Annotated in this window: 52 protein-coding genes (1 of these 52 running past the window's edge); 27 read left to right on the forward strand and 25 right to left on the reverse strand. The window is 51.8% G+C overall.

Annotated features, from left to right (window positions below):
* The first annotated feature begins 180 nt into the window (after window positions 1-180).
* Complete coding sequence (locus BMY01_RS08055) at window positions 181-381, forward strand: hypothetical protein (RefSeq protein WP_074746039.1); 201 nt, start codon at window positions 181-183, stop codon at window positions 379-381.
* Window positions 382-433: 52 nt separating this feature from the next.
* Window positions 434-1,600 (forward strand): glycosyltransferase, encoded by a 1,167-nt coding sequence (locus tag BMY01_RS08060; RefSeq protein WP_074746041.1) that lies wholly within the window; start codon window positions 434-436, stop codon window positions 1,598-1,600.
* Between the two features lie 389 nt (window positions 1,601-1,989).
* On the opposite strand, the gene BMY01_RS08070 is transcribed toward BMY01_RS08060, so the two are convergent.
* From BMY01_RS08070 to BMY01_RS08085, 4 genes are all read right to left on the reverse strand, one after another.
* Entirely contained in the window at window positions 1,990-2,394 is a 405-nt protein-coding gene (locus tag BMY01_RS08070; RefSeq protein ID WP_074746045.1) for a hypothetical protein, read from the reverse strand.
* 113 nt (window positions 2,395-2,507) lie between these two features.
* Window positions 2,508-2,762: a KGG domain-containing protein gene (locus BMY01_RS08075; protein WP_074746047.1), complete on the reverse strand. Its 255-nt coding sequence runs from the start codon at window positions 2,760-2,762 to the stop codon at window positions 2,508-2,510.
* A 236-nt stretch (window positions 2,763-2,998) separates the two neighbouring features.
* Window positions 2,999-3,889, reverse strand: coding sequence for an SDR family oxidoreductase (locus BMY01_RS08080; protein WP_074746049.1), 891 nt, complete (start codon window positions 3,887-3,889; stop codon window positions 2,999-3,001).
* A 309-nt stretch (window positions 3,890-4,198) separates the two neighbouring features.
* Window positions 4,199-6,607 (reverse strand): PAS domain-containing hybrid sensor histidine kinase/response regulator, encoded by a 2,409-nt coding sequence (locus BMY01_RS08085; RefSeq protein WP_254772674.1) that lies wholly within the window; start codon window positions 6,605-6,607, stop codon window positions 4,199-4,201.
* Window positions 6,608-7,090: 483 nt separating this feature from the next.
* Between BMY01_RS08085 and BMY01_RS08090 the strand changes: the two genes are divergently transcribed.
* The 4 genes from BMY01_RS08090 (at window position 7,091) to BMY01_RS08105 (ending at window position 14,339) form a co-directional block, all read left to right on the forward strand.
* The gene (locus BMY01_RS08090; protein ID WP_074746053.1) at window positions 7,091-9,187 is read left to right on the forward strand and encodes a PAS domain-containing hybrid sensor histidine kinase/response regulator; all 2,097 of its coding nucleotides are present in this window, start codon (window positions 7,091-7,093) and stop codon (window positions 9,185-9,187) included.
* A 367-nt stretch (window positions 9,188-9,554) separates the two neighbouring features.
* Window positions 9,555-11,369 (forward strand): hybrid sensor histidine kinase/response regulator, encoded by a 1,815-nt coding sequence (locus BMY01_RS08095; RefSeq protein ID WP_074746055.1) that lies wholly within the window; start codon window positions 9,555-9,557, stop codon window positions 11,367-11,369.
* Window positions 11,370-11,713: 344 nt separating this feature from the next.
* Window positions 11,714-12,805, forward strand: coding sequence for a uroporphyrinogen decarboxylase/cobalamine-independent methonine synthase family protein (locus tag BMY01_RS08100; RefSeq protein ID WP_217638636.1), 1,092 nt, complete (start codon window positions 11,714-11,716; stop codon window positions 12,803-12,805).
* Between the two features lie 643 nt (window positions 12,806-13,448).
* The gene (locus tag BMY01_RS08105; protein ID WP_074746057.1) at window positions 13,449-14,339 is read left to right on the forward strand and encodes an alpha/beta hydrolase; all 891 of its coding nucleotides are present in this window, start codon (window positions 13,449-13,451) and stop codon (window positions 14,337-14,339) included.
* Window positions 14,340-14,464: 125 nt separating this feature from the next.
* On the opposite strand, the gene BMY01_RS08110 is transcribed toward BMY01_RS08105, so the two are convergent.
* Window positions 14,465-15,505, reverse strand: a complete 1,041-nt coding sequence (locus tag BMY01_RS08110) for a fatty acid desaturase family protein (protein WP_074746059.1) — start codon at window positions 15,503-15,505, stop codon at window positions 14,465-14,467.
* 183 nt (window positions 15,506-15,688) lie between these two features.
* On the opposite strand from BMY01_RS08110, the gene BMY01_RS08115 reads away from it, so the two are divergent.
* Window positions 15,689-16,087 carry a ubiquitin carboxyl-terminal hydrolase family protein gene (locus BMY01_RS08115; protein ID WP_074746061.1) on the forward strand — a complete coding sequence of 133 codons (399 nt, stop codon included), beginning with the start codon at window positions 15,689-15,691 and terminating at the stop codon, window positions 16,085-16,087.
* A 12-nt stretch (window positions 16,088-16,099) separates the two neighbouring features.
* Here the strand turns inward: BMY01_RS08115 and BMY01_RS08120 are convergent, their stop codons facing one another.
* Window positions 16,100-17,374, reverse strand: a complete 1,275-nt coding sequence (locus tag BMY01_RS08120; protein ID WP_074746465.1) for an O-acetylhomoserine aminocarboxypropyltransferase/cysteine synthase family protein — start codon at window positions 17,372-17,374, stop codon at window positions 16,100-16,102.
* Window positions 17,375-17,434: 60 nt separating this feature from the next.
* On the opposite strand from BMY01_RS08120, the gene BMY01_RS08125 reads away from it, so the two are divergent.
* The 3 genes from BMY01_RS08125 to BMY01_RS08135 all read left to right on the forward strand — a co-directional run bounded on the left by BMY01_RS08125 (window position 17,435) and on the right by BMY01_RS08135 (window position 19,992).
* Window positions 17,435-17,959, forward strand: coding sequence for a hypothetical protein (locus BMY01_RS08125; protein ID WP_139176813.1), 525 nt, complete (start codon window positions 17,435-17,437; stop codon window positions 17,957-17,959).
* Entirely contained in the window at window positions 17,956-18,261 is a 306-nt protein-coding gene (locus tag BMY01_RS08130) for a hypothetical protein (protein WP_074746066.1), read from the forward strand. Before BMY01_RS08125 ends, BMY01_RS08130 begins: the two co-directional genes overlap by 4 nt.
* Window positions 18,262-18,492: 231 nt before the next feature.
* A complete protein-coding gene (locus BMY01_RS08135) occupies window positions 18,493-19,992 on the forward strand; it encodes an FAD-dependent oxidoreductase (RefSeq protein WP_074746068.1) in 1,500 nt (499 codons plus the stop codon).
* Window positions 19,993-20,237: 245 nt separating this feature from the next.
* Here BMY01_RS08135 and BMY01_RS08140 read toward each other — a convergent pair whose 3' ends face one another.
* On the reverse strand, window positions 20,238-20,897 hold the full coding sequence (locus tag BMY01_RS08140) for a hypothetical protein (protein WP_074746070.1): 660 nt from the start codon (window positions 20,895-20,897) through the stop codon (window positions 20,238-20,240).
* 147 nt (window positions 20,898-21,044) lie between these two features.
* On the opposite strand from BMY01_RS08140, the gene BMY01_RS08145 reads away from it, so the two are divergent.
* A complete protein-coding gene (locus tag BMY01_RS08145; protein ID WP_074746072.1) occupies window positions 21,045-22,139 on the forward strand; it encodes a GGDEF domain-containing protein in 1,095 nt (364 codons plus the stop codon).
* Between the two features lie 29 nt (window positions 22,140-22,168).
* Here BMY01_RS08145 and pyk read toward each other — a convergent pair whose 3' ends face one another.
* From pyk to BMY01_RS08165, 4 genes are all read right to left on the reverse strand, one after another.
* Entirely contained in the window at window positions 22,169-23,677 is a 1,509-nt protein-coding gene (gene pyk, locus BMY01_RS08150) for a pyruvate kinase (protein WP_074746074.1), read from the reverse strand.
* A 37-nt stretch (window positions 23,678-23,714) separates the two neighbouring features.
* On the reverse strand, window positions 23,715-24,200 hold the full coding sequence (locus BMY01_RS08155) for an MgtC/SapB family protein (RefSeq protein ID WP_074746076.1): 486 nt from the start codon (window positions 24,198-24,200) through the stop codon (window positions 23,715-23,717).
* A 26-nt stretch (window positions 24,201-24,226) separates the two neighbouring features.
* Window positions 24,227-25,426, reverse strand: coding sequence for an AI-2E family transporter (locus BMY01_RS08160; protein ID WP_074746078.1), 1,200 nt, complete (start codon window positions 25,424-25,426; stop codon window positions 24,227-24,229).
* Window positions 25,427-25,642: 216 nt separating this feature from the next.
* Window positions 25,643-27,340, reverse strand: coding sequence for a protein adenylyltransferase SelO (locus tag BMY01_RS08165; protein WP_074746080.1), 1,698 nt, complete (start codon window positions 27,338-27,340; stop codon window positions 25,643-25,645).
* A 194-nt stretch (window positions 27,341-27,534) separates the two neighbouring features.
* On the opposite strand from BMY01_RS08165, the gene egtB reads away from it, so the two are divergent.
* Window positions 27,535-28,833, forward strand: coding sequence for an ergothioneine biosynthesis protein EgtB (gene egtB / locus BMY01_RS08170; RefSeq protein WP_074746083.1), 1,299 nt, complete (start codon window positions 27,535-27,537; stop codon window positions 28,831-28,833).
* A gap of 1 nt (window position 28,834) precedes the next feature.
* Here egtB and BMY01_RS08175 read toward each other — a convergent pair whose 3' ends face one another.
* The 4 genes from BMY01_RS08175 to BMY01_RS08190 all read right to left on the reverse strand — a co-directional run bounded on the left by BMY01_RS08175 (window position 28,835) and on the right by BMY01_RS08190 (window position 35,122).
* Window positions 28,835-29,362 (reverse strand): hypothetical protein, encoded by a 528-nt coding sequence (locus tag BMY01_RS08175; RefSeq protein WP_074746085.1) that lies wholly within the window; start codon window positions 29,360-29,362, stop codon window positions 28,835-28,837.
* A 56-nt stretch (window positions 29,363-29,418) separates the two neighbouring features.
* The gene (locus tag BMY01_RS08180; RefSeq protein WP_074746087.1) at window positions 29,419-29,835 is read right to left on the reverse strand and encodes a PRC-barrel domain-containing protein; all 417 of its coding nucleotides are present in this window, start codon (window positions 29,833-29,835) and stop codon (window positions 29,419-29,421) included.
* Window positions 29,836-30,044: 209 nt separating this feature from the next.
* Window positions 30,045-32,555 carry a mechanosensitive ion channel family protein gene (locus BMY01_RS08185; RefSeq protein WP_139176814.1) on the reverse strand — a complete coding sequence of 837 codons (2,511 nt, stop codon included), beginning with the start codon at window positions 32,553-32,555 and terminating at the stop codon, window positions 30,045-30,047.
* Between the two features lie 200 nt (window positions 32,556-32,755).
* Window positions 32,756-35,122, reverse strand: coding sequence for a catalase (locus BMY01_RS08190; RefSeq protein WP_074746091.1), 2,367 nt, complete (start codon window positions 35,120-35,122; stop codon window positions 32,756-32,758).
* Window positions 35,123-35,398: 276 nt separating this feature from the next.
* Here BMY01_RS08190 and BMY01_RS08195 point away from each other — a divergent pair, with 276 nt between their 5' ends.
* Window positions 35,399-36,379: an NAD(P)/FAD-dependent oxidoreductase gene (locus BMY01_RS08195; protein ID WP_074746093.1), complete on the forward strand. Its 981-nt coding sequence runs from the start codon at window positions 35,399-35,401 to the stop codon at window positions 36,377-36,379.
* 81 nt (window positions 36,380-36,460) lie between these two features.
* Here BMY01_RS08195 and BMY01_RS08200 read toward each other — a convergent pair whose 3' ends face one another.
* Both BMY01_RS08200 and BMY01_RS08205 read right to left on the reverse strand, forming a co-directional pair.
* Window positions 36,461-36,946, reverse strand: a complete 486-nt coding sequence (locus BMY01_RS08200) for a collagen-binding protein (RefSeq protein ID WP_074746095.1) — start codon at window positions 36,944-36,946, stop codon at window positions 36,461-36,463.
* A 113-nt stretch (window positions 36,947-37,059) separates the two neighbouring features.
* On the reverse strand, window positions 37,060-37,407 hold the full coding sequence (locus BMY01_RS08205) for a hypothetical protein (protein WP_074746098.1): 348 nt from the start codon (window positions 37,405-37,407) through the stop codon (window positions 37,060-37,062).
* Between the two features lie 385 nt (window positions 37,408-37,792).
* Here BMY01_RS08205 and BMY01_RS08215 point away from each other — a divergent pair, with 385 nt between their 5' ends.
* The 8 genes from BMY01_RS08215 (at window position 37,793) to BMY01_RS08255 (ending at window position 48,490) form a co-directional block, all read left to right on the forward strand.
* On the forward strand, window positions 37,793-38,371 hold the full coding sequence (locus BMY01_RS08215; protein WP_074746102.1) for an HdeD family acid-resistance protein: 579 nt from the start codon (window positions 37,793-37,795) through the stop codon (window positions 38,369-38,371).
* Between the two features lie 244 nt (window positions 38,372-38,615).
* The gene (locus BMY01_RS08220; RefSeq protein WP_074746104.1) at window positions 38,616-39,599 is read left to right on the forward strand and encodes a DnaJ C-terminal domain-containing protein; all 984 of its coding nucleotides are present in this window, start codon (window positions 38,616-38,618) and stop codon (window positions 39,597-39,599) included.
* Window positions 39,596-39,952 carry a chaperone modulator CbpM gene (locus tag BMY01_RS08225; protein WP_074746107.1) on the forward strand — a complete coding sequence of 119 codons (357 nt, stop codon included), beginning with the start codon at window positions 39,596-39,598 and terminating at the stop codon, window positions 39,950-39,952. Before BMY01_RS08220 ends, BMY01_RS08225 begins: the two co-directional genes overlap by 4 nt.
* A 408-nt stretch (window positions 39,953-40,360) precedes the next feature.
* A complete protein-coding gene (locus BMY01_RS08230; protein ID WP_074746109.1) occupies window positions 40,361-40,732 on the forward strand; it encodes a hypothetical protein in 372 nt (123 codons plus the stop codon).
* Complete coding sequence (locus BMY01_RS08235; protein ID WP_074746111.1) at window positions 40,698-42,851, forward strand: VTT domain-containing protein; 2,154 nt, start codon at window positions 40,698-40,700, stop codon at window positions 42,849-42,851. Before BMY01_RS08230 ends, BMY01_RS08235 begins: the two co-directional genes overlap by 35 nt.
* Before the next feature lie 92 nt (window positions 42,852-42,943).
* Complete coding sequence (locus tag BMY01_RS08240) at window positions 42,944-43,630, forward strand: endonuclease/exonuclease/phosphatase family protein (protein WP_074746113.1); 687 nt, start codon at window positions 42,944-42,946, stop codon at window positions 43,628-43,630.
* A 1,000-nt stretch (window positions 43,631-44,630) separates the two neighbouring features.
* Window positions 44,631-45,176, forward strand: a complete 546-nt coding sequence (locus tag BMY01_RS08250; protein ID WP_175463227.1) for an SRPBCC family protein — start codon at window positions 44,631-44,633, stop codon at window positions 45,174-45,176.
* A gap of 419 nt (window positions 45,177-45,595) precedes the next feature.
* On the forward strand, window positions 45,596-48,490 hold the full coding sequence (locus BMY01_RS08255) for a cation-translocating P-type ATPase (protein ID WP_074746117.1): 2,895 nt from the start codon (window positions 45,596-45,598) through the stop codon (window positions 48,488-48,490).
* Window positions 48,491-48,566: 76 nt separating this feature from the next.
* Here BMY01_RS08255 and BMY01_RS08260 read toward each other — a convergent pair whose 3' ends face one another.
* Window positions 48,567-48,851 carry an EexN family lipoprotein gene (locus BMY01_RS08260; RefSeq protein WP_175463228.1) on the reverse strand — a complete coding sequence of 95 codons (285 nt, stop codon included), beginning with the start codon at window positions 48,849-48,851 and terminating at the stop codon, window positions 48,567-48,569.
* A 621-nt stretch (window positions 48,852-49,472) separates the two neighbouring features.
* A complete protein-coding gene (locus tag BMY01_RS08265) occupies window positions 49,473-49,997 on the reverse strand; it encodes a hypothetical protein (RefSeq protein WP_074746121.1) in 525 nt (174 codons plus the stop codon).
* Window positions 49,998-50,511: 514 nt separating this feature from the next.
* Between BMY01_RS08265 and BMY01_RS08270 the strand changes: the two genes are divergently transcribed.
* The 4 genes from BMY01_RS08270 to BMY01_RS08285 all read left to right on the forward strand — a co-directional run bounded on the left by BMY01_RS08270 (window position 50,512) and on the right by BMY01_RS08285 (window position 52,549).
* Window positions 50,512-51,066 carry a helix-turn-helix domain-containing protein gene (locus BMY01_RS08270; RefSeq protein WP_074746469.1) on the forward strand — a complete coding sequence of 185 codons (555 nt, stop codon included), beginning with the start codon at window positions 50,512-50,514 and terminating at the stop codon, window positions 51,064-51,066.
* Between the two features lie 211 nt (window positions 51,067-51,277).
* Entirely contained in the window at window positions 51,278-51,499 is a 222-nt protein-coding gene (locus BMY01_RS08275) for a hypothetical protein (protein ID WP_074706855.1), read from the forward strand.
* Window positions 51,500-51,597: 98 nt separating this feature from the next.
* Window positions 51,598-51,924 carry a hypothetical protein gene (locus tag BMY01_RS08280; protein WP_074746123.1) on the forward strand — a complete coding sequence of 109 codons (327 nt, stop codon included), beginning with the start codon at window positions 51,598-51,600 and terminating at the stop codon, window positions 51,922-51,924.
* Window positions 51,925-52,294: 370 nt separating this feature from the next.
* Window positions 52,295-52,549, forward strand: coding sequence for a hypothetical protein (locus tag BMY01_RS08285; protein ID WP_074746125.1), 255 nt, complete (start codon window positions 52,295-52,297; stop codon window positions 52,547-52,549).
* A 17-nt stretch (window positions 52,550-52,566) separates the two neighbouring features.
* Here the strand turns inward: BMY01_RS08285 and BMY01_RS08290 are convergent, their stop codons facing one another.
* From BMY01_RS08290 to BMY01_RS08300, 4 genes are all read right to left on the reverse strand, one after another.
* Window positions 52,567-53,532 carry an alginate O-acetyltransferase AlgX-related protein gene (locus BMY01_RS08290; protein ID WP_074746127.1) on the reverse strand — a complete coding sequence of 322 codons (966 nt, stop codon included), beginning with the start codon at window positions 53,530-53,532 and terminating at the stop codon, window positions 52,567-52,569.
* Window positions 53,519-53,710, reverse strand: coding sequence for a hypothetical protein (locus BMY01_RS17380; RefSeq protein WP_139176816.1), 192 nt, complete (start codon window positions 53,708-53,710; stop codon window positions 53,519-53,521). The genes BMY01_RS08290 and BMY01_RS17380 overlap by 14 nt, the downstream gene beginning before the upstream one ends.
* 221 nt (window positions 53,711-53,931) lie before the next feature.
* Window positions 53,932-54,210, reverse strand: a complete 279-nt coding sequence (locus BMY01_RS08295; protein ID WP_139176818.1) for a hypothetical protein — start codon at window positions 54,208-54,210, stop codon at window positions 53,932-53,934.
* Between the two features lie 101 nt (window positions 54,211-54,311).
* Window positions 54,312-54,539: a hypothetical protein gene (locus BMY01_RS08300; protein ID WP_074746132.1), complete on the reverse strand. Its 228-nt coding sequence runs from the start codon at window positions 54,537-54,539 to the stop codon at window positions 54,312-54,314.
* A 120-nt stretch (window positions 54,540-54,659) separates the two neighbouring features.
* Here BMY01_RS08300 and BMY01_RS08305 point away from each other — a divergent pair, with 120 nt between their 5' ends.
* On the forward strand, window positions 54,660-55,550 hold the full coding sequence (locus tag BMY01_RS08305; protein WP_074746134.1) for a LysR family transcriptional regulator: 891 nt from the start codon (window positions 54,660-54,662) through the stop codon (window positions 55,548-55,550).
* A 107-nt stretch (window positions 55,551-55,657) separates the two neighbouring features.
* Here BMY01_RS08305 and BMY01_RS08310 read toward each other — a convergent pair whose 3' ends face one another.
* Both BMY01_RS08310 and BMY01_RS17755 read right to left on the reverse strand, forming a co-directional pair.
* A complete protein-coding gene (locus BMY01_RS08310; RefSeq protein ID WP_217638637.1) occupies window positions 55,658-56,620 on the reverse strand; it encodes a SphA family protein in 963 nt (320 codons plus the stop codon).
* A 165-nt stretch (window positions 56,621-56,785) separates the two neighbouring features.
* The gene (locus BMY01_RS17755; protein ID WP_175463229.1) at window positions 56,786-56,962 is read right to left on the reverse strand and encodes a hypothetical protein; all 177 of its coding nucleotides are present in this window, start codon (window positions 56,960-56,962) and stop codon (window positions 56,786-56,788) included.
* 239 nt (window positions 56,963-57,201) lie between these two features.
* Here BMY01_RS17755 and BMY01_RS08315 point away from each other — a divergent pair, with 239 nt between their 5' ends.
* A protein-coding gene (locus tag BMY01_RS08315; RefSeq protein ID WP_074746136.1) for an acetyltransferase domain-containing protein crosses the window boundary here: on the forward strand, window positions 57,202-57,671 show its 5' portion. It continues 730 nt past the right edge of the window; 470 of the gene's 1,200 nt are visible here — the first part of the coding sequence; its start codon is at window positions 57,202-57,204; its stop codon lies beyond the right edge, outside the window.

The following is a 57,671-nucleotide window of genomic DNA, read 5'->3' on the forward strand; positions in this document are numbered from 1 at the left end:
CCTTCTCAAGAGCGGATAGCAAAGGCTACTCTGCTAAATTCCTACACTCTGTTCGGGACCATACATTGAGGAAATTCTAATACCTGAGCAAAAAGGAAAGCCTTTTGAGTATTCCAAACATTGGTGCTACTGATATATCACCTATTCATTCTCAAAGCTCAGGGGAAGGAGGAAAGCTGAATGTGCCATGGCGAACAGAATAATGAGGACCGTGGGGTTACGTTACCACTCACAATGAGTTCAAACGCTGATTTACATGGATTCTGGTATCACATAGAAGAAGAGAGTGAAATATTCCCGCAGTTGGAAAAAGCGAAGATGGACTTTGAAGAAATCGGCCCTGAAATCGCTGAACGTAAAGCAATCCTGACGCAGGAATAACTGAAGATATCGAAGCGATGGCCCCCCAAGGAAATAAATCCAGGGAAATACTATGGAAACAATTGTTGTACTGTCACACCTGCGTTGGGATTTTGTATACCAACGCCCCCAGCACATATTGTCCCGACTGGCTGAGCACTATCAAATCGTTTTCTTCGAAGAACCGGTATTCCACCCAAAAGAACATCTGGCGGTGATTTCCACTCCGCACCCGAATGTGGTGGTGTGGAAACCTCGTACCCCCGTCAAGGCCGCAGGGTTTCATGACGATCAGTTGCCTTATCTAAAGCCTTTGTTCCACCAATTGGTGTCCGACTATGGCGACTCCATAATGTGGTTTTATACTCCAATGGCGCTCCCTTTAATAGATGGGCTGGCGCCGCGCCTCGTTGTATACGACTGCATGGATGAATTAGCCGCTTTTAAGAATGCGCCCAAGCAGCTATTACAGCGGGAAAATGCCTTGCTCAAAGTCACAGATATCGTTTTTACCGGTGGACCTAGTCTTTTCCGGGCAAAGCAGGGACGACATCCAAACGTTCACTGTTTCCCCAGCAGCGTAGATATTCACCACTTTTCTCAAGGCCTTGATCCTGCCAATGAACATAGCTCACATAAGGCTATGCCTCGCCCACGTTTGGGGTATTACGGCGTGATCGATGAGCGGGTCGATATCAATCTTGTTGCGGCGATCGCGGATGCACATGCCGAGTGGCAAATAGTGATGGTTGGTCCGGTCGTGAAAATTGACCCAATTGCCCTTCCTCAGCGTCAAAATATTCATTATCTGGGGCAACGGTCCTACGAGGAACTGCCGCAATTCCTCGCAAGTTGGAATGTAGCCCTTCTCCCGTTCGCGATAAATGAATCCACTCGCTTCATCAGCCCTACCAAAACCTTGGAATATATGGTGGCGGAACTGCCAATAGTAAGCACGAACGTTGCGGATGTTATCGAACTTTATGGAAGAGCGGTTTCCCTCGCTTCCGATATTGAGGAATTTATTGTCGCTTGCGAAAAGGCGCTGAAGGAAACACCACAGGTACGACAGGATAAAGTTCAAGCAATGCGCGACATTGTATCGACTAGCTCTTGGGATGCTACTGTAAAACAGATGCGCCGACTGATATCTGACAGGATAGGGCACCCCAAACCAGGGGGAGATGCTCGAGCAAAGAGCCGTATCTCACGCCCTCAGGCCCCTATTCTTGATCGCTAATTGTTGCTGTCTGCGATCTTTTCTATAGACCCGAGCGAAGCTTACCTCGGATTCAGGCTGTGGATCAGGATAATCCCCGCTTAAGCAGCAGCTGAGCCAGAGCTTTAGGAGATCTTAACCATGAATGAACAATCGCAAGACCTAAGTATGATGAAAACTCCGAAGTACCGCAAATTGTGGAGGAGTATCCTGACGAATTTCTGCATTGGATGTCGCTTCTCGGAGCAGAACTACCTAACGAAGGTTCATTACACCTTCGCCCCGCTCCTTGCGGGCGGGGGACGGAATGAAACTATACTTTCGCTTCGATCTTCCCGGCGGCATGGGCAGAATCCAATTAGCGTTGGTCGGGTTAGCGTTAGCGACTTAGCCCTTGACCCTGAGTAATTTTAGTACTTGTTGCCACCGCCACCCGAGTGTCCGCCAGAGCCACTCCCGTAACTACCGCCCGAACCGCCACCAGTACCCCCTGTACCGCCACCAGTACCGCCAGCAGAGCTACCCCCCGACCGGTAATCTGTGCTACTGTCGTCTCCCCGCCGATCCATATCCGTGCCTTTTTTGGACCGCTCGCCTTTCTGGCCATACTGACCTTTATCATATTGACCCTTTTCTCCGGAGCCGGCGTCATATTGACCCGGCGCCGACTGCATGCCTGATGCTCCCTGACTCGGTGTCCCGGTCGTCGCCCCGGCACCCGTCTGCGCGTGCACCAGTCCTCCTCCTGCTAGAGCAAATGCCGTTGTCGCTAGAGATGAGATAATCGCTTTCTTCAACGTCCAAAACTGTTTCATGGAAATCTCCCGAGAATAAATTTCAGAACGAAAAAAAGTAAATGATTCACCTTTTCATTTAAGGAATCTCTGAGGGAATCTCTAAGCAAGTCCCCCTAATGATTTTGTTCGTTTCAGTTACCTGCCTTGCCATGCTGCTTGGATGAACTGCCACGGCTTGATGATGAGCTGCCTCTTCCACCACCGTGCGAGGCTTCACCGCCTTTCCGTCCGGCTTCACGAGCCTCTTCGGAAGAGAACTCATGGGCAGTACCTTTCGCATGAGCTGCTTTTCCACCTTTACTCGCAATTTCCCGTTGTTTCTCCTGATCCATGGAAGCGAAACCCCGCTTGCTGGTATTGCCGCTACCGCTTTTTGATGAAGGCATGTTTATCTCCTTGTACAAAAATATTGAGAATCCCATTGAACATATGCTTCAACTATCCCAGGCGATCTTCTTTTATGTCCTCGGAAGCCCGATCTCTGCCATCCAACGAATTTCAGGAAAAGTTTTTGGTCAAATGCGGTTTTCATCTTAATTGGCGGACTGGTTGTTTTATGTACGGAGCCACACATACTCTAAAAAATCAAGCAAGTTATAGCCTGTCTCTACTGCCATGGAACTCATGATGATGCATGACCATGTGCCGATCCCGATTCTCCCGGTTCATATAAAGTGCCTTGTGGATGTAGCGGTGGGATTCTTTCCCGCTGCCCGCTTCCGCGCTTGGCGGACATCTTGTCTCCAAGACTCGGCGCCAGCTTGGATATCGTCGTGTTGACGACTGCCATTGCACCGACCTTTACGTCACGTCCTCCTTCAGTAGCTGCTTTTAGTATCGCTTCAGCCACCTGCTCGGGATTGATCAGAGGGGGCGGCAATTTTGGCTCCTTGTCCATATAATTCTTGGCATGCTGCGGAAAAGGTGTATTCACGGCGGACGGCTGAATCAGCGTAATCACTACCGGTGCCTTATCGAACTCCTGGACTTCCACACGTAATGCATCAGTGAAACCTTTCACCGCATGCTTGGATGCGGAATACATTCCCAGAAGAGGCACGATAGCCTCGGAAGTTTCGCTGCCTACATTTATGAGCGCCCCGCCATACTTTTTCAGGTAAGGCAAGGCAGCAAGCGAACCATTGACGACACCCCAGAAGTTGGTATCGAAAAGACGCCGGCTGTCGGCTTCGTTGACTTCGTCGAGACGTCCATAAATTGCCACACCTGCGTTATTGATCCAGGTATCGATGTGACCAAAACGGTCAACCGCGGCTTGTGCCGCGAGACGCATTTTTTCCCGATCGGCAACATCTGCGACAACATCGATAGCCGTTCCTCCCGCGCTTACTATCCTTGCAACCAGATGCTGGAGTGTTTTAGCACTACGGGCAATAAGAACGAGCTTTGCCCCCCGTTCTGCTGCAAGCATTGCTGTAGCAAGGCCTATGCCGCTTGATGCCCCGGTAATCACAACCACTTGCTGGTTGAGAGGTTTAAGAGAAGTTTGCATGATTCTCACCTTGAAAAATGACATGGGAAAAATCAGGTAACCGTATCAAGGCTAGAAGGTGGCAAGTATTTCGACTGTGCAGAATCGCACATAGCGGCATTCGGCATCCACCCGGGTAAGGGTGCTTACCACTCCTTAACGGGAGTGTGCCGAGCCATAGATGATGAAATAGCTCGAAAGGCGGGATTCACAAAGTTCAGGCCCGGTTAAACTTTCAGGTGATCAGGCCAAGGAAGCATAGCATGACGATAAACAGTTCGGTCACCGAATTGAAGACCAGCCGGACAATCCGGAAGACAAAACACACGGTTAGATCGAAGCAATCAGTTCTGTCAGGACTTTGAAGTTTACCGGTTTGGTCAGATGATGGTCGAAGCCGCTCTCATGTGACAGCTGTCGGTCTTTTTCCTGACCCCAGCCGGTCAGCGCGATGAGTTTTATATTGTTGAACTGCGGCTGCGCGCGGATACGTCGTGCCACTTCGTTACCATCCATCCCCGGCATACCGATATCCATCAGAACCACATCAGGCAGGTAATGGGGAATCGTGGCGAGTGCGGCAGGCCCGCTATCCACTGCTTTGACATTCACTCCCATTGATTGCAATAACATGCACAGGACCTCCGCGGCGTCTTGATTGTCGTCCACTACCAGCACGCGTAGTTCCTGCGGCGCAGAAGTCGCTTTCTCCAATGCCACAGTTTTCCCCTCCGTCGCATTCTGTGACAAAGGCAGTCGCACGGTAAATTCACTGCCTTTATCCTTCCCTTCGCTCGAGGCCTCGACACTCCCGCCGTGCATCTGGACAAGGCGGTCCACCAGATTGAGACCAATGCCTAATCCCTCCTGAGTGCCCATGCCGCTGCGCCGCTCCTGCGCAAACATATCGAATAAACGCGGCAGCATCCCCGGTAATATTCCTATACCGTTGTCCTTCACGGATACGACAGCTTTATAGTCTTCCTGGCGGGCGGTAAGCCAGATCTGCCCACCCCTCCCGGTATAACGCACAGCATTGTTGAGCAGATTCGCGAAGATCTGTTCCAGGCGCACCGTGTCGCCATACACAATCAAAGGCGTATTGGTGATGGATACGCTCAATTCGAGCTCCTTTTCCCTTATCTGATCCATACTGGCCTCTACTGCATTGTGCAAGACAATGGCCAGATCAGTGGGTTTCTGGCGCAATTCAACCTTTCCGCTGGTGATGCGCGATATCTCCAGGAGATCATCCACCAGTCGAACCATGTAGTTGACCTGCCGGCTGATGACGGGCAACAGACGAGGTATTTCGGCTGCTCCATCGGGGCGTGCAATGAGTGTCAGCGCGCTGACAATCGGTGCGAGCGGATTACGCAACTCATGCGCCAGGGTAGCCAGAAACTCATCCTTCCGACGGTCGGCCTCCAGCAGCGCGGTTTCTGCAGCTACTGCTTCAGTAATGTCTATCGATATGCCCACATGCCCCGCGTACTCATCCCTGACGGTAAACCACGGCAAGGCATACGATTTCAGCCAGCGCCACTCTCCCCCGGCTGTCCTGGCCCGGACCCGATGTCTCAAATGCGCGCGGTCATGTAGCGCCCGCTCGAATGCGGCAATATATGCAGGTGCATCGTCAGGATGAAGAAGCCCGCGCCATCCGGTCGGCATCAGCTCTTCCAGATTCTTCCCAAACATGTACCGGTAGCGCTGGTTAAGATAAACCGCATTTCCTTGTGGATCCACCTGCCAGATCAAGGCTGGGGAAGCCTCGGCCAGCGCACGGAATCTTGCCTCGCTCTCGCGCAAGCTATGTTCGACGCGTTTGCGTTCCGTTATGTCGACCACATATGCTACCGCCTCGTTGCCGTTGAGTTGCTTCATCGCGATTAATGCCCACCATCGGGACCCATCCTTGCGAAATAATTCCTTCTCATGAGGGGCGACACGTCCCATTGCCTTGAGTTCCTCCGCAGCCCGGGAAGTAGTCATTCGCCACTCCGGCGGGGTTAGCTCATCGCATTGCAGCGCCCCTGCTCGCTCATCTTCCCGACTGAAGCCGCTCATTTCCAGGAAGGCGTCGTTCGCTTCAGTAATCCTATTTTCGCTATTGAAGAAAATGATTCCGACCGTTTCAATCTCGAGTGCCTGGCAGAAGCGCTGCTCGCTCTCACGAAGCGCCTGCTCAGCCAATGCCTCCTTGAACCTGACTTTCTCCACTTCATGAGCACGTGCCCGGACAAGCTCCGTTGTCTCGGTTATCGTCACCAGTACACCCGACACTCCGGTTTGCTTCGCATCCGGGGAAGCATTCCTGGAAAAGTTGTCCTTGATATCTGGAACGGGGCTGTAGGTAAGTTTGAAAAAAGCCTCTTCGGGACTTCCGGTACGATTAATGACGAGCGGTTGATCATCAAAGCTGAAGGACTCGCGCCGCTCCATCACCCCCTCACAGATGGGCGCAAGAAAATGCCATACCTCCGGCCAACACTCCGAAACAGGTTGCCCCAATCCATCCGGATGCTTGGCAGCCATCAGATCGCGATAACTATCGTTGTAGATTTGTATTAGTTTCGGCCCCCACAGTAACAGGACGGCCGAAGGCATCAGCAATATCATGTTGACTACGAATCGAAGAGCAGGGGGCCATGCCGATATAGGTCCAAGACCCGAGTCGGTCCAATCATGGGTGAAAATCATTTCACCTACTTCACTACCCTGAAGCCATCCAGGCATTTCAGCAGTATGATTCCTATTTGCTGGCTCGTTCATCCCTTTCTGATACCGATATTGATATTACGCATTGCAGAGAATCCTGTTCAAAGCCTAGCATAACTCACGCTCCGAAGCCTGAACGAAGCTCTCCAAATTTCCGATTCCTGACTGACTTCAATATGATCTGAAGCGCTCTAATGCGAATGTCCGTAAAATAATCGCTCCGGTTGTCACCACACATACACAAGGAACACACTTCCCCTCCTTCTGCGCACAACCACGACATCAACAAAGCAGGCCCCCTCAAGTCCTGTTTGAATCATTCATGACGGGCAGCGTCAGGGGCAGGCTTGAGTTTGCAGAGATCCAATAAGTAAAACCTCCTCTATATATGGCTGTCAAAACTCTTGAACAGATCAGTTTACACGCGTGTCTGCTGCCGGTGGTTACCGCCTAAAGCCACCCTGGCTTGGCCAAACTTCATAAAGGGGAATAAAACAGCTAATGGATAATAATGATGAAAGCCTGCCGCCCTCAGTTACCTTGCATACAAACGCCGTACTTCAGGCCGGTCAACGGGTCGAGCATGAGCTTCAGCAGGTCAAAAGGGCCCTTGAGGATAAAACGAAGCAGCTTGATGAGTCCCTGTCTATCCTGCGAGCGACCATAGAATCCACTGCCGACGGAATTCTGGTTACCGATGAGTATGGCCATATGCTTCGCTACAACGAACGGTATCTACAGATGTGGCAGATTAAGCTCCCCGATATCGTTGAATTGCATCAGCATAGGCAACTGCAGAAGCTTAGTTGCAAGTACTTGGCGGACCCGAAGCAATATCTTGAGAGAATAGAGGAAATATATGCTGCCTGGCCGCCTGAAACGTACGACTTGCTGGAACTTACCGATGGCCGGATATTTGAACGGTTTTCGAAGATTCAGTATGCAAAGGGGTTATGCGTAGGCCGTGTATGGAGCTTTAGAGATATCACGGCGCGTAAACATGCCGAAGAGGCGTTGCAGGAAAGTACCGAGCGCCTCCACTTCATGGCTGAGGCCATGCCGCAGAAAATATTCACTGCGCGCGCGGATGGGGCCGTGGATTATTTCAATCAGCAATGGAAGGATTACACCGGTCTTGCCCCTGAGAAAATGCAGGGCTGGGAATGGATCAAGCTGATCCATCCCGACGACGTCCCGGAGTGCGTGCGACACTGGCAACACTCGCTTAATACTGGAGAGCATCTGCAGATGGAGTGCCGTTTCCGCCAAGCGAACGGGACTTACCGCTGGCACCTGCTTCAGGCACAAGCGCGGCGGGATGCGAAAGGGTATATATCCATGTGGGTCGGTTCGAACACGGATATCGATACGCTCAAACGCGCAAATGAAGAGAAAAAACAGCTCCTAGAAAATGAACGGATTGCGCGAAGCGAAGCCGAACGTGCGAACCGCATCAAGGATGATTTCCTGGCAACCTTGTCCCACGAGCTTAGAACACCGCTTAATGCTATCCTCGGGTGGTCGCAGCTCATCTTGCAGGGAACAATGAAAAACGAAGACATTCGGCGGGGTCTGGAAACCATCGAGCGAAATGCCCGGGCACAGAACAAGCTTATCGAAGATCTTCTTGAAATGAGCAGCATCATTTCTGGCAAAATCCGATTGGATATGCAGGAACTGGACCTTGGCGCAATAGCCGAGGCAGCAGTCGAATCTGTTGCACCTGCCGCCGAAGCTAAAGGAATATGTATCCGAAGAACGATCGATGCCACTGCAGGACGGGTTCTAGGTGACAACCATCGCCTTCAGCAGATAATCTGGAACCTTCTTTCCAATGCTGTCAAATTTACGCCTGACGGCGGCACCGTAGAGGTAATCGTGGAACGCGCCGCATCGCAGCTTAGGGTCATCGTAAAAGATTCCGGGGTGGGTATCAAACCTGAATTCCTCGGGTACGTTTTTGACCGTTTCCGCCAAGCCGACTCTTCCCTCACCCGAAATCATGGAGGGCTGGGCTTGGGACTTGCCATCGTGAAGCAGCTTGTGGGACTGCATGGCGGAACGGTTTGCGCAGAGAGCAAGGGGGAAGGTCAGGGTGCCTCATTTTTCGTCACCTTACCGCCCGCCCCGATCAAGGACAGCGTGGACAGACAACAGCTGCCTGACGCCACGCCTTCCACCAAGAAGGATGGCCATATCCTTCTCTCAGGTATGAGAATTCTCGTCGTTGATGATGAACAGGACTCGCGCGAGCTCATCCATAAAGTGCTCGCGCAGCACCAAGCTGAGGTCATCACTGCAGCAAACGCCATGGAAGGACTGTTGATACTGAAAAGCCAGATGCCGGATGTGATGATCAGCGATATTGGCATGCCGGGAAAAGACGGCTACCAGTTTATTCGCGAAGTGAGAAGGCTTCCTGCAATCCAGGGAGGGGAGATACCGGCAATCGCACTGAGCGCATTTGCGCATTCGGAAGATCGTACCCGTGCAATGATGGCGGGTTATCAGGTGCATCTCTCCAAACCTGTGGAATCAAAAGAACTGATCGCTTCCATCGGAAGCCTGATGGCGCGAGCAAAAACAGCGAGTAGCTAGCGCGGTGTCATCGCGCAGCACAGGTAAATAAATTAAATACTTAGTCAGGCGAGTTGACGCGAGGAACGTGACACTGAGTCTAATACCTTAGCCCAACTCCGATTACATCGGGGCGCCGGTCTCTACAATATTCCCACGTTTACCCGCTTCACGTGGTACAGTATATGTTCTACTGCATCCTGGCCGTATTGCAAGAATAGTTTGCAACAAGTTCCTCTTTGCTCAGTAGCATTGCATTTCATTTCGCTTCAGCCGTTACACACCGTTCTATTCAATATCCCGAGGCCTATCCCAGAGCCTGGGCCTGTAGCTTCATTTAGCGATTCCCCGGTCGTAGTGCGATCAGTCTCTCCAGAAAGGATAGCCCATGTCAAGAAAGGATAATGAAGACGCTTTACTGCAATCGGTTGCTTTACAAACTGCTCAGACAATTTTGAGAGCCCGTCTCCGGGCTGAGCGAGTTCTTGAACAAGCAAAATTAGACTTGCAAGATAAGGCAAGACAATTGGATCATTCGCTCACCATTCTTCGTGCTACAAGTACTGTGGAAAGGGAAAGATCGGAGTTCAGGAAAATGCCCGCGCATCTATATCAGGAAGCATACAAGCGGAAAGCGGAATGTCGGACGTGCGTTGTCGCTGAAAAAACTCCTCTAAAAATATTCACTGCGCGCGTCGATGGCACCAAGGATTACTTTAACGAGAGCTGGTTTGAATATGCGGGGGTTGGGCTGGGGAAGTTGGTAGGCTGGGCATGGGTTGATCTTATTCACATCGAGGACATAGAAGAGAATTTAAAACGGTGGAAGCAATCCCTACGAACCGGCGAGCCATTCTGGGTGGAAAATCGGCTCAGAAACGCAACGGGCAGCTATCGCTGGCACTCATCCTGCGCCATACCGATCCGTGATGCTGGCGACAGGATCTGGATGTGGGTGGGATATTGTATGGACATCCACGAAACAAAGATGAAAACCGAAGAACTGGGGCGCTTTCTTGCAAAAGAGCGGGAAATGCGTAAAGACGCGGAGCGAGTCAATCACTCCAAAGACGAGTTTTTCGCAATGCTGTCACATGAATTGAGAAACCCGCTCAATGCCATTCTCGGGTGGTCCCAGCTTATTTTACAGGGAACAATGAATAGCGAGAGTGTTCGTAAAGGAATTGAGACCATTGAGCGAAACGCCAAGATCCAAAATAAGCTCATCGAGGATCTTTTCGAAATGAGCAGGATCACTGCCGGAAAAGTTACCTTGGAACTGCTGAGAATTGATCTTTCAAGTCTTACGGAAGTCGTTGTAGATTCGGCAACGCCAGTAGCGGAAGCAAAAAAAGTTCGGCTACGAAAAATAATCGATTCTGAGGTGGGATTTGTCCTGGCCGACCAAAATCGATTTCAGCAAGTCCTGTGGAATTTATTGGCTAATGCCATAAAATTTACCCCTGCGGAAGGAGAAGTAGAAATCCATGTTCGGAGGGTGGGTTCGCGCGCTGAAGTAAAGGTAAAGGATTCGGGAATCGGCATTAAACGAGAGTTTCTGCCACACGTTTTTGACCGCTTCCGTCAGGCTGATTCACCTGCCAGTCGGCAACAGATCGGGCTCGGTCTGGGGCTTGCCATTGTGAAGGAACTGGTCTTGCTTCACAGAGGCACCGTGATTGCCGAAAGCGACGGAGAAGGTAAAGGCTCCGTTTTTACTGTCAGCCTTCCTTTGATTCAGCATCGCGATACTGGGACTGGAATCGAGAATCAAACCGATATTCTATTGGAGTGCGACGACACGCGCCTCCCGCTCACTGGCCTCACGATTCTGGTCATCGACGATGAGAGAGATTCTCTTGAAGTTGCGAAAGAGGCCCTTTCAACGCAAGGTGGCACAGTAATTATTGCGGGCGGTGCCGCAGAAGGCCTGGAAATTCTAAAAGCAGGTAGACCGGATGTGATAATTTGCGATATCGGCATGCCAGGCAAAAATGGATATCAGTTTATCCGGGAAGTAAGAAGCATGCCAAAAAATTCCGGCTCATCTACACCAGCAATTGCGCTTACCGGCTTTGCACGTCCCGAAGACCGGACAAAAGCGATGATTGCAGGCTACCAAAAACATATCATCAAGCCCCTAGACACGCCTAAATTGATTGCAGCCATCACAGATCTCGTGCCAAGTCAATCCCTCTCTTAACACATCTCTCATGGAAGCTCAATAAGTTTTTTTGCTTCCACATAAGCAATTCTCCCCTTTATCACGAAGGCACCAAGGCTCGGGGACGGAATTCCGTTTATGCCGTTTGAACGAACTCTTCTCAGCATTTCCTGACATTCCCAGGCGCTTTTCTGCCTAATCCCCTATCGTATATAGCTCAACCCCCAGGTCTGCGGGGACTTGAAAAATACGCCAGAACCCCAAATAATAATAAGTGTATGGCATAACTTCAGGCTCCGCGCGCCAGTGTAAAGTCAGGGAGACAGAAAACTCAATTTAATGGATTTTTGAAAAACCAGCTATAACAGGACTTGAAATATATCATGTTGACAATACCAACCGAGCCGATTGGAAGCATCCCACGCCCTCTCGAGCTCATCCGGACCATTGAGAGCAAGGATTGGAACCCGGGGACAGATTCCGCACTTGATCACCTATATGAAAAGGCAATAATAGATACTATCAGAAGATTTGAAGCGACGGGTTCCCCTGTTATAACAGACGGCGAACAGCGTAAATATCACAACTTTTGGACATATTGTGTCGATGGACTGGAAAATACGACGCCGGAAGGCTTTGTTATCCCCTTCTCTGCGGGACATAGTCGAAGGATGCCAATGTTGAAAAAAGGACCATTTCGGTATCGCATATATGCAGATTGTTATCTCGAAACAGCCATGCGTTACACAAATTTACCTGTAAAACAGGCTGTTATTTCCCCTTCTGCATTAAGTTTAATGTACCCCGCCCAAGAAATTGAGGGATACTCCCGGGACCAGTTTATCGAGGATTTATTGAACGAACATGAAACCGAGGTTCGACGCTGCCTCCATAAAGGCGCGCACAAAGTCCAGATCGATTTTACCGAGGGGCGCCTGGCACTGAAAATTGATCCCACAGGAAGACTTCTGGACAGTTTTATTGATCTCAATAATATGGCGCTATCCCGATTTAATTCAGATGAGCTTTCCAGAATAGGCGTGCACACATGTCCTGGAGGTGACCGCGATTCTACGCACAGTGCCGATATCGACTATTCTCAACTCTTGCCAAAGTTGTTTCAGTTGAAGGCAAAAAACTTTTATATAGCTTTTTCTGGTGAGAAAGACCGTCTACGTATCCTTAATATGATTCGGGCCCATCTCAAGCCGGATCAAAAAATTTTTATTGGAGTAACCTCCCCAATCAACCCCGAGGTGGAGCGGCCCGAGCACATCTGTGACCTTATCGTGGAAGCAGCGGAGTTCATACCGGTTGAGCAGCTGGGAACAACTGACGATTGCGGTTTTTCGCCTTTTTGTGATGATATCTCTACCACCAGGGAGACGGCGTTTGCAAAAATTGCAGCACGAGTGCAAGGTACGACACTTGCATCCAGCATACTCAGCGGAATTGCACAATCCTGCACGTCTTGAAATAGATTCTCGAAGGGCATGTATTAGACTAGGTCCTGCCATTAAATATGTTGTTTTGGCACCGGGCTATAACTCCGGTGCCATTCCTTCTCATTAATTAAGCTTAATGGACGGAAGAGGCAAGTCTTGTGTAGGACACTTACGGCAGGCCCAGACACAGCCTCATGCATTCTGTCTGAGACAAACCCATTTCTCTGCAGCGTTCCCGGCAATCCAGAGAGTCACCTCCTCCTCCGCCATCATCCATAGGACATTCAACCCTGCACCGTTCGAAACTCACCCCATTTTCGAAAAACCGCTCGCATATTAACTGACATTCAGTTGGCGGCAGACTGATATTACCTATTTGCTGAATATATATCCCGTTTCCTGAAGAGGTCGTATTACCACGTAAGCTATAGTTCAACGTTGATCTGTAAAGCGAGAGGTCTGCGGTAAATCCTGGTATATTCATTTGACACCCCTTGTTTGACTGATCAGACTATAAAACACCAGTCCTTCTATATCTGATTAGTCCAAATGGCAAAAAAATCAAGGCTATCGCGCTGTGATAGCTGGATTTACCAGTGCAGGCCATTTCGAGTGATACCCACCGCATGGAAAAATAATATTGTTGCTTACCACTCCGGTATTTTCGTAGAAGATGCGCCGCTGGATCCTGATCGGGATTTTTTTCTTTTCCTCCTGCTTTGCTGTCATCTTGCTGGCAGCGCTTGGAGTGGGCGAACTCCTGTCCGGAGCAGTACCCACTGCAGTAAATACGCTCTCGATCGATCTGCCAGTCGAACCGGTAGAGATTCCCGTCTACACTGATGCCCACCAAGCAAGCTCAAACGTGCATGGATGGCTGGTGCGTGGAGTACGCGGACGCGGCATGGTACTGCTGGTTCATTCTCTCAGGAGCAACCGGGTGGAAATGCTGAGCCGTGCCCGGTTTTTGAACCGGCAGGGATATGGCGCGCTCCTCATCGATCTTCGGGCGCATGGTGAAACGCCGGGACAACGCATCACCTTCGGCGTCCAGGAAGCTGAAGATGTGGAAGCAGCTATCGTCTGGCTGCGTAATACTTTTTCCGGCGAGCGAATCGGCGCGGTTGGCGTCTCGCTTGGTGCGGCCGCGATTGTGCTCGCGAAAAATCCACCGCGGCTCGATGCTGTAGTGCTTGAATCCCTCCATCCCACCATCGATGAAGCAGTGGACAACCGCCTCAGACTTCACCTTGGAAACTTCGGGTCGGTTTTCTCCCCCTTGCTGCTATGGCAGCTCTCCTTTCGTCTCGATGTAAATCCCGACGAGTTGAATCCGATCGACCGCATCGGTAATCTCAGCTCGCCTCTTCTGCTGATCTCAGGGACTGACGATCGGCATACGACAGTAACAGAAACCGAAAGGCTGTTTGCTGCTGCCCGTCAGCCAAAAGAATTATGGATCGTTCCGGGCGGAGGACATTTCAATATGCATACCTACGCAGGCAGGGAATACGAAAATCGCATACTAGATTTTCTGGATCGATATTTGCCAAGGCGAAACTGAAGCTCTGATCTGACTGCTAATCGTGCGATCACCTCTTGTCGCCCGTAGCAGATGACTCTAGCGATAAAGCGATAAGGGAAAGTGCCCATTGCCGCAAAGAAACTTGCGGCGCTGGCAGCAAGTTTTTAGAATGGAGTCAGGAAAGATACGCCGCTCGCGCCCACAGCAGAGCCACTTTGAAGCCGATGTGCGAAAAGATTCCCTCGCGCTTCCCTGTCATCACCCATTACACGCGCAATCCTGCTCTTATGGAAGCTCGCGAGTTGTTTCCGGAACGGGATGACAAACGGCAGTCGGCCCTCATACTGCGCCCCATACAGCGCTCCGTGCAACTTCGGCAACTCGTGCCAGGGCGTGGTCGGCCGGCTGTGGTGGGCGTTATGATAGCCAAAATTCAGAGTAATGAGATTCAACCATGGATGCCTGATCGAAACCGGATTGCTGAATGTGTGAGCCTGCTCATAATCCCGGTCACCCCGGTATTTTATCAGTTCCGCATCGTTATCGAATCCTATAATAATGTCATAATTATGCTGAAGCGCATCCATGAAGCGCAGGATTGTCAGAAATATGACATAGGCGATCAGGTAACACAGATAGGCAAGTGGAGAATATACGAATAGCATCACAAGCAAGCTGAACCGGACAAGGATAATTCGTGCTGTACGAAGCCATTGATCTTTCTTCTCCCCGAAGATGAATGGTGCAAAAATGAGCACGGCGTGCATAAGAAGCTCTATAGCGGGCACATACAGCCACTCCAGCACTTCCACAAATTTACGTTGGACGGGATGGCGGGCAAGGTAACCCCTATAGTCGAACTCGACCACATCCGCATTATCCACATGATGCCGCATATGCTTTTCCCGCAGATCTGCGAAAGTGCCATAGCAACCGCCGGTCAACCAATTCAACATGCTACCCAGAAGGGCATTATGCTGCGGTGATTTGAACAGGGCATTGTGCCCGCACTCGTGAATCAGGTACGAGGCAATTACCATACCGTGAGCCAAAGCAAATGTGCCGATTACCATAAGAACGGGGTGCAGGGACAGGATAAGCGCGAGTCCTCCCAGATAACTCAAATGACAATAAAGCAAGGCTGAAACGCTCGGGAGCAGGCCACCTTTATAGCGAAAGTATGTTTTCTCGATTTTCGTGAACATGGTTTTATAACTCTCAACAGTTATGCTTTCGCGCCGCCAGCCAGAAACTACAAGTCGCCCCATAGAGGCATGTCAAATCTAATGTGTCAATTATACATGTAAAATTGCATGTATATGTGTATTATTCTGCGCCTATAATAAAGCCCATGGTTCCAAAACAAAGGGAAGGAAGAGAAAGGAAAAATGACCGGACTTTATAAGCAGTCAAACGCCCGGCGCCGCCAGTTCGTTCAACTGCTGACAGATCTCGATGAGTACTGGATAGGGGTTCTGGGGAACAAGCTTTTCCATGACTTGAATTACTACGACCTTTTCACGCAGATGTGGCTCAAGATTAACAGTTCAGAGGACGATACCTTCCGCAAATCCGAGTTATATAAGCTCATGCCCCATATCAGCCAGCGGACAGCAATCAAATATATCCAGACAGCCATTGATCACGGTTTGCTCATCGAACGAATGGACCCACAGGATCAGCGATCCCGGCAAATTACGGTGTCAACCGATCTCAGGCGCAAAATCGAACTTTTCCTGGACCACTCCATCTCGATGCTTCAGGAGGCATCCTGGCAGACCGATTGATCTCAGCGTAAGTCAGGTAATCGCATCGAGCGCCTGCGCGATATCCGCGATGATGTCGTCAATATGCTCAATTCCAACCGATATCCTCACGAGACCCGGTGAAACTCCCGCGGCCTTCAATTCGTCAGGACTCAACTGTCTGTGAGTGGTTGTTGCAGGATGACAAGCAAGCGATTTGGCATCGCCTATATTGACTAACCGCAGGATCATCTTCAGGGCATCGATAAACTCGCTGCCGGCAACCGCTCCACCCTTGATCTCAAAGCTCAATAGGCCGGATGCTTTCCCTTTGCTGATCCTGTTGCACAGATCATGATATTTACTGCTGGGCAAACCCGCGTAATTAACACGCCCTACCAAGGGATGCGCTTCAAGATACTGCGCCACCTTCAAGGCATTCTCGCAGTGCCGCTCCATTCTCAAACCCAGGGTTTCCAATCCTTGCAGTATCAAAAATGCGCTGTGGGGCGCCAGGGCTGCACCGGTGTTGCGCAATGGCACAACCCGACAGCGACCGATAAAAGCCGCGGCTTCAAATGCTTCTGTATAAACAACGTCGTGATATGAAGGGTCGGGTTCATTCAGCAAGGGAAAGCGGTCCTTATGCTTTACCCAGTCGAATTGCCCGGAATCGATAATCATTCCTCCAACTGTCGTACCATGTCCACCGATATATTTCGTCAGTGAATGCACAACAATATCCGCACCGAGCTTGAAAGGTTGACATAGATAGGGGGTGGAAACCGTACTGTCGACGATGAGGGGCACGCCGTGCCGGTGGGCGATGTCAGCGATCTTCTCGATATCGACAACGTTTCCCGAGGGGTTTCCGATCGATTCACAAAAAACTGCCCGAGTCCTGTTATCTATATGCTGCTCGATTCCTTCAAAATCATCATGTGAGACCATACGCGCATCAATCCCCTGCCTGGGAAAAGTGTGTGCAAACAGGTTGTACGTGCCGCCATACAGTTGGCTCGTGCTCACAATATTGTCGCCGGCATTAGTGATGCACTGAATGGCGTAAGTGATTGCCGCCATGCCTGAAGCAACCGCCAGCCCACCCACTCCACCCTCCATCTCTGCCAGACGCTGCTCCAGCACCGCATTGGTCGGGTTCATTATCCGGGTATAAATATTTCCCGGCACCTTCAAGTCAAACAAGTCAGCCCCATGCTGCGTATTGTCAAATGTATAGGAAGTCGTCTGATAAATCGGTACTGCCGCAGCCTTCGTTGAAGCTTCCGATTTATATCCGTGATGCAATGCCAGAGATTCCAGTTTCATGCCATTCTTTTCCATAAATGATTCGTCCCAACTACAATAAATATCTTCGACAAGCTTCTCATGACACCCGATGATCTCATAAAACGCCATGATCAGCAGCAGCATGCTGCCGCACAGGCAGCCATGGCTCGAAAACTGCCAGAGAACCCGAATATTTCCGACTTCGCTGACTTTTCTAGGGAGGCGATGGCGGGAGTGATCAAGAGGTTCGGAACGATTGTCAACGAAACGGAAAGCTGGATCGACTCCCTTCCGCTCCCACTGCAATTGATGACTCAGCCGAAACTGACGGTCGATCTTACACTGGAAACCCTGAAATCCCCCGCACCCTTCGGTCTATCCCTATCCTCGCTATGCAAGCTTGCACGGAAAGGATTCATTTACCTGAATCTGCGAGACTACGATTCCGACCTGCAGAATGATCTCGCCGGTCATCTCGCCTGCCAGTCCAGGCTTGAACAGCTCTTTACTCAAGTTCCGAACGGGGTTTATTTCGGCAGCGCGATACGCAAAAGTATTTTCGACGCGGCCAATTTGGCCCTGCTTCGCATGTGGATGGCAGGAAGTCCGAACTCCAGGACTTGATCAGCCAATACAATGCCATTGAATCTGAATCCTTTGACCTTATCGCAAAGGAGAAGAAACTGGCAAAGCTGTTCACTGTCGGCACGAGTACACTCGCTGCTCTGCCGGGAGTGGGAATTTACTTTGGATTTGGGGTTGCCATGCCCTGGCTTGCCGCAGCAGCGGCCACAGAACCTCTCGCTGCACTGCTGGCCAATCAATTTACCCCCGCTATTGCCGAGTCACTCGTGCAGAAAATCAAACTGTCGCGTAGACTCGACGAAATGCTCTACCGGGTCCACAAGATCGTCAGTCAAGTTTGAGTCAATGGGTGCCCATTGATTCATACGACGGGCGCTTTGTGCCGTAGCGTACAGAAAGATTCCAGCAAATCATTAATGCTAACGATCCATCTTCTACATCCTGTTATTCCGCAGGAAGAGAATTGTTAAAAGCCGCTTGCCGAAGCTTGGGTGAGTTGAGCATGAATGGCCGATTTCTTGAAGCCTATACGCCCCGTAACTTAAAAAAGTCAAACAAAAAAGGATACATTTATGGATACAACTTCTGTCTGGCGTGCCACGGCGCCCTCTGCCGATTTCCCGATGCTGCAAGAAGAGATCACCACGGATGTCGTGATTGTGGGCGGTGGCATTACCGGTGTGTCCCTGGCCTTGAATCTGGCTGAGCAAGGTGTCGGAACGGTATTGCTGGAAGCTCGTGATTGCGGTTTTGGCAGCACAGGAAACTCCACTGGCAACCTTTACGAAACCGTAAGTGGTGGTATTCATTCCATCGTCGAGCGATGGGGCAAGGATGTCGCCCACGCCGTCACCACTGCCCGGCGCCAGGCAGTGGATCAGATCGAGGAGCGGGTGCGAAAATACAATATCGCCTGCGCATTCCGGCGTTGCCCTTTACACCGCTATGCTACCTCAGCAGGGGGAAAGGATAGCGTGCAACAGGAATACGAAGGTTCGCTCAATGCAGGATTATCGGTGCGCCTGGAAGACAAGCTTCCGCATCCTTTTCCCGCCCCACATGGACGAGTGCTGATCTTGGATAATCAGGCTCAGTTCCATCCGCAGACATATGTCCGCGAACTCGCGCAGCAGGCAGCAAAACAGGGTTGCCGCATCTTTGAAAATTCCATGGTCCTGGAAGTGGATGCGAATGAGCGTGTCGTACGTACCGCCAATGGCAAAGTCACTGCCAGGGAAATCGTGCTGGCAACTCACTCACCCAAGGGTATTCACCTCGTGCAGACCGAAATGGTGGTGAACCGAGAATACGGACTCGCCAAGCGCATCACCAGGGATACATATCCCGCAGGAATCTTCTGGAGCAGCGGCCTGGAGAGGCTTTCGGTTCGGACTCTGGATGTCGAGGATGCGACATACCTCATCTGTGTCGGCGAAGAGCATAAAACCGGACAGCAGGATACCCGGACCAGTATCGACCGGCTGGAAACGGCAGCAAGCGAATATCTTGGCATGAAGGAAATTGATTACCGCTGGTCAGCCCAGAATTACAGCGCTGCCGATGGTCTGCCATATATCGGCCGCGATGCAACGGATTGCTTCATCGCAACCGGATTTGAAACCGATGGCCTGACCTATGGAACTCTTGCGGCCTCACTCATTGCTGACCAGATTGCGGGGCGTGACAACGTCTTTGCTCCGCTTGTCACGGCAAGCCGCTTTGAACCAGTGAAAGGCGTAAAGGGAATGATCGAGGAAAATATCACGGTAATGAAGTCCTTCATCAAGGACTACATCACCAACCGGGAGGCTATACCGCTGTCCCAACTCACACCAGGAAAAGCCGCGATAGTCAAATTCGAGAGCGAATCGCTTGCTGCTTACAGGGATGCCGAGGGTACATTATTTGCTGTTTCACCTGTATGCACCCATATGAAGTGCAGGGTGCATTGGAATGCGGTGGAAAAAAGCTGGGATTGCCCCTGTCACGGAAGCCGCTTTGCACCTGATGGCGCAGTAATCGAGGGACCGGCCACCGAGCCGCTTCGAAGACATGTTCTGCCGGGGCACTAAACGAAACTAAGCGAAATCAGAAGAAACAAGCCAATTTCGTCCATTTGGCACGGAAGCTTCTCCGCTCGTTATCTCTGCTGATCTGGTTTATTGCAGGTTATCAGTCTGACCGGACATCATCGGTTTTGTCTGGTCTTGTTTTTATCCAGTCTTGGACTCACCAATAGTTACCGCAATTTCTCCAGATATCACACTAGTCCGGGAAACCATCGGAAGTCGATTTCCCCCCACCTCCCCGGTTTTTGTCAGGCACAGCCTGACCTACAATACCTATGCGTTGTTTCTCCCGATAAAACAACGGCTGGCAAGCTCATCCATGTAAGCTCTCCACTTTGCTGCATCTCCACCAGCGCCTGCAGAATCATCTGTTCCAGCACTTTTCCGAAGGCCTGGTCCTGAGGAAAACTGGGTACATCTTCCGGTATGCTCATATTGCCAATCGCGGTATGGACGGCCTGTTTTATTCCTGTCCGACTGATCGTCCCCTCCTTGGTCGTGATGAACATGGATAATTCATATGCATCAGTAATGGTCTTGCCAATCACCCACAACGGGTATCCCGTACGTGCAGCCTCCGATGCCACCGTTCCGCTATCAGCGATGTTGTTCAAGACTACTCTGACCTCCCCCTCCGCCCGATCAATCACCGGCACCACTACCCGCGTATCCCTGAGTATTACATTTGCATAATCCTTCAAGGGGATATCGCCTTTGGGAAAGTGTTTGCCATTGCGCTGAAATTCGACACTGAGCTTTAACCGAAGCGGCACATTTCGCTCCGCGATATCCCTATAGGTAACTCTGGGAAAAGACGCACCTAGAAAAGACTTTTTTGGCGAAGTACAGCCAGCCAGTGCAAAAGAGGCAATAACAGAGCCGAGTACTATTCTACGGCTGATATTCATAGAAAACTCCAGAAGGGCTGCGTTTGGCTCCTCGATAGACGACGGGACCAATAGTAAGAATAGCAGGGAGGGAGAATAATGCGTTATCCTTTATGCTGCAACCCGCTCAACCGCAGGATTTTCTACACATCAATCGTCCGCGAATAAGTGAATACCGAAGCAACGCCCCATTGTGCAGCGCTCGGGTTCGACAAAGACCGAATCCAGCAGGCCCTTTCCTTGCTGGGACTGGCTGCGGATCACGAAGAAGAAGCGGCGGCAATCAGCCTGCTGACCGAATTCATCGCTGAAAGAGTTGATGAAATAATCAATTCCTGCTTTCCCGTAATTGTGGGCAGCGATGGCTTTGAACTGATCGAGAGGAACATCGGTACTGAAGCCTTCAGGCAGAAATGGAAATATCGCTTGCGATCCTTTGGCAAAAATTTTGCTACTCCAGGTTATTTTGAAGAGCGGCTGGCGCTGGCTGCTGCTTTCGCGCATGCAAATATCCCTCTGGGAGCCTTGCAGCTTCCTTCTTTTCTCATACAGCAGGCTTTGATAGACAATCTGTCGGACAAGTCCGATTTTAATGCGGATAAAAACAGAATACTCCTAAGCACTATCCTGAAACTCACTGCACTTGACTTGTACCTTGCCGCCGAAGGTTATCACCTTCCCGAACTCGATGAGCTGGAAGGAAAGCTGGACAAACTGCGCGCTCAAGCATCGCGCTTGCAGCAAAGAACCTGGACCGACGAGCTGACAGGTGTGATGAACTACAGAAAGCTCATGGAGTCTCTCGAACACCATGTCGAACGAGCAGTGCGTAGAGGCCAAGAACGCAGCCCTTTGTGCCTCATCATGTCGGATCTCGATTTCTTCAAGAAAATCAATGATACCTACGGCCATATGGTCGGCGATCTGGTGCTACAGCATCTGGCGAGGCGTATAAAATCCGCGACACGCGACTTCGACATGATCGGCCGCTTCGGCGGGGAGGAGTTCGTCGTCATTATGGCGGACACTGACCTCGAATTGGCAAAGGTAATTGCCGAACGCATACGCCTGGGAGTCATGAGTACGCCATTTCATATAAAAAAATTTAACATCCACATTACCATCAGCCTGGGCGTGGCAATGCTGAAGCCTGGGGAATCCAAAGAATCACTGCTTGAGCGGGCAGATGCAGCAATGTATGAAGCGAAAAGAGGAGGCCGTAATCGTGTAGTGACAACGGACGACATGGTGGAGCGTCCATAAGCAAAGCGTAGGATGCCAAATGAACTGAATCAGGAAGCCAGTTGAACGATCTGCAAGGTATCGAGTTTTCCGTCAATCATCTGTGATGCAGTCAGAAGAACGACTTCGTCCGCCGGTCGCGCCAATCCTTGTGAAAGCAACCAGGCCCGTGCCTTCGTTATCAAACTTAGAGGCTCGGCAGTAGCGTTGCACTCGTCGCATAAAAGCGGTGCAATCGCGTGAGCGAGTGCCAGGCTGCGATATAACGCGGCAGAATCGGTGATGGCGACTATGGGCACTTGCGGGCGGAAACGCGCGACTTCCAGCGCTGCTGCCACGGATTGAACGAAAACAACCACAGCCCGCGCGCCCATACGAACTGCAAGTTCACATGCGGAAAAGCCAAGATTATCCTGTTTCGAGCCCGGTATGCTCACAGACTGCATCTCATTCAGTGCGCGCTTGTCATACCAGTCCGCATCTTCGAGTTTGGCGGCTCTGTTATGCCTTGCTTCGGTAGCGGCAATCACCCGGTGAAGAATCCTCACAGCCGCAACGGGAAACTGTCCGATTGCCGTTTCAGCGGAAAGCATTACCGCGTCTGTGCCATCCAGCACCGCATTGGCCACATCGGTTACCTCGGCACGCGTCGGATGCTCGTACGCAACCATGGATTCGAGCATCTGGGTAGCGGTAATTACGGGACGTGCCCGAGCGTTCGCCACTGATATAATTCGCTTCTGTATCAGCGCAATTTCAGCGAGATCGGTTTCCACACCCAGATCTCCCCGTGCCACCATTACTCCATCGGCTGCCCCCACAATCTCCTCCAGATTGACGAGTGCCTTGCGTTTTTCTATCTTTGCCATCACGAGCGGTCCCCCAGTGGAGGGAAGCAACGCACGCACGCGGTGGATATCATTAACTGACTGAACAAAGGAAATTCCTATCCATTCCACCTGCCGGGCAAGCGCAAAGGCAAGATGTTGCCGGTCATCGTCAGTCGGAACGAGCTCAAGCAGTGCCGATTCAGGAATATTGATGCCGGACCCGGAGCGCACGACGCCGCCGATAAGAACTTCACATCGGACTCCGGGGGCGTCGAATCCAGACTGAGCCGTCGCACTGCCCTCTACACAAAGCTCGACCGATCCGTCAGCCAGAAATACCCGCTCCCCTGCACGCAGCGCCTGGAGTAATTCCGGGTTGCGCACTGGCAACCTGCTCCCGTCCATATCATCAGTACCCGCCTCTAACGCCCTACCCTCTTCCACAAGCGTAACGATAGCGCCCTCAGCCAGTCTGCAACAGTCATCGGGCAGATTGCCAAGACGAAACTTTGGACCGGGTAGATCGACAAGAATAGCTACCGGTTGGCCAGCCTCACTTGCCGCCCGGCGAACTTGTTCGATGCGACGCGAATGCGTGATGTGATCACTATGCGAAGCATTGACGCGAGCGACATCCATTCCTCCGCTGATCAGACCTTCGATAACTCCGGGCGCATCCGTTGCGGGACCCAGCGTACAAACAATCTTGGTTCGATGCCATGGGGTCATAGCAGGTATTCCAATCGATCTGGTTCCACTCGGTCACCTAATGCGGTGTGCCTTTTGGCAGGATTTTAGGCACGAGATGTAAAATTACAAATGCAAGAAAAGCGCTGAGAACAGCCGAACCTTCACGCCCTAAACCCGCCGCGATACCCACTGCGGCTGTCAACCATAAGCCTGCCGCCGTAGTCAGCCCTTTTACTGTTTCCTCGCTGGTGCTTTTAAGAATGGTCCCAGCCCCCAGAAATCCGACACCCGTAATGACGCCTTGAATTACACGCGAGACCTCCGCATCAGGCATTTGCATTTGCTGTGGGACGAGCACGAAGATAGCCGCGCCGACGGCGACCAGCATGTGGGTGCGCACCCCCGCCGCCTTGCCGCTATGTTCCCGCTCCAGGCCGAGCAACGCACCCAATATTGCAGCTATCGTGAGGCGCAAGATGACACGGGTAAATTCGACAGCAGTGGGCAGATCGGAGAACTCCACTATTATCGTTTTATATATTTCGTGCCACCATCCGTCCATAACAACCCCAAAGAGGATACATAACGCTATCGCCCCAGCATTTCACCCACGGGCTTGAGCGATTCGATGCCGTCGCAAACCACTTTTGCGACGGCCAATAGCGGCGCCCCCAGAAGCAAGCCTGCCACGCCCCACAGCCAGCCAAAAAATAACAGCACGATGAACAGCACAGCCTCATTCACCCGCGCGAATCTTCCCTGCAACCAGGTGCCGAACAACATTCCAATGGAGCCGGAAATGAAAACCGTTGTCGCCGCTATCGCGAGCGCAAGCGGAAGGGAACCAAATTGCAGTAAACCTGCTATGCCGCTTGCCAGCAGGATAATTATCGTCCCGAGATAAGGAACAAAACGTAATATCCCGGCAGCGACCCCCCACACTCCGGCATGTTCCAATCCATACAATTCGAATGCCCACCAGGTGAGTACGGCGATCAAAGTATTCGATATGATCAAGACAAGCAGATAGCGCTGGACCTGTAAATGAACTTCCTCCAGTATTCGAACTGCATCCTTCTTGCGTGTCAGCGATGGCCCGACCAGTTTTATGAGCTTACGGCGAAAATGTGTTCCTGCCGCCAGCAGGAAATAGGTCAGCAGCAACACGACCGGCATTTGTGCGGCAAACGAGACCAACAACGCGGACTGCTTGAGTAGAAAATCCTTGACCCATGCGCCATCTTCCGGCTGGCTTGTAATAACCACCGCCGCCGCGGGCGATTTCAATCCTGCATCTACCGCCGCTTTCTCAAGCTCTTTCGCCGCTTTCTCGACCTGCTGCAATACGGTTGGACCGTCGGCCCGCAGAGTTCTCAGACTATGCCGCAACTTGTGCGCAACCTCAGGAAGTTTTTCCACTATGAGACCTGCATCACCGCTCAAGGATAAGGTTACCCATGAAACGCCGCCAAGCAGGACAACAAGCACAAGCGCAGCCCCGAGTACGCGAGGGATGCGGCAGCGCTCGAGCCAACCAACTACAGGACTTAACGCGTTACTCACGAGAATGCCGAACAACAAGGGAACAAAAAAGGTCTGCGCGAAATGCAGACCTCCTAGCAGCGCAACCAGTGCGATTATCCAGAGTGCGATAGCTGTCCCAAAACGAGGTAAAGCGCGAAGCGCCGCAGCTTCCTCATCTGTCGCTTGAGCGGAAGTGCCGGGAGAACCTTCCTCTGATCCCCCTTCCAGTCTTTCAGGAAGCAGCTTTTCCGGTACAGCACTCATGATCTAGTCGTTATTTATTTCAGATGAGAGGAACGTTAGCGTCAAATGTTGAGCAGATATGGAAACTGATCTTGCCAATCTTGCCACATCGCAAGCTTCCCGCTGTTTTCGTGCTTTTTAAAAAAAGAAGTGCACATGCTGGCAGTGCACATGTCCTTCTTTCCCCTGCAACTCCCGGTCCTACATCAGAAGCACGTCGTCATCCAATAAACATGCTTAGGAGCTGCACGACAAAGCGGAGCAACCGGGCTTATTACGCGCCCACTCTGGACGTCTTGCTGCAAGATCTTCCTGCTCGGGCTGCTCGTCATAGGGATGCTTCAACACTTCCATCAACCGTATTATCACGGAATCGTCCCCCCGCTCCAGTGCTTCTATTGCCTGCTGTGCGAGATAGTTGCGTAGTACATACTTGGGATTTGCACGGCTCATGCGATGGTAACGCAGATCTTCGGGTTCCCCTTCCTGGCGCAATCTTGTGATATAGCGTCGCAGCCAGCCAGCCAGTCGTGTGAGGTGCGCATGGGAAAATGCCTGGGACGCGTCGTAAAATGCCGGGCGGAAGAGCTCGACCAGTCCATGGTCGTTCATTTGATCCACACTTTCCAGGCTCTCTGGAGCATGGGAGGTTGCTGCCCTGTCTCCGGAGATCGGATTCAGAGGAATGTTCATCAGGCAACGAAAGAACAACGTCATATCCGTCTCAACCTGTTGCAGCGTTTCGAATAGGTCACTCAAAAGCGAGTCATCGTCGGAGTGTTCGAGTGAGGCCAACCCGAGCTTGGCGGCCAGCATGCCACTCCATGTGTTATTGAATGTTTCACCAAAGACTGCCAACCCATGCTCCAGCGCAGCGTCATCCTCGATCAGTGGCGTTAACGCGCCGGCCAGGCGAGTTAAATTCCATTGCGCAATCTTGGGCTGGTTACCATAGCAATAACGCCGCCCCTGTGCATCAGTGGTATTAGGCGTCCAGTGCAGATCGAAACCTTCGAGCCACCCATAAGGACCATAGTCTATCGTCAGCCCCAATATGGACATATTGTCGGTATTCATCACACCGTGGACGAAACCGACACGCATCCAGTGCGCGATGAGGATACCTGTGCGGCGACAAACCTCCTCGAACCATTTCGCATAAACTTCAGGTGCCCGATAGGATGAGGCCAGTTCTGGAAAATGTTCGCCTATCACGAAGTCGGCGAGCTGCCTGAGAAGTTCTGGCTCCTTCTGGGCAGCAAGTATCTCGAAATTGCCAAAGCGCAGGAACGAGGGCGAGACGCGGCAGACGATCGCGCCGGGTTCCGCCTCCGGATGCCCGTCGTAAAACATATCTCGTATCACCGGTTCCCCTGTCGCGACCAGGCTTAATGCCCGCGTAGTAGGCACCCCAAGGGAGTGCATCGCCTCACTGCACAGAAACTCGCGCACGGAAGAACGCAGGACCGCACGTCCATCCGCGGTGCGCGAATAAGGCGTTTTCCCTGCACCCTTGAGTTGTAGCTCGTAGCGCTTACCATTTGGGCTGATCAATTCCCCTAAAGTGATGGCACGCCCGTCGCCTAGCTGCCCTGCCCAGTGTCCGAACTGGTGTCCGCCATAACGTGCTGCATAAGGCTGCATGGACGAAAGGATTCTGTTACCGGCAAGCACTTCCACTGCTGGCGAAACGGGAGATGCCGGCCGGGCAATACCCAGTATTTCGCCGACTGCATCCGCCCAGGCGAGGAGTCGCGGTGAGCGAACAGGCGTAGGACTCACACGTGTATAACCGGCATTACGCACCTGACGGGGAACATTCCGCGTTTCCGGATCGCCCGGTAGCTCGCGCACAAAGCGGTTATCGAACCGTGCATCGGACAGATCTAACAGCGTGACGCTTGGCATACTCCTCTGAAGATTGCTTTGGCTCATTTATTTCCTTATGCTGGAAAGCAGATTGACATCAAACGATTTGGCGGCTTCACAAGCGAGCTGCACAAACTGGCTCATTGCTATTACAGCATCCCCCTTGTAAGCTTGCCGGGAATAAAGCCCTTTCATCCTGATTAGAACATTGAACTGTCCAAGTGTTCTGAGTGTAGATCGCTATCCTTCGGAGGACTGCCATGACAACGCCGTTGTACGTAAAATATTCCTCGATCCGCGACCGGACCTTGAGTCTGATCGAGCCGTTGATCGACGAGGACTGCTGTGTACAGTCCATGCCCGAGACAAGCCCGGTAAAGTGGCATCTGGGGCATGCTTCATGGTTTTTTGAGAAGTTTGTATTGCAGCACTACGAAAAGTCCTTCACGCCTTTTCACCCGGCTTTTCTCACGATGTTCAGTTCGTACAATAAATCAGGTCAGACGCACCCTGATCCGAAACGCGGGCTGTTCACCCGCCCGTCCTTGTCCTTGACTCGAGAATACCGCAATAACGTCAACGAACGTATGGAGCAGGTCCTGAAACGCTCGGAAGAAGACGAAATGCTGCGCATGCTCGTGGTGCTGGGAATGCATCATGAGCAGCAGCACCAGGAACTTATGCTGGCCGACGTCAAGCATCTGCTTTCCCAAAGCCCTTTGAACCCTTCCTATAATAGCCATCCGCTCCCTGATTCCCCTGTCCCCCCGCCCCTCGAATGGTGTCGTTTTGACGGGGGTCTCGTTGAAATAGGCTATAGGGGAGACGAGTTCAGCTACGACAATGAATCGCCCCGTCACAAGCAATACCTGGAACCCTATCAGCTCGCATCCCGGCTTGTCACCAATCGCGAATACCTCGAATTCATGAAGGCCGGCGGATATGACAATCCTGGCCTCTGGCTTTCCGAAGGATGGGACTGGATGAAAGCCAACCGCCGGTGGCATCCTCTTTACTGGCGGGAAAGCGATCAGGGATGGGAGGAATTCACCCTCAGGGGGGCCATGCCACTGGACCTGAATCTGCCGGTCATTCATGTGTCCTTCTACGAAGCCGATGCGTTTGGGCGCTGGGCAGGCGCTAGGCTCCCCACGGAAGCTGAATGGGAAAACGCTGCTTCTCACCAGGAAATAGAAGGTTGCTTCGCTGATAACAACCGTTTTCATCCCTCCTCCGCAGGCGAGGTTATGCCATCTGCAAATTCCGGAGGCCTTGCCCAACTCTATGGTGATGCCTGGGAATGGACCCAGTCGAGCTACTCCCCTTATCCGGGTTACAATCCTGCAAAACCCAACGAGAACGAACCGATGTCCTTTGTCTGGGATGAGGCGGTAGGCGAATATAACAGCCGGTCTATGGTGAACCAGTATGTGCTGCGGGGCGGGTCATGCGCGATTCCAAAAGAGCGGATACGGGCAAGTTTTCGTAATTTCTTCCCCGCGGATACATGCTGGCAGTTTTCCGGAATTCGTCTTGCGAGAGATTTGAGAGATTCTTAAATCAGTGCCGTTTATGAAATTCGACTCCCGCATCGATCACGTCGCGCGCTGCAAGGCCGACTGCAAGCGCGGCAAAAATTGCGGTTAAAGATTTTCCTGAAACACGCTTTTCGAATCCTGGCGTAAACCGCTTTGGAATGAGATGATAATCAATAACGTAAGCCGCAGCTGCTACCGCGGCTGCGCGGCAAACGGGTTTGACGAGAGACACTGGTCCAGGGGATACAATGAAAGGAAGTCCTCGCATGCGCTGCCTGGTACCGTGCCTGCCAAACAGTTTCTCATAAAATGACGCCCAGAAAATGGTAGACGCGTGATTCAAGAGAAAACCCGTCAGGGTATATTTTAGCGATGGGCGGTCATGGTAAGCGGCCTCCTCCCCCCAGATAATATGGCTCGTGGCGTTTAGAGGTGCCGCATAAGAACCATTTTCATGTTTTCCGGCGAACGAAGCAACACTCGCTGTTGCAAGACCGCTCACCGTTCCGGATATTAAGGCCCGCCTCAGGATACCTCCATTATTTTCCATGTAATCCCTCACTATTTACTGCTGCAAGTGAAGAGCAAACGCTGCCAGAATTTCCATCATCCAGCGCGCTGATTATCATAATATGCGTTAATCTGGCTGTTCCACGATTCATCAGCCATATCCGGCCAGTTGTCCTTGTCGAAACCGGGGGCTGATTCCAGACGTTCCTTCTCCACGTCGAGTATGAAACGCTTGTCCAGCGTTTCCAGCTTCAACGTAAGTACGTTCCATGGCACGGCGAAGAGCTTGTCGCCGACTCCGAGGAAGCCTCCAAAAGATAATACAGCGTATGCCACACGGCCCTCTTCCACGTCCAGCATGACTTCCTTGATGTCACCCAGTTTCTCGCCTTTGTTATTGTAGACGTCCTCTCCTATTGGCCATGTCGCACCCATGAAGCGGGGCATAGGGCCCGTGCCATCTATAACTTTGTCCAACCCCTGCGCGTTACGTTCATACCGTTCATAGCTCATGCTATTCTCCTGCTAAATTAATATCTCTCTTGCATCTTTCTCAACTTAATCAATTTAGAAGTTATTTTAAAAACAACAGGCATTCCTCTCTGTTCGGTAACGCACTCATGCTGAACTACCCCTTGCTTGCCCTGCCCCTTCCTTGGAAGGATTCCCCTTGTTCTCTTTATTTCCATGCAGTCGTTCTAAAATTGAAAGCAATCGAATGTTTACGGGGTTTGAATGCTGGGCTTAGATAGCTCGCTGCCAACTTGGATTTCGTTATTCTCCATCACTAACTGCCGTTTCTGAGGATTGACGAACCGGATGTTCGATTCACGGAAACGCTCCAGAATCCGTAAGTTGAAGCCGCGCTGTACTGGCCATCGGCCTTTATCCAGAGTCCGTATCTGTCCAAGAATGGTAATCATGAACCCATCCATCTGGTCGACGCCCCAGATATCAGCTTCCGACAGGATGAGGTCCTTGAAACGTGGATCGGCTCGCATATCATCGACCACACTCCTGATGGCAGCAAATACCTTTTCGACATCTGAATCAGCAGTCACGCTGACCCTGATCGAAGCATTCCCAATACCGCGATTGGTGTTGGTGACCGTTGAAACCGAGCTGAATGGAACCACATGCAGTGACCCGTCCGGGGCGCGTAACCGGACGGTGCGAATCGACAAATGCTCGACCGATCCTGAAAGATCAGCCACTGTGATGAAGTCCCCAACCTGGATGGCATTTTCCATGAGCAGGAAAATTCCGGTGATGAAATCCTGCACCAGCTTCTGTGAACCAAAACCCAATGCAACTCCGATGATACTGGCACCGGCCAACAAGGGCGCAATGGTAATGCCGAGCTCATCCAGTGCTGCAAGCAGCACTATCATGATAAAGACAGCGGACATAGTCGTGCGCAGCATAGGCAGGAGGGTACGCAGGCGGGCAGCACGGGCAATATCGCCAGCCTTCCCCCAACGATCGATGCGTCGGCAGATCGCAGTATTCAATGACTCCCATGCCGCCAGTGCCAAAGCACAGGTAACTGTGATTGTAACAACCGCTGAAGCCACACGTCGGCCAACTGATCCACTTTCAAACCAGGACAAAGTATCCACCCCCCAAACCCGAAGCAATACGAGTCCGGTAACAACAGCGATCAACAATGAGACCGCGCGGTGTATCAGCAGGTGGTAGGGGCTTTTTGTTCCAGCTTCGGCTGATCCTTCGAACAACGGCTGTCCTTGCTGCTCCGGTGTGTTTTTCCGGTCGGCAATGAATGCGCGGTCGATTGCGCCAAGAACAAAAATCGACGCAAGGCTTGCGCTGATAATGACCACGGCTGATAGCGCAAAGATGTGAAGCACCTGCTGAAACCCATTTTCCGTTCCCATCGACCCCAGCAGCCAAGCGCCTACGATAAAAAACGTTGCCACGAAAAGCCAGCTATCAGCCAGCAGCCTCCGCAACCCGGCCAGGACTTGACTGTTTTCGGCGGAACCACGGATCGCTGCTGCCACTTCCTTGCGGCTGCGAAAAATCATTATCAGCAGCATGATATGGACAATCAGAGCCACCAGTTTGGAAAGCGCGTCATGAGTGTCGAGGGTCGCACCCGTTTCAAGGGCGATATCGGCAATGGCAGTACCAAAAACAGCGACGATAACAATGCGTCGCAACCAGAGGTTCAGGAAATTTGCCGCCTCGTCACTGATATGCATCAGGCGCAAGCGCTGCCCGATTGGCGATGCCATGAGGTGACCCACACTCAGTGCGATTCGCGTAGTGGCATAAGCGCTGATGAGCGGAATTGTGGTTGTGTAGAATATTGACGATCTTCCGCCGAAGGCAGTCAAGAGCAGAGTAGCTCCCGCCACGAACCCCCCCACTGGAACCAATTCGAGCAACCAGTAACCCAGAGCAAATGGAAAGCGACGCAACAGGCTCCAATGCCTGTCAACAGCCGTTGCCCTGCCCGTACCAGGGCCAGGGGCAACATGCATGCTCGTTGCAGATTGAAGATGAGGAGCAGCCCGGTTCACCTCTTTCTCCGGCCCTACTTTTCCTTTCGTCCTTTCCTCGTCGTCCTTTTGTCGATCAATCGCGTTTTGGCGAACTGCCGCACGGTCTTCAATCATTCTCCGCGGGTGCCGCAAGGCCCATCTCAGGACCCATTCGGTAAATAGCGCCCCGCCAAGTATGAGAGCCACCTCCAATAATGCCTCCAGGACAATGGCACGGCGTTCCGGCACACCCAGATTGTTCTGCCACCAATCGCCCACCGTTCTTATTTGGAGAAGTGTTTGAACGGCTGCCCGTAACTGATTCACAACGATGTGCAGCCGCTCGCCGATGAGATCGAATACTTGGGCGACAAGTCCACCCTTGGCGATTTCGATAGGAACACCTCCTGCCGGTGGATTGCCGGACGAGGCTCCATTGGTTTGTACGGCAGCAGGAGATTGGTCAGAATCAGAAGTTGCAGCAGGCGCGGAAACTTCGTCTGACGTGTTTGCCGGTGGCGCTTCCGGCGTCGCTTGTGCGATTGCCCTTAACGTCTGTTCGAGCTCCGCACGCTTTGCATCGTCCTGAAGAATCGATAAGGTCCGCCTGGCTTGAGCGGGGGTAAGTGGGGATTGGGTTGCTTGTTCTTCCGCCCCAGCCTGACTTACTGAAATAATCGGCAACAGCATACCGATTGCCACAAAGGTAAGGATTTTGTTCAGTGACATGGTAAAACGGTGTTGGTTTGCGACGTCGATCAAGTCGATCGAACATTGGTCGGCTATGGATACAATTGTGATGCAGGGAGGCAGGAACAACAATTCGATTAATTGGTTCCGGCGACGTCCTGTAAAACTTCAGGACTCATCGTCATAATTCCACGGGTTCTTTTCGACCTCGCCGCTAAAATAAATAAAAATAAGCGACTTTATACAGGTGGGGGATCCGTTTCCCTTTCAAAATGCCGGTGCGCTGCTATAGCTTCGATGAAGCGGTCTAAGGCGTTTCCGATATCTTCATCTTCGAAGTGAAGAAGTCCGCTATCTTGTGCGCCTGACAGCAGTGTCCACTTCACACCAGCAGCTTCAGTCAGTTTCCTGCCGTCGCCCAGCACCAGTATGGGTTTACAATGGCGATATTGCTCCTTGACGAATTCCAGCGCCTGCCCCAAACGGGCAAGCGCTTCCACGCCCTCGCTTCCACCGGGCACTACCAAAGCGTCGAAAAGGACTGACGGCATGGCCTCCAGCGTTACATCCACCTCGATTTTTCCCTCTGTGGTCCGGATTGAACCCAGACGTGCCCCAACGAAGCGGGGAACCGCTTGCTCTCCCAGCAACCCGGCATGCAATGTCGTAATCCTTCCATCTATGCCATCCGCAACGAGAATCGCTATTCTTCTCATACGGATGCCACCATCGCCGGGACGAGCAAAAAGTGACAGAGCGGGAGATGAAGAAACCTCCGGCGTAACATCTTTCTTCAGGGCTTTGGGGAGGGGTGGCGGCAAAGTATCCATACCCAATCCGCGAGCCACAGACTCAGCCAGATCGCTTGCAACATTTTCGAGCATTGCCACCATTCGCTGCCTTATGGCGGGAGATTGGACGCGAGTGAGCTCAAAACGAAAGGCGCGAATGATATGAACCTTTTCCACAGCGCTTTGGCTGTTCCAGAACAGGGTCGCCTGCGTGTAGTGATCCGCAAACCGCTCGGGTTTACCGCGTACCTTATCTCCCTTCATCGGTTCGGGAAATGACCTGAAGCCGGCGGCGCCAGCCTGAAATGGACAGCCTCCCGCAAGGGAATTCGGCTCATATGAAACCCGGCCTCTATTGATGGTCTGGCGATGCATCCCATCCCTCTGGTTATTGTGAACTTGCGCGACCGGCGAATTGATCGGAATCTCGTGGAAGTTTGGCCCACCGAGACGCGTCAACTGGGTGTCGACATAGGAATGAATGCGGCCGGCAAGGAGAGGATCGTTACTGAAATCCAACCCGGGAACGATATGCGCAGCACAAAAAGCCACTTGTTCCGTTTCAGCAAAAAAATTATCTGGATTTCGATTGAGGATCATGCGTCCGACCGGCGTGACCGAGACCAACTCCTCCGGAACAATCTTCGTCGCATCGAGCACGTCAAAGCTGAATTGTTCCGCTTGTTCCTCGGTAAAAATCTGCATGCCCAACTCGTATTCAGGGTATGCGCCACACTCTATTGCTTCCCATAAGTCGCGTCGGTGAAAATCAGGATCGGCGCCCGATATTTTGACCGCCTCGTCCCAATCCAAAGAATGGGTTCCGGCGAGTGGCTGCCAGTGAAACTTGACGAATCGCGACTCACCCTCCGCTGTTACCAGGCGAAATGTATTGACGCCAAAACCCTGCATCGTTCGGAAACTACGTGGGATAGCCCGATCGGACATTAGCCACATCAGCATGTGCGTTGATTCGGGCATGAGCGAGACAAAATCCCAGAATGTGTCATGCGCGGTGGAAGCCTGCGGAACCGCAAAATGCGGTTCAGGTTTGGCTGCATGGACCAGGTCGGGAAATTTGATGGCATCCTGTATAAAAAATACTGGAATGTTATTTCCTACCAGATCCCAGTTGCCTTCGTCCGTATAAAACTTGGTTGCAAAGCCTCGGACATCCCGCGCAGTGTCTGCAGACCCCCGTTCCCCGATCACTGTGGAGAAACGGACGAAAACAGGAGTGCGTTTCCCCGCCTCGGCAAACAGGGAAGCGCACGTATACTGGGCAAGCGATTCATAACATTCGAAATATCCATGCGCAGCAGATCCGCGGGCGTGAACCACACGCTCGGGTATGCGTTCATGGTCGAAATGAGTAATCTTTTCACGCAGAATAAAATCTTCCAGCAGCGCCGGACCACGATAACCCGCCTTCAACGAATTCTGGTTATCACCGACAGGAACACCTTGGTTGGTGGTAAGAGTCTGATTACTCGAATCCGCTCTTACACGGTCCAACGGTTCGTTGCCAGCATTGAAACGTAGGCGAGGTTCACCCGACCCGACTTTCGGTGAAGCAACTGTTTCAGTTAACGTACTCCCGGTAACAAAGGGATCGGAAGGTGCTACCGTTTGGCCTTCATCGGGAGAAGTGGAAGCCTCTCCATGTTCTCCTGCCTTGTTGGCGTTATAAGGTATTGCCGCTGCGAGCTCGTCAGTAGCGGAGAGCTTTCTGGTGAAATCGTTCGCCGGTGACCCGGTTGCATTAGCCGGTCCGCTGATGGTGGATTTATTGTCCTTTTCGTTAGCTGTTCCCATCCTGACCCTCCTGAAATTAGTCGCAATCTTCGCACCACGTGAACGCAGGTTAGGTCCTCGCCCGGATTTTTTCAGTACGCCATCATACATAAGCTAATCTTTCTTCTATTGCAGAGCGTTGCAGCCACGGTCAAGCCCCTTCATTTGCGTCCGCTATGTGTTGTCACGAACCGAACCGAAAAGAATTCAGCGGTATTGTTTGGAAAGATTGGAATTCTGTTCTTCTTCTCCACACTCATAAATAAATAGCGGTCTGAGTTTCCGCTAAAGCGTGCCATGGAGTTTAGCAACCTGAAATCACCCGGAGTAGTCGATTGCTTGATCATCGGGGCTGGCCCGGGTGGACTTACCGCGGCCATTTATCTCGCTCGCTTTCGGCGCAATATTGTAATTGTCGACAACGGATTCAGCCGTGCAGCGCTCATCCCTACCACCCATAACTGCCCGGGTTTTCCCGATGGTATCTCTGGGGAACAACTGCTGAACCGCTTGCGCTCTCAGGCAGCGCATTACGGGGTCAAGGTGCAGACAGGTGAAGTGACAGAGCTCAAGCAAACAAAAAACCTATTTGAGGCGACGATCAGCAATAGGGACGAAAGCAGGAATAACAGCAATGGTGGTGGCAGCATCTCTGTGATTCGTGCCATTACGATATTGCTTGCAACAGGAACTGCCGACTTGAGACTGGATACGAAGCACTGGAAAACGTGCATACAAAAAGGGCTTATTCGCCTGTGCCCCGTTTGTGATGCTTACGAAGCGAAGGATCAGAACATCGCCCTGATATCCTCTTCCCCTCGGGAGGGTGTAAAGCACGCGCTGTTTCTACGAACATACAGCCGGAACGTGACACTGATCTATCAGGCCAAGGCTGAACTGACGAGTGCCGAAAAAAGAAGGCTTCGTAAGGTCAATGTCGAGGTGATTGAGGACGCGCTCGGCAGCCTCCATATAACGGGAGAATCGAAACCTTCGATACGCCTTTCAAATGGAGAAGAGCTTCAGTTCGATGTAATCTACCCGATGCTGGGTGAGAGCCCCAGATCCCAGCTCGCGGTTCAGCTTGGGGCGCGCTGCAACAGGCAGGGGAAACTGATTGTCGACCGGCACCAGCGTACCACTGTGGCCGGGGTATATGCGGTGGGAGATGTGGTTGATGAACTGAATCAGATCAGTGTTGCTGCGGCACATGCCGCCATTGCCTCTACCGACATTCAGAACCGCTTGAACAAGCTAGGTTATAGGCTTTGCCCGTAGCTTCTGCCGTTCATGGGTTAAGGGGTGTACTCTCCAGGATCCTTCGTGATAAATCTCTAACAGCATCCTCTGAACTTACCATTACCTGTCTTCCTCGTTCCCGGGAGCAGGCCATAGCAACATTATTTTGTTGCTGCCCCCTTTCCCTATGCTCACATCACGATGAAGCGTCTTCGATTCATATGAAGCATCGATCGAATATTTTCCAGGCGCAAGCTTGACGAGCAGAAACGGACCTTCGGTAACTGTATCCAGAATCATAGTACCAGACCCGTCCTTGATCGTAACGCGAACATCGCTGATGTAGGCAGCATGAGTCGGGGCATTCTGGACAAGTTGGAGCACCAGGGGCCAGGAGCGCGCTTCCCGCAATATTGCCTCTGATTCATCCGCTCCGATGCCTCCCGTCAAATATTCGATCTGACCTTGTGATTGCACAGGTGGAAGTGCAGTGAAAGTGGAGGGCGAATCTGACCCTGCTTGAGCAAAGCCAGGGCTGGGCACAATACCTGCCAGGACAAATGCAAGTGCGATTGCACCTGTAAGAACGCGTTTAACAGTTTTCATTAATCTGCCTCAGGCTTGCCTCAGCTTATCTAATTGAGAACACTGGAATGAATAGCTTTTTATCTTACCTATTCCGCTCATCCGCTGTTGCATGAGCACAAAATGCAAGCACATCAATGTTTCTTTACGTTTCTATCCCGGGAGACCCCGGGAATATCATCTGCAGCCGGGATATCAGAATCAACAATATCCGATGGTATTCCACGCCGGTCTGTATCCTTCAGCCCCTGCTTCGTATCTTCATGCGCCTGTTCGATTACCTTGCGTGAATGTTCATTCCCGTGGTGGCTCGTACCCGTCGGCCTCGTTGTCTCGTCGCGCTCATGCGGTAGCAATGTCTGAGGCTCTTCCTTATCCTTGGCACGCGGTTTCGACTTGGGCAGATCCACACGTTCCGTCAGCACCCCGGTTTCCTCGCGTTCCATTCGCTTGGAAGGGGGCTTGTTTTCTGTAGTCATCATATCACCCGTAGCGTCAATATATTGAAAGATACTTACTGAAAGAAAAGGTGGAAATTGAAATGCCGCTTCAAACCAGGAGCATCCTTATAAATCCAGGATACTCCTTATAAAATCATCCTTACCTTATCGCATCTACTGTCCTCGGGCTGTGCTCCAACGCACATAACCCCCAACTTTATTCTTGTACCCATTCGGCTTATGTCGGCTAACGCACGGCAAAAGCGATTGAACGCGCCGAGAATGGTGGCAATACGGAAACTGCAGGCGCCATCCATGAGAACTTCCAAGTTGGGATGAAATCCGGTAACGAAGTCTGTAACCTGTAACACCCAACCGCTGCGGATTCCACTCTTCATAACATCACTCGAAAAAGAGAGGTGATATCATGAATGAACTGCTTTCGAAATCCTGGCGCTCTCTGGCGCTACGCGGCTTCATATCGTTAGTGTTTGGTATACTCGCCGCATTCTGGCCAGGAATAACGCTCCTGTGGCTGCTCGTCATGTTCGCTGCTTATGCCCTCATCCAGGGCTTAGCATCCGCTGTGGCAGCCTTCCAAAGCCGGAAAACCTATCATGACTGGTGGCTAATGCTATTGTGGGGGGTGGTAGGGATTGGAGCGGGTGTAACGGCGTTCATGCTTCCCAATCTGACGGCTGTAGTGCTCGTGCTGATAATTGGGGCAACCGCACTGGCAAGCGGGATTGTGGATATTGCAATGGCCATCCGGTTACGCAAAGTCATCCGTGGGGAAGGATTCCTGATTCTCAACGGCATCATCTCCATTGCGTTCGGTGCGTTCGTGTTCTTCTTCCCCGGTGCTGGGGCACTTGCGCTGGTTTGGATGATCGCCCTATACGCTATCGTTTCCGGATTATTACTCCTGGCGCTCGCCTGGCGGGCCAAAAAATGGGACACCGATTATGAAGAATGGCCTCATGGGTTAACCCACAAGTCTTTATAACAAGGATATGAGAGGCGGTAATCCGACGTCCGAGCGAACACCTGCCGGCCTCAGTCGACTGCGCTACGGCTGGTAGGGTTCCTTCTGAATCGGTAACATCGACCTTGCTGGTGATCCTGCTTCAGGTCGCTATTAAACAAACCACCTCGGCTAAAGTTTGGTGCGGAGGTAGTTACATTCTCCCGCGGGATTGGCTATGCTTGAAGTCTCAATCCCATAACAGCCTCTTTCCGCTGTAATTGCAATGGAATTCAAGGATTACTACAAAATCATGGGCGTCCCCCGCGATGCCTCTCAGGATGACATCAAGCGCGCCTACCGGAAACTGGCACGCAAATATCATCCGGATGTCAGCAAGGATCCGCAAGCGGAAGTCCGCTTCAAGGAATTGGGTGAAGCCTATGAAGTCCTCAAGGATCCGGAGAAGCGCGTAGCATATGATCGCCTTGGCACAAACTGGAAAGCTGATCAGGAATTTCGTCCTCCCCCGGATTGGAATGCCGGCTTCGAGTTTTCGCAACAGGGATTTACAGGAGCAGATGCCGCCCAGTTCAGCGAATTTTTCGAATCCCTGTTTGGACGCAGTTTTCGTGCCGAGCAAGCGAGACGCGGAGGAGAAACCCGTGGGGGTCCCGGTGGGGCTTTCTTTCATGCCCCTGGCGAGGATCGGTACGCAAAGATAATGATCGAGCTGGAAGATTCATATCACGGCGCTACCCGCACCATCTCGCTGCAAGTACCAGAGGTCGATGCAGAGGGACATGTATCCACTCGCGAACATAAGTTGAATGTAGTTATCCCCCGTGGTATCCGGCCCAGGCAATACATTCGTCTCGCTGGTAAGGGCGCACCGGGTCATGGTCAGGGAAAAGCGGGTGACCTGTATCTGGAAATCGAGTTTCGCTCTCATCCCATCTATCGAGTGGATGAGCACGACGTCTATCTTGACCTCCCGGTAGCACCTTGGGAAGCCGCTTTGGGCGCAACGATAACTGCTCCCACTCCGGAAGGAATGGTTGACCTGAAAATACCTGCTGATTCCACTACCGGACGGAAGCTGCGACTGAAAGGACGCGGTATTCCCGGTAAAACACCGGGTGATTTCTATGTGGTATTGCGCATTGTGCCACCGCCTGCTATCGATGAAAGTGATAAGGCCTTTTACCGAAGCATGGCAGAGCAATTCAAATCGTTCAACCCGCGGGCCAAACTGGGAGTGCAGGCATGAGTGACGAAAACGAATATCAAAAGGAAGCATCTTCGTTACAGCCGGAACAGACCGTAACCATTATCGATGAACAGAACGCGTTGACGCTGACAGAGATCAGCCACGCGTGTGCAGTACAAACGGGCTATATCATCGAATTAGTAGATGAAGGGTTGATCACCCCGGAAATTGCGACAGAAGAACACGAACCCCATCGCTGGCGCTTTTCAGGTGCGCAAATGCGACGTGTCAGAACGGCCCTTCGGCTGCAAAGCGATCTTGGTATCAACCTTGCGGGAGTTGCGCTTGCCCTGCAGTTACTGGATGAAATTGAGAACTTGCAAATGCGATTGAATGTACAAAATAACTGGTAGCTGTTACCCGCTTGCATCATTCGACCCCTCGAATCACGCGACGGAAGCTTCCACTCCGATCTCCTGAAGCCACGTCTTTACGCTTACACCCGTAGCCCTCTCTCCTCATCCCGGTTCGCCCCCAGCGCTTCGCTCCCCCTTCCCATCGAGAGCGCTTCATCCCTCTATTATCAAGTCCATGCCCTTTATGTACGAAAACGAACGGAACACAAAGCGGTAGCTCAGGCATTATCGCCTTATCGCCCCAGTATAAGCTCGGCCTTCCAAAACCGGCTCATCCGCCATCCCCATCCGCGGTTTAGCCGTGCGCAACGAATGAGCTTAACAGGATGCTCCAGCAGACCGCGAGGCCCGGTGTTGAGTTATTTTTAAGCGAAGCAGCTTCTCAGCCATAGGGATAACTTTGAAATGGAAAAAGAACCGCTGATCAAATTGCCCTGGCGCGGGCGGGAAACGATTGAATCAATATCCCCGCTACTGGAAGGGGCGCAGCGAATAGAAATAACCCTCCCCTCCAACTATAACCACGCCCTGTTTGAAACGCTCCATCCCGGAGAACCCCCGGCTCAACTTGAAGAGATTGACGCAACAGGTGGACCGGAATTGCTTGCCCGTATTGCAGCCGTCAGCGGTCTGGAAGAATTCAGCCTGCTCACAGAACCTCTAACCGCTGCTCGTGCGAGAGTGCAAGTTTTAAGCCCTGCGAAAGTCTTTATCATACTTCCCGGTGCAAACCTTAAAAGTAATGAACGGATCATCCATCCTGAAGCCGGGGAATAACTGCTGGCGCATCGAGCACGCGGACAAGGCTGCTTTTCTCGTTGATGGAGCGGATTTTTTTCGTGCTTTCCGGGAAACGGTAAAACGCGCCCGCCGTTCCGTATTGATCATGGCCTGGGATATCGACAGCAGGTTGAAACTGGTACGGGATGAGGAACCCGACGGCTGGCCGATCACCCTCGGGGACTTCCTCAACAGCCTCGTCGAACGTAACAGAAATCTCCATGTTCATGTCCTCGACTGGGATTTCGTCATGCTGTTTGCAGCTGACCGAGAATGGCTTCCCCTTTATAAACAACGATGGAATAGCCACCGACGCTTGCATTTTCATCTTGATGATCATCATCCCACAGGGGCCTCTCATCACCAGAAAGTCGTGGTAGTTGACGACCAGGTGGCGTTTGTGGGGGGGCTGGACCTGACGCTGGGTCGCTGGGACACGACTGAGCACGCGGCGTGTGACGAGCGGCGCAGGGACTTGCTGACTGAACCCATACCGCAGCCTTATCACGATATCCAGATAATGGTTTCCGGGCCGATCGCAACCGCACTGGGAGAATTGGCGCGTGAGCGGTGGTTCCTTGCAACGGGACAGAAACTTTCTGCTCCCAGGGTCAGGAGAGAAACAGTCTACTGGCCGGATTATCTTGCACCCGACGTTGAGAACATCGAAGTTGCGATCGCCCGCACTGTTCCCGGATATGAAAACCAGAAAGAAGTGCGTGAGGTGGAACGGTTAGTGCTGGACCTGATCTCTTCCGCGCGCCATAGTATCTACGTGGAAGCACAGTATTTTACTTCCAACATCATAACGGATGCACTGGTTCGGCGGCTGGAAGAAGAAAGTGGTCCTGAGGTCGTCGTGCTGCTGGCGGAACAAACAGTCGGTTGGTTATCGCAATACACGATGGATGTGCTGCGCGAGCGCTCGCTTAAGCGTCTGGTCGCTGCAGATCGGCATCGCCGCCTGGCCCTTTACGAGCCGTGCATACCCGGGCTTGTCAACGAATGCGTCAACGTCCACTCCAAAATTATCATCATTGATAATGAGCGGTTGCGTATCGGATCAGCCAATCTCAATAATCGCTCCATGGGACTGGATACCGAATGCGATCTTATGCTTGAAGCGAATGGGAGAGAGAATGTAGGCCGGGCAATAGCTGGTTTTAGAGCCCGTCTGCTTGCCGAACATTTAGGCATGGACGCCAGCATAATCGAAGAACGCACGGCACGGGAAGGGTCGTTGATCCGTACGATCGAAGCGTTGCGAGGTCATGGCCGTACCGTACGGCCGTGGCAGTTTCGAGTCGCCGCCGATGTGGATGCCCTCGTGCCGGATGAAGATATCGTGGACCCCGGCAAGCCGCTCGATGCGAGCCTCCTGATGGCGAAGCTTATTCCCGAGGAAGAACGCGCGCCTGTACGAAGTCACATTGGTCTCATCGTATCGATACTGATCAGTGTATTGGCCCTCGCTGCCGCCTGGCGCTGGTCGCCCCTCAAGGAATGGATAGATGTCAGTACCCTGGTAACGCTTGCCGCCGAATTCGAGCACGCTCCAACTGCTCCATTCATTACGCTCGCCATATTCCTTCTCGGTAGTTTGGTTGCATTTCCACTCACTGTGCTTATTGTGGTATGCGCGCTGGTATTTGGTCCCTGGTACGGTTTTCTCTATTCGATGGCGGGTGCGCTATTGAGCGCGGCCTCCAGCTACGGTATCGGCCACCTGGTAGGACGCCATACAGTTTGGCGCTTTGCCGGGAAAAAAATCCGGGAACTGAACAAACGCTTGGCCCGACGCGGTCTAATGACAATCATCGCTCTCAGGATCATACCGCTCGCTCCATTCACGGTTGTTAATCTCGTTGCGGGAGCGTCCCGGATTCGTTTCCGGGATTTCATGCTGGGAAGCTCAGTAGGCTTGCTACCAGGGATAACCAGCATATCCGTTTTTACGGATCAGCTGGCTGCCACCATTCAGAAACCTGACCTGCCAGCGTTTACAGCATTGGTTGCCGTTGCTGCGATCATAATCGTTATCGCATGGACATGTTGGAGATGGGCCACCCGACGGCGCGAGACGATGGAGGCTTCGCCGGTTACTCAATCTGACTGAAGTTTAGCCAGACGCCGGCTTCCTGCTTTCGGCCCGGCAGCTTTCAGTTTAAACGCCTGTTCGGGCAGGAAAACCGGAGTTCATGAAATTCTATGCAAATGACACTGGCTACCTACAATATACACGGCTGTATCGGCACCGACGGACGCTTTAAACCTGATCGCATCATAGACGTTCTGCAGGAAATGAATGCGGATGTAATTGCTCTGCAGGAAGTAGAGCATCACCAAGTTGAAGGTTATGACCTGCTGGATTATTTCGCAGCGAAGACCGGGCTCACCGCCATTGCCGGCCCAACCCTGGTACGCCGCACACGCCACTATGGAAACGCCCTGTTAACGAGGCTTCCGGTCGTGGAGGTAAATCGGATAGATCTCACCCTGCCTGGGCGGGAGCCGCGCGGAGCGCTCGATGTCACTCTTGCCTGGAACGAGCGACGGGTGCATGTGGTTGCGACCCACCTCGGTCTGCGTCCTTGGGAACGACGGCAACAGGTACGTCACTTGCTTAAGCTGTTTGAAATTCGTCTTACGGAGATCTATGTGTTAATGGGCGACCTCAATGAATGGTTCCTGTGGGGACGCCCTCTTCACTGGTTGCACGCTCACTTCAAGCGTCCTCCTCACTGCGCCACATTTCCCGCGCGAAGACCTTTCATGGCACTGGACCGTCTATGGGTGCATCCACGCCGCCGACTGAAAAGCCTCGAAGCTCATAGCAGCGGCCTCGCGCGGATTGCATCGGATCACCTGCCCCTGAAAGCCATAATAGAAATCTGAGCGGTTGCTCCTTGATATCTGCGCAACGGGGATTTATGGCACTTCATCCATTCCTGTCAAGAATTATCTTTCTACTCAGTTACTTTGACCCGTTAGGGACAAGCAGCGTTCCGGGGAATGCACAACGTACACTCCCCGTTTTCACCCCACTCACAGCATTTATTCGGGAAACAGGTACCTCCGGCAGGGGGTCCTCCCCCGCCGCCACCGCTACCATTACCATTCTCCGGTATATCGATAAGGTCCAGACAATCACGGCAATAGGCGAACATCGAGCCCAGGCAGGCCGCATAGCATGCAATCATGGCGGGAACTGAGGGAAAAAATGCGGTGCACCCGATGCAACCAAGAATCCAGCCGTTACAAATAATGTTTCTACCAAAACTGCATGCTTGAGGGGAAACGACAAGGCTATCGTTGAGGCCTGAGCCGGGGTGTTGGACTTTATAGTTGACTGTATATTGTGAACTCGTCCTATATATTGCTGCTTCGGCAGTAAACCCTGGCATATTCATTTTTCAATCCGCCTTTGTGGAGATGATTTTCCTGCAGTCTGCTTTTTGCATATTTCAGTTGGCAGTTGACTGAATGATATTTGTCCGATATCCCGTCATCGGTGCGATAGCGCACCTTGAATAAGGGTATACAAGGGGTGCCCTTGGATACATACAGCCTCTGCAGTTGCTTGATTTTAGACTCTGTTAACACTTATTTCGAAGGGATGGACGGAATCTCACCCGTACATCGTTCCTCACCGCTTACAGAGTTTACTCTGCGCGGCTCGCGCCTCGCCCCTTAAATCCGTCACCTTTCCGAGCGTGAAACAAGTGTTAACAGACCATGTCGCGAAACTGCGATTACGTGCCCAACCGCACAGAATTCCAGCCCAAAAAACCTATTATCGCGGGTATCAGCAAATAATTTTTCATAAAACCGAGAGGCTTTCTCGCCTGGAAAACCCGGCATCGTGCCAATGAAATCAAGTCTACAGGAGGTAAAAATGCTAGGAAGAATAGTGGCACTCGCCGTAGTTGCTGCGGGGGGAGTGATGTTATCGAAAACATTCAGGAAATTGAGGGACTCCGGATACACATCGACTGTGGAGAACTTTATCGAAGTCAATGTACCGGTTAGTACTGCATATAACCAATGGACCCAATTTGAAGAATTTCCGAAGTTCATGAAAGGTGTGCGCGAAGTACGACAGATCGATGATACCCACCTGCATTGGCGGGCAGAGATTGCAGGCAAGGAAGAAGAATGGGATGCCGAGATTACGGAACAGGTTCCTGATCAGCGAATCGCCTGGCATAGCACGAATGGTGCCAAAAATTCGGGTGTTGTAAGCTTCTACGGAATCTCCGACTCAAAAACCCGAGTGGTGCTGAAGATGGATTATGGACCCCGAACCTTCCTTGAAGGACTGGGAGACGCTTTGGGGGCAGTTAAGGCACGTACGAGCGAAGATCTCCGGTGCTTCAAGGAATTTCTCGAAAGCCGGGGAAAGGAAACCGGGGCGTGGCGCGGTTCGGTCGGGCAACATTAGCACTTCTCAAACTCAAAGATCGTACCAACTCCTCCCCTTGGTACGATCAAGGTACTCTGTCGCCATTTTGGCAGGCCGCTTTCTTCAAAGAAAATTCAAAAAGCTTCTCGATATAGAGAGAGACTCATCTCTGGAGCACCGATCCACCGATCTTTTGTCGGCTATCTAGATAGTCCCTACTTCCACTACCCCTACTGTTGTTTTTTCCAGCCTATCTTCAGCAACGAGCTCTTGAACAGTCTTGGCAGTCCTGGCAGTCCCGGATGAGCGAATTGCAGTTAAAATCGATCGTCCCGAGGCACATGTACCGATTATCACCGCCTTTTCGGCAGCATTCCGGTATCCAGTTGCGCCAGTAAATATCTGTTCCGCTCCTTATGTTACAGAACAAATAAGGAAAACAAGCAGGCAGATGAACATTGCATACATCTGAACAAAATAAAAAAGATTCATATCATCAATCCATTCAAGAACTGGCCTCCGCCTACGAAACGGATACCCGGCTTGGATTGAGCGAGACGGAAGCACTGACCCGATTGGAGAGATACGGCAGAAATGAACTGCCGGCCGGAAAAGTTGTTCCCCGCTGGCAAAAGTTTCTCGCTCAGTTCCAGAATGTACTGGTTATCCTTCTGCTGATTGCAACGGCAATTTCGGCAGGCCTGTGGCTTTCTGAACGCGAATCCGCTTTACCTTACGAGGCAATCGCTATCTTTGCGGTGGTGCTGCTCAATGCGCTCATGGGTTACATTCAGGAATCCAGGGCGGAAGAAGCCGTCGCTGCCTTACGTCAGATGTCGGCAGCACGCGCCAAGGTCGTCCGCGGCGGTGTACAGCGCTCTATTGTTGCGGCAGAACTGGTGCCCGGCGATATCATTCTCGTTGAAGAAGGCGATACCATTCCTGCGGACGCACGACTCATTCAAACCACCGCACTACAAACGACTGAAGCGGCACTCACCGGCGAGAGTTTACCTGTGTCCAAGGATACCGGGCTCATCATGGAACCGGCCGAGCTTGGGGACCGCCATAATATGATCTTTAGTGGAACCGCCGTTACTTTCGGCCATGCATATGCACTGGTGGTGGCAACCGGCGTGCAAACCCAGATGGGGCATATCGCAGGAATGTTGGCAACGGTGCCGCCAGAGACAACGTTGTTGCAGCAAGAACTTGCCCATGTCGGCAAACTATTGGGGATAATCGTGATGGCAATTGCCGTCATAATGATTACCACGATTATTCTCATAGGGAATGTAAGCAGTCTGGCTGTGCTTATGGACGTCCTTATACTGGGAGTAGCTCTCGCTGTTGCCGCCATACCCGAAGGTTTGCCTGCCGTGGTAACAGCCGTACTTGCCCTAGGTGTCCAACGCATGGCACGCAGAAATGCAATAGTACGTCATCTCCCCGCAGTCGAAACGCTTGGTTCCGCAACCATTATCGCTTCCGACAAAACAGGCACCCTGACAAAAAATGAAATGACAGTGCGGGTAGTTATTACGGCAAGTGGACGCATCGAAATGACAGGTACCGGCTATTCACCCAAAGGCGAGGTGCGCCGCTGCAGTCCTGGGGATAATAAATATCCGGATAATTGGCCTCAAGCTGATCTAGAGGTCGTAGAAGAAGATAAAGCGAGTGGCAGGATTGAAGGCACATTGCGACATGAGCTTGAGCGCGCCCTGACCATCGCCGACAGAGCCAGTAACGCTGTATTGCAGCATAATGCGGATGGATGGAGGGTACAGGGCGACCCGACCGAGGGGGCGCTTATCGTCGCGGCGCGCAAGGCAGGACTGGAGGCTGATGCACTGGATGCACGATTCGAGCGTGTCGGCGAGCTTCCCTTCTCCTCGGAGCGTAAATTGATGACGACGCTACATGCCCATGCAAAAAAACGCGAATGCCTGCTTGTCTTTACCAAGGGAGCGCCCGATGCATTGCTCGCCCGCTGCTCCTTTGAACTGGTGGGGGAAGAAACCAGGTCGCTAACCCCGGAGCGCCGCAGCGAGATCCTGAAGCTGAATGAGGAATTGGCAATTGAGGCATTACGTTCTCTCGGTGTTGCCTTCCGGTCCATCCCCGCTGACGCGTTCGAAGCCGATAGAGCGGATGAAAGCATCGAGTACAACCTGGTATTCGTAGGGCTGATTGGCATGCTCGATCCTCCACGCGAGGAAGCGAAAAATGCCGTTAGCCGGGCAAAGGCCGCCGGTATCAGGCCGATAATGATCACCGGCGACCATCCTGTAACCGCAACCGTTATTGCCGCCCAGTTAGGAATAGCTGAAGACAGGCAGGTTGTTACAGGTGCAAAACTTGAGCAACTCTCGGATGAGGAGCTTGATCGCACCGTAAAGGAAGTTTCTGTGTATGCGCGCGTGAACCCGGAGCATAAGCTTCGGATTGTCAAAGCGCTCCAGAGAGGGGGTGAAGTCACTGCAATGACGGGAGATGGTGTAAACGACGCGCCTGCCCTGAAAACTTCAGATATTGGAGTGGCCATGGGAATCACAGGGACGGATGTCTCCAGGGAAGCAGCTGATATGGTTCTCACGGATGACAATTTTGCGTCTATCGTGGCGGCGGTGGAAGAAGGTCGCACCATCTTTTCCAATATTCGAAAATTTTTACGCTATCTGCTCTCGTCCAATATAGGAGAAGTACTCGTGATGTTTTTCGGCGTGCTACTCGCAAATATCATCGGATTGCAGACAGAGGACGGACTTATTGTGCTGCCCCTGCTGGCAACCCAACTCCTGTGGGTTAATCTCGTAACCGATGGAGCTCCCGCCCTCGCGTTGGGCGTCGATCCGGCAGGAGCCCATGTCATGCGCAAACCTCCCCGGGTAAAGGGAGAACGTGTGATAACATCTGAAATGTGGTTCGGCATCGCCTTTGTAGGAGTAATCACGGCAGTGGGAACGCTGCTGGTGATCGACGCCTGCCTTCCGCAAGGCCTTATAGAAGGCTGGGGCAGCATACCCTATGCGCAAACAATGGCTTTCAATACCTTGGTATTGTTTTCCCTCTTCAATGTCCTGAATGCGCGTTCTGATAAGCAGAGTGCATTCCTCGGCTTATTCTCCAATAAATGGCTGTGGAGCGCGATCTCGCTTTCGCTCCTGCTGCAGGTCGCCGTAATTTACGTGCCATTTCTACAGCACGCATTCTCTACGGTCAGTCTGAGTCTGCAGGACTGGCTGCTTTGCGCAGGGGTAGCAAGTTCTGTGTTGTGGTTGCGTGAATTGAGCAAATTGACGTACCGTCCAGCGACCCAGCCTTCACATTCCCCAGCAGCTCAGCCCTAGCGTAGTGCCCGCGCCAGCTTCAGTTACTTCGTGTTTTGTTTTACGTCGCGGAAAAACAGCATTCTCCTGTTCGTTCTTAATTTCTGATAGATGGCTCAGTCCGCACACCTTCGTCTGGCGTAGCCCATTTAGTCGCTGCTTTAATATTATTTTCAGCACGGCTCGCATTGACACAATCGGGTGTTGCATCCAGCGTGCGTGGACTGGTCATGCAATCTTTTAGCTTTGCAGTTCGTTCCGTTTCATGTGACTCATACCAATCAACGGATCTGACGTCTTCCTGCGCGGTGCGGGTACCGCATCCGGCAAGCATTGCTATCAAGAATCCGCTCATTCCCACTGAAATAATAGTCTTTCTCATATTTAAATTCTTCGGGGTAGGTTATCTGTGATAAAACAGACCGGTACTCACCGTTCTGTCTGTGTTCATACCATTTGAGATTTGCATAAATCGGCGGGCTAATTCTGTGCGGTGGCGTACCCAACCGGAAGGAAGGCAGAATCGTTACTTCATTCCGACGATTTGAATCTTCCATAATACGCAGTGTTGACGTGGCACAAGTCGACGTTTAGCCGGGATATTTCACCGACTCACGGGATAATGGCGTATGTTTTGAGAGTAGATTTGCGCATCCGCCTACTCGAAGGGACGGAATGGTTTTATCCAGTCTATCGTTATTTCTGCTTACAGAGGCTTGCTCGCCGGTGCGGCTCATGCCTCGTGCTGACTAACACCATCTCCGTTGCGGATGTGAAACAGGTGTTAACAGGCTCTAGCAGATCTCCATTCACCTGAAGCACTTCACCTTCCGCTTACCCTGAGTCTTCGTCCCCGTTCTCTCTGAGCTTGTGTCAAGAGTCGAACGAGTGCATAGGAAAGTTTTTTAAAAGAAGTAACCAACGAAACCAGCGAGAAACCAGGATCGAGCCGGGGCAAGACGTCTATGGCACACCAGCTCGATCTTCTTCTGGTTTGATCCAGTTACGCCATTTCACTGACCACCGAATTCCGCAGTAGGCCGCGGCTTTCCATCTCCCTTTGCAACATATCCATCGCCTGATCATGAATCAGATCGAGCGCGTCATAGCCACGATTACGCAATGAAGCCGCCTTGAGCATTCCACAGGCCATAGTTTTCCTGATTTCACGCAATCCGATCTTTTGGCCACAGTAGGCGCGGATTATCTGCTCGATACCCCTGCGGTGATGAATACCTGTCCCAAAATTTGCAGCAAGGTGTCGACTGAGCAGATCGAAGCCGCTCGCTTCCCGGCCGAACTGAACATTTATGTACGCTATATGCAAATCGGATAATATGCGATTGCATAGGCTTAGAATCAGTGCTGCCTGTGCGTGAAGATCGTGCGGGCTCAACTCACCATTTGCGCCGCTCTCCCCTGCTCTGTCAGGTCCACGCATTGCGTTAACGGATGAGATTTTCACGATTGGACGGCTAGTTGTTTCATACGCCCAGCTCAATGCATGCTGCGGATCATTGAATTTCATTTGTCATATTCCTTTTTTTGAAAAAATGTACAACTAACGCCGTGTTTTCGCCCTTTTTCACAGAACTCCAGGTTATTCCACCCCATTCGGATTTTCGATTCATGCCGGCAGCCGGGGCATGACCGAGCCTGCCTGCGCTCTGCAACCGCTTCCGGATTTCCATACTCCCAACGCTCAAGAGGCAAGCGCATATCGTTCTTCTCGATGCCTGATCTTCTGATACCTGTTCTCATTGGTTACGCTCCGGTTCCCTAAAATTTCCACCCATGGTTGTGTTGTCCTTACATGAATGCCTGTGCCACAGGTTGTTATTGATAGTTACCCGATACGTCTGTAGTCATTCAGAGCGCGGAGCCATTTGCTCGACGGTAAATGGCATTGCTTCATGATTCCTTGGTGAAATGAACCTTTTTTGCTTGAAGATTTCTAATGGGGGACATTATTACAAGTTTTACTTGTATATGTCAAGTGAAACTTGTAAACGAGGTGCAAGAATTGCTTGTATTATGATGGCATGGACATAGCGCGGATAATTCGCGAGGGACGCGAAAAGCTTAAATTGAACCAGTCGGAGTTGGCCGAGCTTGTGGGCGTATCTCCACAAGCGGTTCAGCAGTGGGAATCCGGCGCTACGCAACCTCGCGGGAAAAGGCTGAATAGGATCGCGGAAGTGCTCAAGCTGCCCCCAGCGATGATGCATTTCGGGATGTCACTGGAAGTCCCGGCTACGCCTGATACTACAGTATCGCCTCAACCGGAGAATCCGGCACGTGGCACTCGAGGTACTTCTCCCCCTGTCGCTGAGAAACCGGTTTCGGAGAACGATGCACTTATCAATCAGGTTGTCGAAGCAATGCGGCGTATGTCTAAAGAAGATGCAGCGCGACTGGTAACAATAAGCAAGGCGCTGGTCGGTGAAACAGCTGCCGAAGCGGTTGAGGTGGTTCCTTCGGTAGATCTGAAACCACTACCGGTACCGGATCTGCCTCCTCACCCACCTCCAGCTTTTCCTCCGCGTCGGATGCCCGAGAGTAGAACGAAGGTCAGGGGAAAGACGGCAATCAGATAGACGACGGCTTTCCAGGCATGGAATGGATCGCCGCAAAAATGACAGACGCCGAAGCTGACGCTGTTGTAGTAGTATGTTTATAAACAGAAAAGATACATAAGGAAATACAGAACATATTCGCGTCACTTACTCATGAATATCATCGGATAATAGAAGAGTTGGTGCCTTATAATAATCTGGACCAGTGATACGCCAGTAACCTCCTGCCATCATGAGACCATTAGCAAATAGACTGCCGTATGACAGCACGGAGATGCTGCTCGCTTTTCATGTATCAGAAAAGGCACGTGCAAAACGTGACAGATACATTATGCAATTCCCCGAGGAGTCGCGGGAACTGGAAAAAAGGAGGTATACACTTGAGCAGGCAGTAAAGGAAGTGCTGGGTGAAGTAGCGGAAGTCGCATTGCTTATCCGGGAACTGGAGAGCTGATTTGTCCGGAAGACCGAAGTTCTGTACGAAAGAACATATTGATTACTTGCATTTTATACCTTCTTCCCTTTTCGCCTTTTTATTGATCAGGAATTCATATGAAAAATCTTATTGTTGCCTTGCTCAGCATGTGGGTGCTTTCTTCGTGTGTTATCACGGGAAAAATGTCAGGCATCCGGGAAGGCATGACAAAAGAGCAAGTGATAAGCATTGCGGGTAATCCGGATGGCTACCAGCGCAGTGGCGATTATGAGGCGTTGCTTTATATCGATCGCCGGCACTCCTGGTCCTTATTTGGTGGATCCTATCGGGATGCTGTCGATTATTCGGTCATCCTTCGTGATGATCAGGTGATGGAGTTCGGCCCAGGCAGAACGCACGAGCGCCAGGCTGAAGTTCCTTTCGTCAGGGTTCCCGGCCGTTAACTTGCATTTATCCATATTTCCCAGAACTTCCAGCGATTGCCCGATCCCCGATCCCCGATCCTTTCAAAATCCCACCCCTTCCCTTCCATCCGATACTTGTTTACAAGTTTATCTTGACAATTACAAGTAATACTTGTATTATGCTCTCCATGTTGCAACGCCCACAGTTGATCGGTCCCGGTGTTGCAACATCCGTGAAACAGACGTGCAGCCTGCCTCAGGCATAGCCTCGATCGAGTAAGACCCTCAGGGCGTCGAAAGACAAGCGGTCAGGGAAGGGAAAGGCACAAAGAAATATCCAGGCCGTGCCTGGCGCGGAAATTGAGCCCGATTTGAAAGGGTAAACTAGGGTAGAGCGAGGGAGAGTGGGATGGGAAACGGGGTGGGACGATGGATGAACTGGATGACAGCGTGGACCGAACATCGTCCTGCCCCCCTTGATCTCTCGGATACCGAGATACTGGACTGGTTAAGCGAATACTGCGACCAGGCGGTTTATACGCGCCCTACTCAGCAATGTCGCGGCAGGTTCACCTTGTATTGCGCTGAGATCAGAAGCAGCGCCGCCACCTTGCGTGAAGCGGTTTGTTTGGCAGCTGCTAAATGGAAGGAGGTTAATGAATAGGTCGCGACGATAACGGGCTACGGCTGCTGAGACAACATTTCCGGTTTTCCGGAAGCGGATATCAATGGCGGAAGGCTTCCGAACCTCTTCCTTCGAGCTCCCCGTTCCACTACTGTGATGAAGACGTAATCCGGCTTGAAGGTGTTCACCAACCGGGCAAACAACTCTGGGTTTGCTGCGTCATAGTGAAGTTGCAGGGTTTCGCTGAAAGTAGCAGCCATAAACGGCGCCATTGCGGTTCCAAAAGAGTCACGCAGCCATAGGACTCGCTTCTGATTCAAGGCCTGTTCCGATTTGACAAGCAACGGGCGTTGTGCGGTATGAATTTGAGGATTCCCGCCGGATCGCTTGAGCCGGCCTGTTTCAAAATCGTACTGCTTCGTTTCGATAGGGCGATCGCTGATGATATCGATGACGACCTCGTTATCTCGCAGTGTTTCCTTCAATCTCAGGAATTTCGCCAGATCACCTCCCTGGCGCTGGTTAACCTCCAAAACACGCACGTCTTTCTCCGATAGCAGACGGAGCCCCGGTTCAGCGCGGGCAATGTCCATTTCAAAAGCCTGAAAAGCCACCCAGACTCCAAGGCTATTCCAATGGGCATCCGTTTTGTAGTAGAGCGATTCTGAAAATTGAGATTTTGCTGTTCTCAGAGCCGGACGAGTGTCAACGTAAAGTCCCCGGTTAACATTAGCCAGTAACGTATCCATTGCTGTCGGTGCAGCAGGCTGGGCCCAATCGGGGAGAAATTCGGGATAGATGGTAGCCTTATCAGGGCTCAGCATGACTCGAAACATACTAATGACGTTATGATTCAACCACCGGCTCCATGACGCAGTCGCACGACCGATTGTCCCGGCAAATCTTTCATCCTCAACAGTTGCGCCACGGCGTACACCAGTGATTGTTTTTCCATATTCCTCCCCTGGATAGAGCCAGTCTTCCTTTCCAATAAACACTTGGTCGGGGTTAGTCGAGATCATGGGGATAAAGGAACCGGCTCAGGAAGGGCAAGGCAAAGTCAAAGTTGTAGAGTACGGATTCGCTCCACCATTCCTGTCCGTCGTTCTTTTGCCAGATTCTTGCATTCAGATTGATAGCCGGCACCACGGCCAATACAAGCAGGGCCGCGCCAACAAACATAAAAACTGTTCTTTTCACGCCCAGGTTCGCTTAGAAATTGAAATAAAGGAATATCGAACTGGTTGTTACCATCGTGAAATACATCGCGATACAGAATAACAGAAGCGCTCCCGAGAGCTTTATCGCGCCCTGGCCGCCCATCATCAGCTCAAACGAATTCTTCTGACCGATGATTCCCAACGTGAGCAGGATCACGGTGAAGCAGAACAGGTTTGCGGCAAGACCAACGGGCAGCCATCTCAGGAGATGATCCGAAAACCACCCGCCCCAAACCAGGCAACCATCACTAGAAATCCCGAGCCGGTGCCCTTGCTGGTATGGACAAAGTCCCCTGCCCGTCTGACCTCCAGCGGGATGGTGACGAGCGTCTCGGGATCTCCTGCCTCATTATTTCCAATTAGCAGGATGTTGTACTTCGCCAATGGTTCCAGGTCTACGGCGAGGGCAATGTTCCCCGATTCATATTCCTGTGCAGGAACCGATAGCACCTCGCGCTCCTCGCCGCTTTCCACCTTCATAGGAAGGATGATCCCCATCCGGCACCACATAAGCATTGAAGTCCCCAGGGAACACGCCTCTTTCCGGTGCGCCGATGGCCGCACTTTGCATGGGCGCAAGGCTACACGTCCGGAGCGTCCGGAGCCAGAATTGGCCAGATGCCATCTTCACCTTCTTTCAGGCATGATCCATTAGCATCCAGTCCGTATGCACACTCTATTTTTTTACCAGCAAGAATTCTTTCATAATTTTCCCTTTCTCTTTCATTAATCGGCACCGAAGGACGACCACACGCGGCTATCAGCATAACTGACAGAGCAATGGTAACTGCATTGATAATACGCTTCATAAAATAACTCCCTATAAACCTAATAATAACCTTACCGTAGGAGTGGAATTATCCACTGCTTTTCATATAGAATAAAGGCTATTTTTTGGATAACATTGCTCCATTTTTGGAGCAATTAGTATGGAATTTTTGAATGACATGGCCTTGTTCGTGGAAGTGGTCAAGGCGAAGAGCTTTCGCGGTGCGGCCGATATTATCGGAATGCCGAACTCAACCCTGTCCCGACGGATCAGTGCGTTGGAGAAGGCAATTGGGCTGCGCCTTTTGCATCGCACAACGCGCAGGATTGAGCTAACCGAGGCCGGTCAGATTTATTACGAGCGCTGCAAGCGCATCGTCGATGAAGCCAGGCTTGCGCATGAACAACTCGGCAAAATGCTCGCACAACCCAGCGGAGTGCTACGCGCTTCACTACCTGTGGATTTTACCGTAGCCTACTTGGCGCCTTTGGTCGCCGAATTTGCAAACCTCTATCCCGGCATCACTTTCGATTTCGATCTCACATCACGGCGGGTCGATCTGGTGAGCGAGCCTTTCGATGTGGCGATCCGCCTCGGAGAATCAGAGAATTCGCAGCTGATCGCACGTCCACTGGCCGTGCTCCCGACGTACCTTTACGCTTCACCCCGTTATCTCGACCGCTCAGGAGAACCTGTCGAGCCTGCCGATCTGGAGCACCATGAGTGTCTGAGCATCCTGAAGACCGGTACGTGGACACTGCATGATGGGACGCACACCCTTAAGGTTTCTATCAGTGGCCGGTTCACGCTCAACAGCGTCGCCATGATTCGCCGCTTGGGAACACTCGATATGGGCATTATCATGATGCTGGAGGAAATTGTCACCGATGATCTTGCGAGCGGGCGGTTGCGTCGCGTACTGCCTCAATGGCACGGCACTCCAGTACCCGTCTATGCCGTCACTGAGACCCGATTGCTGCCCGCAAAGACACAGTGCTTCATCGAGTTCTTACGGGAGCGCCTGCCACGGGGTTTAAAACACGGGGTTTAAAAAGATGCTGGAATTTCCCTGATGCTTTCGGCTGGCCACCACCCAGAGATTGTCTCCATTCACCTTGGATTGTAGTAAGTAATCAAGGTGAGGATAGTTTGTGCTCGTCAGAAGGGCATGATCAATTTCAACCAGGCTGTGTAACCCTGGAAACGATTCTTGACGTGCATTTCATGCTGCCACTGTGCAATAAACATCGTTCCGGTCGGGCTGTTATAACTCACGCTGGGCCCAATCGCAAACACTTCACCTTTGCGCCCCGGGGACCAAGGGTCAAGCGTCGGCGAGATTGCTTGCCCATCGAGTTTATCGATTGTCGTCTGCTTCAGGTAATAACCTGAAAGGCCAACACCCCATAAACCAAAACGCTTGCCAACAAGAAAGTCAATGTGGAGCTCGTCACCGGACGCGTAGTCCATTTTCGGTTCGCCAATGCCCAGACGAAACTCCTTATTCTTACTCTTGATGTTGTACATGAATTTACTGGAGATCTCCCACCCCTTTTCAGAGAGCCAGGACACCGCGAAGAGTGGTTCGATGCTCCAGTAATTGGCACCGATGCTCTTGCCCGGATTACCGGCTTTATACTGGCCCGTAGGCAGGCGAATGTCCAATGCAGCTACCCAATGCCAGTTACCTAAATGCCAGTTCAAACCGAAAGGACTGATGGTTATATCACCCAGCCCGATAACTGAATCATGGTCCCCAAGCTTCATCCTTTGATGCACTATTGGCACGATGATATGCACACCGTAATTACCCCCCAGGATACGCATTTCATTGATGTGGATAAGGCGAAATGCGTTGAACCAGGTACTGAGAGATGCATCCGGCACTTTGTCACCGTTGCCGTTATGCAAGGAGCCACCGTAATGACCGAAATAATTGAGGAAATAATTGCCCGGGGGTGGTGCTACCCCCGCCAGCCAGTTTTCGGCACCGTTTGGATACTGGTCGCTCCCCTCCTTAGCAATTGCATCCCCTGCAGCCAGCTCCAACAGAGCTAGCACAAAGCCGAACAGCTTAATGTTCATGCTCCCTTCTTGATCCCAGCTCTCATCATTCTTCATGATGATTTCTTCGAATTTGGAGGAGGGAATCATCCACTGCTTTTTATATAGAATAAAGACCATTTTTTGGATAACATTGATCTATAAATGGAGCAATTAGTACCAACTGGTCGGTTTTCCCCGGCATTTCCTGAACCGAGGAATTGATATTTCCGTAATTTTTGATCAGCAGCCCGTCTGCCATGCGGAATAGCAGCCGTACCGGGGCATTTTCGATGGAATTGTCATAACATATGCCCGGTCGGCCAATCTTGCCGCAACTCGACAGTTGGCGAGCGAGCGCGTGTAGCGGGCAATGATCTTGCGAATAGCCACATCATGGCCGCCTTCCACTACGCGCAACGCAACCCTGATATAGACGGGCGTGCTTTGAACGTCACTGAATACCGGCTTCCGCCGGTATGACTTTTGTACTGCTTGCTCGCCGAATTAATAGCACGGGACAACTCGCTCCAATAAAGCTTGAGGTCCGGCGTGAATTACTTTATAAAACCCGGAGTTGACTCTGTCCGCAAGCAAGAAGGTGGATATTCCTACAGATAATCCACATTCAGGAATCGGGAAAAGACTCCGGCAAATCCATGCAGAGCTCGCGTTCATCTGTAAATTCCACTACGAGTGCCCCCTACATAACGTCCATCGACCTCATGCGCGGGCTAGTGATGGTGCTCATGGCGCTTGACCATGTGCGCGGATTTTTCACCGATGCGGACTTCAGCTCCACTGATCTTGCACGCACCACTCCTGCCATTTTCCTGACGCGCTGGATCACCCACCTGTGCGCACCGGTATTTGTCTTTCTGGCGGGCACGAGCGCCTATCTGTCTGCATCGCGGGGCATGCAGCGCTCACAACTGGCGAAACGATTATTCCTGCGGGGGTTGTGGCTGGTATTTCTTGAGCTGACGGTTGTGCGTTTTGCCTGGTTCTTCAATCTGGATTACAGCTTGATGGACCTGCAGGTGATCTGGGCGTTGGGCTGGTCCATGATTGTTCTCGCGGCACTCGTCTATCTGCCGCTATGGGCGATCGCCGGCTTTGGCATCGGTAT

Source organism: Nitrosospira multiformis, from assembly GCF_900110185.1.
In the GTDB taxonomy this organism is placed as follows: Bacteria; Pseudomonadota; Gammaproteobacteria; order Burkholderiales; family Nitrosomonadaceae; genus Nitrosospira; species Nitrosospira multiformis_A.

Coding starts and splice junctions, on each gene's coding strand:
- BMY01_RS08270 (WP_074746469.1), top strand. CDS start 50,512: ATGGACATAGCGCGGATAATTCGCGAGGGACGCGAAAAGCTTAAATTG.
- BMY01_RS08175 (WP_074746085.1), bottom strand. CDS start 29,362: ATGGAAAATAATGGAGGTATCCTGAGGCGGGCCTTAATATCCGGAACG.
- BMY01_RS08300 (WP_074746132.1), bottom strand. CDS start 54,539: ATGAAGCGTATTATCAATGCAGTTACCATTGCTCTGTCAGTTATGCTG.
- BMY01_RS08110 (WP_074746059.1), bottom strand. CDS start 15,505: ATGTTCACGAAAATCGAGAAAACATACTTTCGCTATAAAGGTGGCCTG.
- BMY01_RS08120 (WP_074746465.1), bottom strand. CDS start 17,374: ATGAAACTGGAATCTCTGGCATTGCATCACGGATATAAATCGGAAGCT.
- BMY01_RS08310 (WP_217638637.1), bottom strand. CDS start 56,620: ATGAAGAATGATGAGAGCTGGGATCAAGAAGGGAGCATGAACATTAAG.
- BMY01_RS08190 (WP_074746091.1), bottom strand. CDS start 35,122: ATGGGAACAGCTAACGAAAAGGACAATAAATCCACCATCAGCGGACCG.
- BMY01_RS08200 (WP_074746095.1), bottom strand. CDS start 36,946: ATGAAAACTGTTAAACGCGTTCTTACAGGTGCAATCGCACTTGCATTT.
- BMY01_RS08220 (WP_074746104.1), top strand. CDS start 38,616: ATGGAATTCAAGGATTACTACAAAATCATGGGCGTCCCCCGCGATGCC.
- BMY01_RS08205 (WP_074746098.1), bottom strand. CDS start 37,407: ATGATGACTACAGAAAACAAGCCCCCTTCCAAGCGAATGGAACGCGAG.
- BMY01_RS08085 (WP_254772674.1), bottom strand. CDS start 6,607: ATGCCTGGATGGCTTCAGGGTAGTGAAGTAGGTGAAATGATTTTCACC.
- BMY01_RS08250 (WP_175463227.1), top strand. CDS start 44,631: ATGCTAGGAAGAATAGTGGCACTCGCCGTAGTTGCTGCGGGGGGAGTG.
- BMY01_RS08090 (WP_074746053.1), top strand. CDS start 7,091: ATGGATAATAATGATGAAAGCCTGCCGCCCTCAGTTACCTTGCATACA.
- BMY01_RS08125 (WP_139176813.1), top strand. CDS start 17,435: ATGACACCCGATGATCTCATAAAACGCCATGATCAGCAGCAGCATGCT.
- BMY01_RS08080 (WP_074746049.1), bottom strand. CDS start 3,889: ATGCAAACTTCTCTTAAACCTCTCAACCAGCAAGTGGTTGTGATTACC.
- BMY01_RS08225 (WP_074746107.1), top strand. CDS start 39,596: ATGAGTGACGAAAACGAATATCAAAAGGAAGCATCTTCGTTACAGCCG.
- BMY01_RS08100 (WP_217638636.1), top strand. CDS start 11,714: ATGTTGACAATACCAACCGAGCCGATTGGAAGCATCCCACGCCCTCTC.
- BMY01_RS08060 (WP_074746041.1), top strand. CDS start 434: ATGGAAACAATTGTTGTACTGTCACACCTGCGTTGGGATTTTGTATAC.
- BMY01_RS08195 (WP_074746093.1), top strand. CDS start 35,399: ATGGAGTTTAGCAACCTGAAATCACCCGGAGTAGTCGATTGCTTGATC.
- BMY01_RS08070 (WP_074746045.1), bottom strand. CDS start 2,394: ATGAAACAGTTTTGGACGTTGAAGAAAGCGATTATCTCATCTCTAGCG.
- BMY01_RS08055 (WP_074746039.1), top strand. CDS start 181: ATGTGCCATGGCGAACAGAATAATGAGGACCGTGGGGTTACGTTACCA.
- BMY01_RS08240 (WP_074746113.1), top strand. CDS start 42,944: ATGCAAATGACACTGGCTACCTACAATATACACGGCTGTATCGGCACC.
- BMY01_RS08230 (WP_074746109.1), top strand. CDS start 40,361: ATGGAAAAAGAACCGCTGATCAAATTGCCCTGGCGCGGGCGGGAAACG.
- egtB (WP_074746083.1), top strand. CDS start 27,535: ATGACAACGCCGTTGTACGTAAAATATTCCTCGATCCGCGACCGGACC.
- BMY01_RS08095 (WP_074746055.1), top strand. CDS start 9,555: ATGTCAAGAAAGGATAATGAAGACGCTTTACTGCAATCGGTTGCTTTA.
- BMY01_RS08285 (WP_074746125.1), top strand. CDS start 52,295: ATGGGAAACGGGGTGGGACGATGGATGAACTGGATGACAGCGTGGACC.
- BMY01_RS08235 (WP_074746111.1), top strand. CDS start 40,698: ATGAACGGATCATCCATCCTGAAGCCGGGGAATAACTGCTGGCGCATC.
- BMY01_RS08275 (WP_074706855.1), top strand. CDS start 51,278: ATGAGACCATTAGCAAATAGACTGCCGTATGACAGCACGGAGATGCTG.
- BMY01_RS08140 (WP_074746070.1), bottom strand. CDS start 20,897: ATGAATATCAGCCGTAGAATAGTACTCGGCTCTGTTATTGCCTCTTTT.
- BMY01_RS08305 (WP_074746134.1), top strand. CDS start 54,660: ATGGAATTTTTGAATGACATGGCCTTGTTCGTGGAAGTGGTCAAGGCG.
- pyk (WP_074746074.1), bottom strand. CDS start 23,677: ATGACCCCATGGCATCGAACCAAGATTGTTTGTACGCTGGGTCCCGCA.
- BMY01_RS08115 (WP_074746061.1), top strand. CDS start 15,689: ATGACCGGACTTTATAAGCAGTCAAACGCCCGGCGCCGCCAGTTCGTT.
- BMY01_RS08185 (WP_139176814.1), bottom strand. CDS start 32,555: ATGTCACTGAACAAAATCCTTACCTTTGTGGCAATCGGTATGCTGTTG.
- BMY01_RS08180 (WP_074746087.1), bottom strand. CDS start 29,835: ATGAGCTATGAACGGTATGAACGTAACGCGCAGGGGTTGGACAAAGTT.
- BMY01_RS08135 (WP_074746068.1), top strand. CDS start 18,493: ATGGATACAACTTCTGTCTGGCGTGCCACGGCGCCCTCTGCCGATTTC.
- BMY01_RS08260 (WP_175463228.1), bottom strand. CDS start 48,851: ATGAGAAAGACTATTATTTCAGTGGGAATGAGCGGATTCTTGATAGCA.
- BMY01_RS08165 (WP_074746080.1), bottom strand. CDS start 27,340: ATGAGCCAAAGCAATCTTCAGAGGAGTATGCCAAGCGTCACGCTGTTA.
- BMY01_RS08215 (WP_074746102.1), top strand. CDS start 37,793: ATGAATGAACTGCTTTCGAAATCCTGGCGCTCTCTGGCGCTACGCGGC.
- BMY01_RS08160 (WP_074746078.1), bottom strand. CDS start 25,426: ATGAGTGCTGTACCGGAAAAGCTGCTTCCTGAAAGACTGGAAGGGGGA.
- BMY01_RS08280 (WP_074746123.1), top strand. CDS start 51,598: ATGAAAAATCTTATTGTTGCCTTGCTCAGCATGTGGGTGCTTTCTTCG.
- BMY01_RS08155 (WP_074746076.1), bottom strand. CDS start 24,200: ATGGACGGATGGTGGCACGAAATATATAAAACGATAATAGTGGAGTTC.
- BMY01_RS08295 (WP_139176818.1), bottom strand. CDS start 54,210: ATGAAGGTGGAAAGCGGCGAGGAGCGCGAGGTGCTATCGGTTCCTGCA.
- BMY01_RS08290 (WP_074746127.1), bottom strand. CDS start 53,532: ATGATCTCGACTAACCCCGACCAAGTGTTTATTGGAAAGGAAGACTGG.
- BMY01_RS08105 (WP_074746057.1), top strand. CDS start 13,449: ATGCGCCGCTGGATCCTGATCGGGATTTTTTTCTTTTCCTCCTGCTTT.
- BMY01_RS08265 (WP_074746121.1), bottom strand. CDS start 49,997: ATGAAATTCAATGATCCGCAGCATGCATTGAGCTGGGCGTATGAAACA.
- BMY01_RS08075 (WP_074746047.1), bottom strand. CDS start 2,762: ATGCCTTCATCAAAAAGCGGTAGCGGCAATACCAGCAAGCGGGGTTTC.